53 protein-coding genes and 1 pseudogene (2 of these 54 running past the window's edge) are annotated in these 56,780 nt (G+C 71.5%); 31 read left to right on the plus strand and 23 right to left on the minus strand.

The window, feature by feature from the left end; all coding sequences use genetic code 11:
• The 4 genes and pseudogenes from I4J89_RS11860 to I4J89_RS11875 form a co-directional block, all read left to right on the plus strand.
• Window positions 1–1,174: the 3' portion of an efflux RND transporter periplasmic adaptor subunit gene (locus I4J89_RS11860; protein WP_196414343.1), read on the plus strand. Its footprint begins 104 nt before the window's first position; 1,174 of the gene's 1,278 nt are visible here — the last part of the coding sequence; the start codon falls outside the window, past its left edge; the stop codon is at window positions 1,172–1,174.
• Window positions 1,171–1,839: pseudogene (locus I4J89_RS11865) on the plus strand (ABC transporter ATP-binding protein); the annotation flags it as partial. The gene I4J89_RS11860 and the pseudogene I4J89_RS11865, both read left to right, overlap by 4 nt.
• Window positions 1,839–3,023: an ABC transporter permease gene (locus tag I4J89_RS11870; RefSeq protein ID WP_196413970.1), complete on the plus strand. Its 1,185-nt coding sequence runs from the start codon at window positions 1,839–1,841 to the stop codon at window positions 3,021–3,023. The pseudogene I4J89_RS11865 and the gene I4J89_RS11870, both read left to right, overlap by 1 nt.
• Window positions 3,024–3,100: 77 nt before the next feature.
• Window positions 3,101–4,141 (plus strand): GGDEF domain-containing protein, encoded by a 1,041-nt coding sequence (locus I4J89_RS11875; protein ID WP_196413971.1) that lies wholly within the window; start codon window positions 3,101–3,103, stop codon window positions 4,139–4,141.
• Between the two features lie 101 nt (window positions 4,142–4,242).
• Here I4J89_RS11875 and I4J89_RS11880 read toward each other — a convergent pair whose 3' ends face one another.
• The 6 genes from I4J89_RS11880 to I4J89_RS11905 form a co-directional block, all read right to left on the minus strand.
• Complete coding sequence (locus I4J89_RS11880; protein ID WP_196413972.1) at window positions 4,243–9,933, minus strand: hypothetical protein; 5,691 nt, start codon at window positions 9,931–9,933, stop codon at window positions 4,243–4,245.
• A gap of 733 nt (window positions 9,934–10,666) precedes the next feature.
• Window positions 10,667–11,080 (minus strand): hypothetical protein, encoded by a 414-nt coding sequence (locus I4J89_RS11885; protein WP_230858812.1) that lies wholly within the window; start codon window positions 11,078–11,080, stop codon window positions 10,667–10,669.
• A gap of 34 nt (window positions 11,081–11,114) precedes the next feature.
• Entirely contained in the window at window positions 11,115–11,597 is a 483-nt protein-coding gene (locus I4J89_RS11890) for a DUF6292 family protein (RefSeq protein WP_196413973.1), read from the minus strand.
• A 104-nt stretch (window positions 11,598–11,701) separates the two neighbouring features.
• Window positions 11,702–12,619: a pirin family protein gene (locus I4J89_RS11895; RefSeq protein ID WP_196413974.1), complete on the minus strand. Its 918-nt coding sequence runs from the start codon at window positions 12,617–12,619 to the stop codon at window positions 11,702–11,704.
• Window positions 12,616–13,017 carry a pyridoxamine 5'-phosphate oxidase family protein gene (locus tag I4J89_RS11900; RefSeq protein ID WP_196413975.1) on the minus strand — a complete coding sequence of 134 codons (402 nt, stop codon included), beginning with the start codon at window positions 13,015–13,017 and terminating at the stop codon, window positions 12,616–12,618. Before I4J89_RS11900 ends, I4J89_RS11895 begins: the two co-directional genes overlap by 4 nt.
• A complete protein-coding gene (locus tag I4J89_RS11905; protein ID WP_196413976.1) occupies window positions 13,014–14,435 on the minus strand; it encodes a DUF2252 domain-containing protein in 1,422 nt (473 codons plus the stop codon). The genes I4J89_RS11900 and I4J89_RS11905 overlap by 4 nt, the downstream gene beginning before the upstream one ends.
• Before the next feature lie 168 nt (window positions 14,436–14,603).
• Here I4J89_RS11905 and I4J89_RS11910 point away from each other — a divergent pair, with 168 nt between their 5' ends.
• From I4J89_RS11910 to mmsB, 6 genes are all read left to right on the plus strand, one after another.
• Window positions 14,604–15,587, plus strand: a complete 984-nt coding sequence (locus I4J89_RS11910; protein ID WP_196414345.1) for a LacI family DNA-binding transcriptional regulator — start codon at window positions 14,604–14,606, stop codon at window positions 15,585–15,587.
• Window positions 15,588–15,777: 190 nt separating this feature from the next.
• Window positions 15,778–15,993 carry a hypothetical protein gene (locus I4J89_RS11915; protein ID WP_196413977.1) on the plus strand — a complete coding sequence of 72 codons (216 nt, stop codon included), beginning with the start codon at window positions 15,778–15,780 and terminating at the stop codon, window positions 15,991–15,993.
• Window positions 15,994–16,009: 16 nt separating this feature from the next.
• Window positions 16,010–17,494, plus strand: coding sequence for an L-arabinose isomerase (gene araA / locus I4J89_RS11920; protein ID WP_196413978.1), 1,485 nt, complete (start codon window positions 16,010–16,012; stop codon window positions 17,492–17,494).
• A 27-nt stretch (window positions 17,495–17,521) separates the two neighbouring features.
• The gene (gene chvE, locus I4J89_RS11925; protein WP_196413979.1) at window positions 17,522–18,649 is read left to right on the plus strand and encodes a multiple monosaccharide ABC transporter substrate-binding protein; all 1,128 of its coding nucleotides are present in this window, start codon (window positions 17,522–17,524) and stop codon (window positions 18,647–18,649) included.
• Between the two features lie 85 nt (window positions 18,650–18,734).
• The gene (gene mmsA / locus I4J89_RS11930) at window positions 18,735–20,270 is read left to right on the plus strand and encodes a multiple monosaccharide ABC transporter ATP-binding protein (protein ID WP_196413980.1); all 1,536 of its coding nucleotides are present in this window, start codon (window positions 18,735–18,737) and stop codon (window positions 20,268–20,270) included.
• Window positions 20,267–21,520 carry a multiple monosaccharide ABC transporter permease gene (gene mmsB, locus I4J89_RS11935; protein WP_196413981.1) on the plus strand — a complete coding sequence of 418 codons (1,254 nt, stop codon included), beginning with the start codon at window positions 20,267–20,269 and terminating at the stop codon, window positions 21,518–21,520. Before mmsA ends, mmsB begins: the two co-directional genes overlap by 4 nt.
• A 98-nt stretch (window positions 21,521–21,618) precedes the next feature.
• Here mmsB and I4J89_RS11940 read toward each other — a convergent pair whose 3' ends face one another.
• Entirely contained in the window at window positions 21,619–22,830 is a 1,212-nt protein-coding gene (locus I4J89_RS11940; protein WP_196413982.1) for a DUF1501 domain-containing protein, read from the minus strand.
• A gap of 5 nt (window positions 22,831–22,835) precedes the next feature.
• A complete protein-coding gene (locus I4J89_RS11945; protein WP_196413983.1) occupies window positions 22,836–24,341 on the minus strand; it encodes a DUF1800 domain-containing protein in 1,506 nt (501 codons plus the stop codon).
• A 115-nt stretch (window positions 24,342–24,456) separates the two neighbouring features.
• On the opposite strand from I4J89_RS11945, the gene I4J89_RS11950 reads away from it, so the two are divergent.
• Window positions 24,457–25,506: an ROK family protein gene (locus tag I4J89_RS11950; RefSeq protein ID WP_196413984.1), complete on the plus strand. Its 1,050-nt coding sequence runs from the start codon at window positions 24,457–24,459 to the stop codon at window positions 25,504–25,506.
• 107 nt (window positions 25,507–25,613) lie between these two features.
• Here I4J89_RS11950 and I4J89_RS11955 read toward each other — a convergent pair whose 3' ends face one another.
• Together I4J89_RS11955 and zwf are read right to left on the minus strand one after the other, a co-directional pair.
• Entirely contained in the window at window positions 25,614–25,949 is a 336-nt protein-coding gene (locus I4J89_RS11955; RefSeq protein ID WP_196413985.1) for an STAS domain-containing protein, read from the minus strand.
• Between the two features lie 169 nt (window positions 25,950–26,118).
• A complete protein-coding gene (gene zwf / locus I4J89_RS11960; protein ID WP_196413986.1) occupies window positions 26,119–27,615 on the minus strand; it encodes a glucose-6-phosphate dehydrogenase in 1,497 nt (498 codons plus the stop codon).
• Window positions 27,616–27,806: 191 nt separating this feature from the next.
• On the opposite strand from zwf, the gene I4J89_RS11965 reads away from it, so the two are divergent.
• Complete coding sequence (locus I4J89_RS11965; RefSeq protein WP_196413987.1) at window positions 27,807–28,745, plus strand: DHH family phosphoesterase; 939 nt, start codon at window positions 27,807–27,809, stop codon at window positions 28,743–28,745.
• Between the two features lie 196 nt (window positions 28,746–28,941).
• Here I4J89_RS11965 and I4J89_RS11970 read toward each other — a convergent pair whose 3' ends face one another.
• Complete coding sequence (locus tag I4J89_RS11970; protein ID WP_196413988.1) at window positions 28,942–29,739, minus strand: DUF1775 domain-containing protein; 798 nt, start codon at window positions 29,737–29,739, stop codon at window positions 28,942–28,944.
• Window positions 29,740–29,832: 93 nt separating this feature from the next.
• On the opposite strand from I4J89_RS11970, the gene I4J89_RS11975 reads away from it, so the two are divergent.
• The 3 genes from I4J89_RS11975 (at window position 29,833) to I4J89_RS11985 (ending at window position 31,164) form a co-directional block, all read left to right on the plus strand.
• The gene (locus tag I4J89_RS11975) at window positions 29,833–30,045 is read left to right on the plus strand and encodes an RNA-binding S4 domain-containing protein (protein WP_196413989.1); all 213 of its coding nucleotides are present in this window, start codon (window positions 29,833–29,835) and stop codon (window positions 30,043–30,045) included.
• Window positions 30,046–30,121: 76 nt separating this feature from the next.
• Entirely contained in the window at window positions 30,122–31,003 is an 882-nt protein-coding gene (locus I4J89_RS11980; protein WP_196413990.1) for a hypothetical protein, read from the plus strand.
• Window positions 31,000–31,164, plus strand: coding sequence for a hypothetical protein (locus I4J89_RS11985; RefSeq protein WP_196413991.1), 165 nt, complete (start codon window positions 31,000–31,002; stop codon window positions 31,162–31,164). The genes I4J89_RS11980 and I4J89_RS11985 overlap by 4 nt, the downstream gene beginning before the upstream one ends.
• A gap of 115 nt (window positions 31,165–31,279) precedes the next feature.
• Here the strand turns inward: I4J89_RS11985 and I4J89_RS11990 are convergent, their stop codons facing one another.
• Complete coding sequence (locus I4J89_RS11990; protein WP_373688128.1) at window positions 31,280–31,861, minus strand: GNAT family N-acetyltransferase; 582 nt, start codon at window positions 31,859–31,861, stop codon at window positions 31,280–31,282.
• A gap of 114 nt (window positions 31,862–31,975) precedes the next feature.
• Here I4J89_RS11990 and I4J89_RS11995 point away from each other — a divergent pair, with 114 nt between their 5' ends.
• Both I4J89_RS11995 and I4J89_RS12000 read left to right on the plus strand, forming a co-directional pair.
• Window positions 31,976–32,359, plus strand: a complete 384-nt coding sequence (locus tag I4J89_RS11995; RefSeq protein ID WP_196413993.1) for a hypothetical protein — start codon at window positions 31,976–31,978, stop codon at window positions 32,357–32,359.
• Between the two features lie 90 nt (window positions 32,360–32,449).
• Entirely contained in the window at window positions 32,450–33,106 is a 657-nt protein-coding gene (locus I4J89_RS12000; RefSeq protein ID WP_196413994.1) for a hypothetical protein, read from the plus strand.
• 9 nt (window positions 33,107–33,115) lie between these two features.
• Here the strand turns inward: I4J89_RS12000 and I4J89_RS12005 are convergent, their stop codons facing one another.
• The 3 genes from I4J89_RS12005 to I4J89_RS12015 form a co-directional block, all read right to left on the minus strand.
• Complete coding sequence (locus tag I4J89_RS12005) at window positions 33,116–33,439, minus strand: YlcI/YnfO family protein (protein WP_196413995.1); 324 nt, start codon at window positions 33,437–33,439, stop codon at window positions 33,116–33,118.
• On the minus strand, window positions 33,436–33,705 hold the full coding sequence (locus tag I4J89_RS12010) for a hypothetical protein (RefSeq protein WP_196413996.1): 270 nt from the start codon (window positions 33,703–33,705) through the stop codon (window positions 33,436–33,438). Before I4J89_RS12010 ends, I4J89_RS12005 begins: the two co-directional genes overlap by 4 nt.
• 96 nt (window positions 33,706–33,801) lie before the next feature.
• Window positions 33,802–34,170, minus strand: coding sequence for an FKBP-type peptidyl-prolyl cis-trans isomerase (locus I4J89_RS12015; RefSeq protein ID WP_196413997.1), 369 nt, complete (start codon window positions 34,168–34,170; stop codon window positions 33,802–33,804).
• Between the two features lie 132 nt (window positions 34,171–34,302).
• Here I4J89_RS12015 and I4J89_RS12020 point away from each other — a divergent pair, with 132 nt between their 5' ends.
• From I4J89_RS12020 to I4J89_RS12040, 5 genes are all read left to right on the plus strand, one after another.
• A complete protein-coding gene (locus tag I4J89_RS12020) occupies window positions 34,303–35,178 on the plus strand; it encodes a lytic polysaccharide monooxygenase (protein ID WP_196413998.1) in 876 nt (291 codons plus the stop codon).
• 81 nt (window positions 35,179–35,259) lie between these two features.
• Window positions 35,260–35,535 carry a hypothetical protein gene (locus I4J89_RS12025; RefSeq protein WP_196413999.1) on the plus strand — a complete coding sequence of 92 codons (276 nt, stop codon included), beginning with the start codon at window positions 35,260–35,262 and terminating at the stop codon, window positions 35,533–35,535.
• 16 nt (window positions 35,536–35,551) lie between these two features.
• On the plus strand, window positions 35,552–36,946 hold the full coding sequence (locus I4J89_RS12030) for a DUF4331 domain-containing protein (protein WP_196414000.1): 1,395 nt from the start codon (window positions 35,552–35,554) through the stop codon (window positions 36,944–36,946).
• The gene (locus I4J89_RS12035; RefSeq protein WP_196414001.1) at window positions 36,943–37,302 is read left to right on the plus strand and encodes a phospholipase; all 360 of its coding nucleotides are present in this window, start codon (window positions 36,943–36,945) and stop codon (window positions 37,300–37,302) included. The genes I4J89_RS12030 and I4J89_RS12035 overlap by 4 nt, the downstream gene beginning before the upstream one ends.
• Window positions 37,303–37,414: 112 nt before the next feature.
• Window positions 37,415–38,428, plus strand: a complete 1,014-nt coding sequence (locus I4J89_RS12040) for an AraC family transcriptional regulator (protein ID WP_230858813.1) — start codon at window positions 37,415–37,417, stop codon at window positions 38,426–38,428.
• Here I4J89_RS12040 and I4J89_RS12045 read toward each other — a convergent pair.
• Window positions 38,411–39,646: an AbeC-like domain-containing protein gene (locus I4J89_RS12045; protein ID WP_196414002.1), complete on the minus strand. Its 1,236-nt coding sequence runs from the start codon at window positions 39,644–39,646 to the stop codon at window positions 38,411–38,413. The genes I4J89_RS12040 and I4J89_RS12045 overlap by 18 nt on opposite strands.
• A 95-nt stretch (window positions 39,647–39,741) precedes the next feature.
• A complete protein-coding gene (gene glgC, locus I4J89_RS12050; protein ID WP_196414003.1) occupies window positions 39,742–40,974 on the minus strand; it encodes a glucose-1-phosphate adenylyltransferase in 1,233 nt (410 codons plus the stop codon).
• 114 nt (window positions 40,975–41,088) lie between these two features.
• On the opposite strand from glgC, the gene glgA reads away from it, so the two are divergent.
• Window positions 41,089–42,300, plus strand: coding sequence for a glycogen synthase (gene glgA, locus I4J89_RS12055; RefSeq protein WP_309238276.1), 1,212 nt, complete (start codon window positions 41,089–41,091; stop codon window positions 42,298–42,300).
• A gap of 2 nt (window positions 42,301–42,302) precedes the next feature.
• Window positions 42,303–43,910, plus strand: a complete 1,608-nt coding sequence (locus I4J89_RS12060; RefSeq protein WP_230858814.1) for a glycoside hydrolase family 10-like protein — start codon at window positions 42,303–42,305, stop codon at window positions 43,908–43,910.
• A 48-nt stretch (window positions 43,911–43,958) separates the two neighbouring features.
• On the opposite strand, the gene I4J89_RS12065 is transcribed toward I4J89_RS12060, so the two are convergent.
• The 5 genes from I4J89_RS12065 to I4J89_RS12085 form a co-directional block, all read right to left on the minus strand.
• A complete protein-coding gene (locus I4J89_RS12065) occupies window positions 43,959–44,441 on the minus strand; it encodes a hypothetical protein (RefSeq protein WP_196414005.1) in 483 nt (160 codons plus the stop codon).
• The gene (locus I4J89_RS12070) at window positions 44,438–45,676 is read right to left on the minus strand and encodes a hypothetical protein (RefSeq protein ID WP_196414006.1); all 1,239 of its coding nucleotides are present in this window, start codon (window positions 45,674–45,676) and stop codon (window positions 44,438–44,440) included. The genes I4J89_RS12065 and I4J89_RS12070 overlap by 4 nt, the downstream gene beginning before the upstream one ends.
• Window positions 45,677–45,817: 141 nt before the next feature.
• Window positions 45,818–47,452, minus strand: a complete 1,635-nt coding sequence (locus I4J89_RS12075; RefSeq protein WP_196414007.1) for an ABC-F family ATP-binding cassette domain-containing protein — start codon at window positions 47,450–47,452, stop codon at window positions 45,818–45,820.
• A gap of 26 nt (window positions 47,453–47,478) precedes the next feature.
• The gene (locus tag I4J89_RS12080; RefSeq protein ID WP_196414008.1) at window positions 47,479–47,910 is read right to left on the minus strand and encodes a PPOX class F420-dependent oxidoreductase; all 432 of its coding nucleotides are present in this window, start codon (window positions 47,908–47,910) and stop codon (window positions 47,479–47,481) included.
• A gap of 29 nt (window positions 47,911–47,939) precedes the next feature.
• Complete coding sequence (locus I4J89_RS12085; protein ID WP_196414009.1) at window positions 47,940–48,755, minus strand: PhzF family phenazine biosynthesis protein; 816 nt, start codon at window positions 48,753–48,755, stop codon at window positions 47,940–47,942.
• Between the two features lie 171 nt (window positions 48,756–48,926).
• Between I4J89_RS12085 and I4J89_RS12090 the strand changes: the two genes are divergently transcribed.
• Together I4J89_RS12090 and I4J89_RS12095 are read left to right on the plus strand one after the other, a co-directional pair.
• Window positions 48,927–50,342, plus strand: coding sequence for a sigma 54-interacting transcriptional regulator (locus I4J89_RS12090; RefSeq protein WP_196414010.1), 1,416 nt, complete (start codon window positions 48,927–48,929; stop codon window positions 50,340–50,342).
• A gap of 8 nt (window positions 50,343–50,350) precedes the next feature.
• Window positions 50,351–52,303: a vWA domain-containing protein gene (locus I4J89_RS12095; RefSeq protein WP_196414011.1), complete on the plus strand. Its 1,953-nt coding sequence runs from the start codon at window positions 50,351–50,353 to the stop codon at window positions 52,301–52,303.
• A gap of 243 nt (window positions 52,304–52,546) precedes the next feature.
• Here the strand turns inward: I4J89_RS12095 and I4J89_RS12100 are convergent, their stop codons facing one another.
• Window positions 52,547–53,506 (minus strand): AraC family transcriptional regulator, encoded by a 960-nt coding sequence (locus tag I4J89_RS12100; RefSeq protein WP_309238277.1) that lies wholly within the window; start codon window positions 53,504–53,506, stop codon window positions 52,547–52,549.
• Between the two features lie 450 nt (window positions 53,507–53,956).
• Between I4J89_RS12100 and clsA the strand changes: the two genes are divergently transcribed.
• The 5 genes in view from clsA to gcvH are tightly spaced (at most 15 nt apart) and all read left to right on the plus strand, a layout consistent with a single transcriptional unit that may run on beyond the window.
• The gene (gene clsA / locus I4J89_RS12105; protein ID WP_196414012.1) at window positions 53,957–54,559 is read left to right on the plus strand and encodes a cardiolipin synthase ClsA; all 603 of its coding nucleotides are present in this window, start codon (window positions 53,957–53,959) and stop codon (window positions 54,557–54,559) included.
• Window positions 54,556–55,461, plus strand: coding sequence for a DUF881 domain-containing protein (locus I4J89_RS12110; RefSeq protein ID WP_196414013.1), 906 nt, complete (start codon window positions 54,556–54,558; stop codon window positions 55,459–55,461). The genes clsA and I4J89_RS12110 overlap by 4 nt, the downstream gene beginning before the upstream one ends.
• The gene (locus I4J89_RS12115) at window positions 55,458–55,790 is read left to right on the plus strand and encodes a small basic family protein (protein WP_196414014.1); all 333 of its coding nucleotides are present in this window, start codon (window positions 55,458–55,460) and stop codon (window positions 55,788–55,790) included. Before I4J89_RS12110 ends, I4J89_RS12115 begins: the two co-directional genes overlap by 4 nt.
• Window positions 55,791–55,797: 7 nt before the next feature.
• A complete protein-coding gene (locus I4J89_RS12120; RefSeq protein WP_230858816.1) occupies window positions 55,798–56,724 on the plus strand; it encodes a DUF881 domain-containing protein in 927 nt (308 codons plus the stop codon).
• Between the two features lie 15 nt (window positions 56,725–56,739).
• Window positions 56,740–56,780, plus strand: partial view of a glycine cleavage system protein GcvH gene (gcvH, locus tag I4J89_RS12125; RefSeq protein ID WP_196414015.1) — the 5' portion only. It continues 340 nt past the right edge of the window; 41 of the gene's 381 nt are visible here — the first part of the coding sequence; the start codon lies at window positions 56,740–56,742; the stop codon falls past the right edge of the window.

Genomic DNA, 56,780 nt, shown 5'->3' on the forward strand with positions numbered 1-56,780 from the left:
CCGTACCGCCGCGACCCTCACCGCACCGGCCACCGGCACCGTCACCGACCTGCTCGTCGAGTCCGGCGACCAGGTCGCGAAGGGTGAGGTGCTCGCCGTCATCGAATCTCCCGAGCTGGAACGCCGCCGTGACTCGGCGCAGGCCGCCCTCGACCAGGCGCCGTCCGGCGGTGGCCTGCCCACCGGCGGCACCGCCGGCTTCACCGCGGTGCGCGAGCGCACCGACCGGCAGGCCACCGAGGCGTTCCAGCAGGCCCGGGAGGCGGCCGACAAGATCGCCGACCCGGAGCTGAAGAAGACGCTGCGCCACCAGATCGACGCGGCCAAGGAGCAGTACGCGTCGGCGTCCGCCGCGGCCGCCGCGGCGGTCCGGTCGGTCCAGCAGGGCGTCGCGTCGCTGGGCCGGGCGATGAGCGCGCTCTCCGCCGCACAGCGCTTGCAGGCCGAGCAGGCGTACCAACTGGCCGACGCCGCCGTGGACGCCCTGACCCTGCGCGCACCGGTGGCCGGTGTCGTGCAGCTCGGCGGCACCGCGTCCGGCGGTGGCGGCTCCCTCTCCGACCTGCTGCAGAACGGCACACCCGGGCAGATGCCGCAGACCGGCGTGGCAGGCGTGGACACCGCCGTTCCGGAAGGCGGCTACGTCGCCGCCGGCACCCCGGTGCTGACCGTCGTGGACGTCACCCACCTCGGGCTCGCCGCCGAGGTTGACGAGACCGACGTGCTGCTCGTCAAGCCCGGCGTGGAGGCCGAGGCCGAGCTCGACGCCGCACCCGGCGCCGCCTATCCGGCCACGGTACGGGCGGCCGACCTGCTACCGACCACCTCCGCCCGGGGCGGCATCTCCTACCGGGTGCGGCTGGACCTGGGCGAGGGCACGTACGCCGACGGCGGTGACGTCGCACCCGTCCCGCGTCCCGGCATGAGCGCGGTGATCCGGCTGAAGGTCCGGCAGGCCACCGACGCCGTCACCGTGCCCGCCTCGGCCGTCGTCAGCGCCGACGGCAAGGACACCGTCTGGATCGTCCGGGACGGCCGCTACCAGGCCGCCCAGGTGCGCCTCGGGGTGCAGGGCGAGGAGACCGTGCAGGTGCTGTCCGGGGTGACGGCCGGGCAGGAGATCGTGGTGGCCGGCGCCGACCAGGTCGAAGCCGGCGCCGAGGCCCTTCGATGAGCGGTCCCGCGATCGTCGCGACCGACGTGTCGCGGACCTACCAGCTCGACGGCGTGTCGGTGCCCGCGCTGCGCGGCGTCTCGCTCACCGTCGAGTCCGGCGACTACCTGGCCCTGGTCGGCGCCTCCGGATCCGGCAAGTCGACGCTCATGCACCTGCTCGGCGGGCTGGACCGGCCCACCGGTGGCACCCTGCTGATCGGCGGCCGCGACGTGGCCGGGCTCAGCCCCAACGAGATGGCCGAGCTGCGCAACACCACGATCGGGTTCGTCTTCCAGTCGTTCCACCTGCTCGCGCGTACCACCGCGCAGGACAACGTCGGCCTGCCGCTGGTCTACCGGGGGATCGGGCGGCGGGAGCGGCGGGAGCGGTCCGCCGCGATGCTGGAACGGGTCGGCCTGGCACACCGGATCGGGCACCGGCCCAACCAGATGTCCGGCGGCGAGCAGCAGCGGGTGGCGATCGCCCGGGCCCTGATCACCGGGCCGTCGGTGCTGCTCGCCGACGAGCCGACCGGCAACCTCGACTCGGCCACCGGGCAGCAGGTGCTGACCCTGCTCGAGACGCTGAACGCCGAGGGGGTGGCGGTCGTGCTGGTGACGCACGACCGGGAGGTGGCGGACCGGGCCCGGCGGCAGATCGTGATGAAGGACGGCCTGATCGTATGAGGCTGGCCGAGGCCTGGCGGGTTGCCCTGGAGGCCCTGCGCGCCAACCGTCTGCGCAGCATGCTCACCATGCTCGGCGTGATCATCGGCGTGGCGGCGGTGGTCGCGCTGGTCGCCATCGGCACCGGGACCAAGGAGCAGATCGAGCGGCAGGTGGAGGGGCTCGGCTCGAACCTGCTGATCGTCGTACCGGGACGCCTGGAGGCCGGCGCCGCGCCGACGTCGTCGCCGCTCACCCTGGACGACGTGGAGGCGGTCGGCCGGATCGTCGGCGACCGGTCCCGGGTCGCCGTCACGGTCAGCTCGGGGGAGACCGTACGGGCCGGGAAGCGATCCGGGTTCGCCAGCATGCAGGGGGTCACCGAGAGCACCCCGACGGTCTTCGTGCGGCGGCTGGACCGGGGTGCATACCTGACCCGTACCGACGTGAACACCGGCCGGCGGGTCGCGGTCCTCGGTGCCGGGGTGGCCCGCGAGCTGTTCGGCGAACGGGACCCGATCGGGCGGCAGATGACCATCGGCGGTGTCCGGTTCCGGGTGATCGGCGTGTTCGAGGCGCTCGGGCAGAGCCTCGGTGTGGACCGGGACGGCGAGGTGCACGTACCGGTCACCGCCGCGCAGCGGCTGCTCGGCACCGAACGCATCGACGGCCTGGCCATCCGCGCCCCCGACCGGGAACGGATCGACCAGCTCGGCGCCGACGTGGTCGCCGCGCTCTCCGAACGTCACCCGGACACCGACTTCAGCGCGGTCACCCAGGAACAGATCCTCGGCGTGCTCGGCGACATCCTCGGCGTGCTCACCGGGGTGCTCGCCGCCATCGCCGGGATCAGCCTGCTGGTCGGCGGCGTCGGTGTCTCCAACATCATGCTGGTCTCGGTACGCGAGCGGACCAAGGAGATCGGCCTGCGCAAGGCGGTCGGCGCCCGGCCCCGCGACATCGGCGTGCAGTTCCTGCTCGAGGCGGTGCTGCTGACCACCACCGGGGGAGTGCTCGGCATGCTCCTCGGCGGGTCGTCCGCGCTGCTCGTCGACCGGCTCAGCCCGGTGCCCGCCGCGCTGACCTGGTGGTCGATGGCGCTCGCGTTCGGGGTGTCGGCGGCGGTCGGCATCGTCTTCGGTGTGGTCCCGGCGCAGCGGGCCGGCCGGCTGGACCCGGTGGTGGCGTTGCGTACCGAATGAGCGTGGCTCCTCGGGGCCAACCGCTCAGGTACCCGCCGGCCGGGCCGAAACGGGAAGCGGACCCGGAGGAGACCGCTTTGCCGTTTCAGTTACGCGACGAGCACGGCGCTGCCCGTGCGGTCGCCTATCTGATGCTGGCCGCCGCCGCGTACACCTCGGTCACCGGTGTCCTGATGCAGCTGGGCGCTCCGGTGGCCGAGGTGATCGCGGTCGCCGTGTCGTCCGTCGCCTTCCTGGTGATCGGGCTGGTCTGCCTGCGCCGCCCGAAGTCGCTGCCCCGGCTCTTCTGGCTCGCCGTGCCGTTCCTGTCGGCCGGCGCGGTCACCGGCCTGAACTTCGCGACCCAGGACACCAGCACCGGCTCCCAGCTGTTCTATCTGTGGCCGCTGCTCTACGCCGCGTCCTTCCTGAGCCGTCCGATGGTCGCCGTCACCGTGGCCGCGATCTCCGCCGGGCACGCGCTCGTCGCCTTCTCGTTCATGGACCGGACCCACGCGGTGAACGACTGGATCGCGATCACCGTGGCCGTGACGATGACCGCGATCGTCGTGGTCTCCCTGGTGGAACGCAACACCCGGCTCCGCGACGTCCTCGAGATCCAGGCCGCCTCCGACTCCCTGACCGGCGTGGCCAACCGGCGGGCCTTCGACGAGCGGCTCGCCCGTACCGTCGAGGCGGCCCGCGCCGGCGGCCAGCCGGTCGCCCTCGTCATGATCGATGTCGATCATTTCAAGACCATCAACGACACCTGGGGGCACGCCGTCGGCGACCACGCGCTGCGCACGGTCGCCGACGCGCTGCGCGAAGCCGCCTCCGGCGACGACCACCTGGTGGCCCGGCTGGGCGGCGACGAATTCGCGGTGCTCATGCGCGCCGGCCCGCTGACCGCACTGGGTTACGCCGAACAGGCCCGCGCCCTCATCGCCACCACCGAGGACCTGCCCTCCGGGCCGCCCCGGCTCAGCATCGGCATCGCCGTCCTGCCCGACCACGCCACCACCGCCGATGAACTCCAGCGGGTCGCCGACACCGCCCTCTACCAGGCCAAGGCCGGAGGGCGCGGGCGAAGCACGCTGGCCCAGCATCCGGCTGAGCACGACGCGGCCGCCTATTACTGACCTTTTCGGTACGCGTCCGCGCTGTCGCGCCGGATCCGGACCGTCCCCGCCCTCCCGCGCGAGCCGCCTGCCCATTCCAGGCCCCACCGCGCGCGCCGGGCTCAAGCAGGGGTCTGGCTTCCCGGCTTCTCCGCACGCGGGTGGACGATCGGCTGTTCCGCGGTGGCCTCATCGAGCGCGCCCGGCTCCGCGTCGTCGGTCGCCCGCTCGCTGAGCAGCCCCAGAATCTCCGGAGACCGCCGCGGGTAGGGCCCCCACCCGTCCCGCAGCACGTGGATGTAGACCGACTCCAGGCACACCCCGATCCGCTCCACCAGATCGGTGTCCTCCGGATCACCCAGCCGGATCGCCCGGGCGAAGTGATCCAGAGCCTCCATGTGCCGCCCCTGGTCGTAACAGCTGCGCCCGGCGTTCTCGTGCACCACGCTGCGTACCGCCGCCGACACGTCCGCGTCGACCGCACGCTGGAACAGCCGATCCGCCTCCAGGTAGTCGCCGCGCAACCGCAGCACGTGCGCCAGCTCCGCCTGCGCGATCACCATCGACTGAAGATCCTGCGCGGACTCGGCGTGGGCGAGGGCCAGCCGGCTCGCCGCCGCGGCCATGCCCAGCTCTCCGAGCAGGCGGTAGACCTCCGCGCGTACGCTCAGCAGCCCCGCCTTGACGATGTTGTCCGCCTCGTCCGCGAGCGGCCCGTCAAGCCTTTCACCCAGCGCCCGCAGCGCGTCCCGATCATCAACGACCTCACGCAGCGACGCACCATCCAGCCGCCACCGGATCGCCGACAGCTCGGCCGCGGTGAGCGGCAGGTGCGGCGCCAGCTCAGGCCCCTGCTGCTCGGCCGTCAGCCTCGCTGCTTCGCCTGCCTTCTGCCCGCCCGGCTGCCCAGCAGCCTGGCCTGCGGCCGCTTGTTCCGCCACCTGGCCCGCTGCCTGCCCGGCCGCTTGTTCCGCCGCCTGGCCCGCTACCTGCGCGGCCGTTTGTTCCGCTGCCTGGCCTGCTGCCTGCCCGGCCGTTTGCTCCGCTACTTGGCCTGCTGCCTGCCCGGCCGTTTGCTCCGCTGCTTGGCCTGCTGCCTGCCCGCTCGGCTGCTCCGCCGCCTGGCCAGCTTCTCGCCCGCCCGGCTGTCCCGCTGCTTGGCCCGTCCCCTGCCCAGTCGGCTGTTCCATCGCCGGGCCGGCCGTCTTCCGCTCGGCAGCCGTCTCCGCCGCGTCAGAGGCCCCCGCCTTCGGTGCCGCCGCCTTGGTGACGAACCAGCCACTGCCGAGCGCCGTGTCCGAGTAGCGGCGCGGCTCGGTGTCCGGCCCGGACGTAGCCAGCCGCGCGATCGGCCGCAGGTTGTGCCAGGTCCCCTCCGCATCCATGTACGGAGCGTCGTCACCCTCACCACCCGGCCGCATCGCCGGCACACTGATCTGCCTCCGGCCCGCTTCCGGCCCGGCTTGCTCGTAGCCCGCCGGCCCGCCGCCCTGCTCCTGCGCTACCCCTGCACCAGATGTCTGCGCCGCGCTTTGGCCGCCAGGTGTCTGTGTTACGCCCGAGCCGGCAAATGCCTGTGCTGCCCCTGGGCCCGCAGGTGTCTGCGCTGCGCTTTCGCCGGCAGGTGCCTGTGTCACGCCCGAGCCGGCAGGTGCCTGAGCTGGGCCGGGGCCGGCAGGTGCCTGAGCTGGGCCGGGGCCGGCAGGTGCCTGCGCTGCGCCTAGGCCCGCAGGTGTCTGCGCTGCGTCTGAGCCAGCAAATGCTTGTGCTGCGTTCCCGCCTTGGCCTGCCGGAGTACCGCCCTGCTCTGGGTGCGGCGTCCCAGCGACTTGGCCGGACGTGCCGCCGCCTTGCCACGCCGGGCTTACCGGTGCCGATCCACCTTGCACGGGCGTGCCGAAGGGCGGCGTCGCTGCAGCCCAGGGACTATCGGTCGGGGTAGCCGACGATCCGGCTGCCGACGGCGGCTGTTGCGCCGCACCCGGTTGCGCGGTGAACGGCTTTCCGGAAGACCCGGTCCCCACCGGCCCGGCATCCAGCTCCGCCGGTGCCGCCGCGCCACCCGCCATCGCCGGACGGCCAGGCTGAGCGGTTGACCGGCTGGCGTCCGCCGCATGGCCCGCGTCCGCCGGCGTGCCGCCGGACGCCCTTTCCGCCGAGCCGGCCATTCCTTGCCCGTCCGCAGCGCTCTGCGATCCGGCCCAACCGGTGTCGCCGGTCTGAGGCATGCCGTGCGACGCGGCAACGTTCGCCGCAGGGGCTTGCGGCGTCCCGGAAGGCTGCCGCCCCATCGATGCCGGCCCAGCAGTCCCCGAAGCACCCTGCCACGGCCCGGCCAGGGCCTGCGGTCCACTGACCTGTCCATCGGCGTCAGGCACGGTCTCAGCGGCGTGCGACCCGCCTTGCCAGGGTCCGGCCGGGGCCTGCGGTCCGCCGGTGTTCGCGGCGGCGTGTGATCCGCCCTGCCACGGCATAGCCGGGACCTGCGGCGCGCCGCCCGGACCCGGAGGCGGAGTCTGCGGTCCGGCCGCCATCGGCGACGTGCCGGGCACCGCGGTGCCGGCGACCAGTCGGGAGTCTCCGGTCAGCGGAGCCGGTGGCCAGGCATTTGCCGCCCCGGCAGCCGCAGATGCCGGCGGCTGCGGCGTGGCAGGCGCAACCGAAGCCGCCGACCGGCCCGGCGCCGGCGGTTGTACCGCCGCAGCCGGCTGGATCGGTGCGGGCGGTTGTACCGCAGCCGGCTGGATCGGTGCGGGCGGTTGTACCGCAGCCGGTTGGATTGGTGCGGGCGGCTGTACCACGGCAGTCGGCTGGACTGGTGCGGGCGGTTGCGCCACGACCGGAGGATGGATCGGCGTGGGCGGCTGTGCAGGGACCGGCGGCTGGACCGGCGCGGGCGGCCAAGCGGTCGCCGCTGCCGGTTGTCCGGGGCCGGCGGGCACGCCGGGCTCGACCGGCCGGGCCGGCGGCGGCCAGGCGGCCGCCGGTGCCGGCGGCGCGCCATTCGGGTCCTGCGGTGCGGGCGTCCAGCCGGCGGGCATCGGCGGGCGTGCGGGCGACACCGGCCGTGCACCGGCCGGCGGGTTCGCGTCCGGAACCATCGCCCACGGGCCGTCCCCGTCCGAGAGGAACACGTGCGCGGTACGTGGAGTACGCCGCGACCGCTGCTGCGGCACCTCGGACCCGGAACGGCCCTGCTCACCCGGGTACCCGGCGCTACCCGGCCGGATCTCACCGGAAACCGGCGGCGCCGGCACAGTCGGGCGCCCGGCGTAGGACGACGGGCCCCCGTCCCGGTGCACCGGCCCAGCCGCGTAACCGGCGGCCGGCGACTGCTCGCTGACGCCCGGCTGCCACGCGTCGGGGTGCGTGACGTCCCGGACACCGGGTTGGCCGGCGGCGGGGTGCGTGACTTCCCGGGCGCCGGGCTGGCCGGCTGCGGGCGGCTGCGGCGTGGTTCCCCAGGCACTGGGCTGGCCGGTGGGCTGCGTGAATCCGGGGGCACCGGGCTGGCCAGTAGCGGGCTGCGTGACTTCCCGGGCGCCGGGCTGGCCGGCTGCGGGTGGCTGCGGAGTAGTTCCCCAGGCACCGGGCTGACCGCCGGGCTGGGTGACTCTGTGGGCACCAGGCTGGCCGCTGGGCTGCGTGAATCCGGACTGGCCGGTAGCGGGCTGCGTGCTTCCTTGAGCGCCGGGCCGGCCGTCGGCGGCCTGTGTGACTCCTTGGACACCGGGCTGGCCGGCGGCGGGCGGCGTAACTCCCTGGACACCGGGCTGGCCGGCGGCGGGCGGCGCGATCCCGCGACCGCCGGGCTGGGCGGCGGTAGGCGGCGTGATCTCCGGAGCGCCCGGCCCGCCCGAGCCACCCGGCTGCGGACCGCTTCCGGGAACGCTGGACCGCCCGGCCGGAGAAACCGGCCGGATCTCGCGAGACCCGGCGCCCGGATGCCCATCACCCTGGGCCGAACCCCCAGCCGGCGCGGTCCCGGAACCGGAGTTCCCGGGCTGATTCATCGGCCGGCCGTCGAAAGCGGCCTCCGCGTGCGTGACCGGCGACCGCTGCGGCCCACCGATCACCCGCGCCGGCGGAACCGGCGCCGGCGCGGCGACGACGCGCGGCGTGACCGGCGGGTCGGCCTTGATGACGCGAGGTTGCGGCGGCGGCGTGGTCCGGCCGACGACCTTCGGGGGTACGGGTAGTTCAGCACGCCGCAGCACCCGTGGAGACTCGCCGTCCCCGGCCTTCTCCATCTCGTCGGGCCGCGACTGACCGTCCGGCGCCGCGCCCTGCTCAGGCGCGCGATCCCCGCCCTCAGCCGGAACCACGTGCCGGGAACGCTCATCCGCACCGGCCTCAGCCCGCCCGGCCCGCTCCTCCGTGCCGCTTTCCGCCTGCCGTGCCGCCCACTCGTCGGCCCGCTGCTCTGTGCCGGCTCCCGCCTGCCGCGCCGCCCAGTCGTCCGGTTGCAGGCCGGCGTCGGCCTGGCGTGCCGCCCACTCGTCCGGCTGCACGCCGGCCTCCGCCTGCCGTGCCGCCCACTCGTCCGGCTGCGCGCCGGCTTCCGGCCGGGCCGAGCGCTCGGCCGCGTCCGCCTGCCGTCCGGTCCACTCCTGCGGCCCGGCCGGCAGCGCCTCCGGCCTGCCGGAGGCAGTGCCCGCCGGCATCTCCGCAGCGGAACCCAGGGCGGGTTCCCCGGCCGGCCGGTCAGCAGCACGCCGGCCCGGGTCGCTGTCCTCGTGCGGGCGGTCCGCGGTCGCCGGCGCGCCGAGGGCACGCTCGTCGTCCCAGCCCGCGCCGCGCTCGTACCCGGCTGCCGGCTGGCGGGCGGCGGCGCCCTGGTCGCGCTCGAGTTCCGGGTAGCCGGCGTCCGGCCGGTACATCTCGTAGGGGTCCGTCGGCGACGGCACCTGGGCGCGTCCCGAAACCGGGCGATCCGGTCCGGGCCGCCGGGGGTCGGTCTCGTCGCGGCGGGTCCGGCGGCCGCCGGGTGGCCGGATCGGCCCGAAGTCGTCCCAGGGCGCGTCGTCCCGGGCCGGTACCCGGGTGTCGCGTTCGTCGTCGATGCGGCCGGCGCGGTCCGCGTAGCCTGCGGGCAGTTCGTCCTGGTAGGCCGGGCCACGCCGGGCCGGGCCGCGCCTGCGGCGGTCGTCGCCGCGGGGCGACTCCTCCCAGTATTCGTCGGAGCGCAGCTCGATGGTGCGGCCGCTGGGCGGCAACCGGCGGTCGTCGTCGTCCCACTGCTCGTCCGACCGGATCTCGACCGGGCGGCGCCGGCCGTTGCGGGCCGGGGCGGTGTCGCGCTCGTCCTCCCAGAGTTCGCCGGGACGGACCTCGACCGGGCGCCGGCCGCGGCGCTCGTCCGGGCGGCGTTCCGGTACGTCGTCGCGGTAGCGCTCCGTCTCGTACCGGTCGGCGGAGGGCCGGGGGCGCGCGGACCGGGACGCGCGGCGCAGCTCTGGCCGGGCCGCCGGGTCGACGATCGGGAAGTCCGGTTTGTCGAAGTCGACGCCGAGTTCGGGGCGGTTGAAGTCGACGTCGTCGAATTCGTCGCCGGCCAGGTTCGGTACCGAGGTGTCGATCGGCACGAAGTCGGGGTCGTCGAGCCAGCTCGGTCGTTGCGAGTCGAAGGCGGACCGCTTCGGCCGGCGCGCGGGCGGCTCGTCGGCGTCCTGGCCGGGGCGGCGGCGGGTCGGGATGACGGGGTCCGGCGCGGTACGACGCTCGTAGTGCCTCTCCTGGACCACCGCGGACTGCGGCATGAACGAGTACTCGCTGTACTCGTCCTCCCAGTACTCGTCGTCCTCGTAGCTCATGCGGCGGCCCCGAACCGGCTGGGGGTTGACCCGCTGCCCCGTCGCCGCATCCGTGCCACCGTCCTCACCCCTGTTCCACCTCCGCGCACCGGTGCCCGCCCCTCGCGCTCCGGTCGATCCCTGCCACGTGGTGGATGTGGAAGGTTAATCACGGATTTGCGTAGGGCGCCAGCGTGCCACGGAGCCCTGCCACCGTCCTCGCGGTGGGCCCGCGAGGACCGACCGTCCCGGCGCCGCAGCCCGCCGGACTAGGTCGATCACCCGGGTATACGTCCGGACGATGCCCCCGGTTCAATGCCGTACGCAGTGACTATGGCGGGGATCCGACAGTTCCCGCGGACGCGCCGCACGGGTCCGCCCGATCAACGAGGGTCGTTCTTACCTGGTGACGGGCTGGATGTCGACTTAAGAACCTTTTAAGCTTCTCTTCAGGACGGCTAAGAACTTGCGGGCGACCCCGAAAAGGTGACGCCGGGAGTGTCGAACGCCACCACGCCGATCCGCGGATCAAGGTGTGAATGTCTGTCACGTTTGTTGTGCGCCCAGGTTCCGGAACACCGGAAACATGGTCTCCCCGGCAGGCGGCCGCCGCCCCCCAGCTCCAGCGGCCGCCACACGCCCGAGACGATCCGCGGGGGACGACGCCCCCGATGCTCCTTCGCGGATGATGTTCGGCGGCGTGACGCCGGGACGAGAGACGGCGGCGGGACCACGGTCCCGCCGCCGTTTCGCATCAGAGCCGCCCGTCGAGGGTGAAGTGCCCGACCCACCGGGGCAGCACCAGCCCCTCGGCCGCGAGGGCGCTCAGCAGAGCCGACAACTCGGTCCGGGTGAGTGACGGCGCGGCCGACGGGTCCGGGTGCGGCACGCCGAGGGCGGCCGCGGTTTCGATGGCCCGGGCACCGATGGCGGCCTCCACCGCCCACACCCGGTGCGCGCAGAGCGCCGAGTGCGCGGAGACCGTCAGCGCGCCGTGCAGCCGCAGCAGGCGCCGCAGGTCGGCGGCGAGTTGTTCGATCGGCGGCCCGAGCGGCTTCAGCTCGGGTTGGCGGCGGTCGCGGACGGCGGCCCAGCAGCGCGGCAGCACGCCTGCCGCGACGGCGGACGTGACCGGCACCGCGAAGATCAATAGATTGCGGAGAGTCAAGGCGGGCTCCTCACCACGCCAGTGCGTCCAGGTTCTAACTCCGACCTTCCGCCGCGTTCCCCGACGCGTCAACCGGACTTTGTGCGACTTGCGCATAGCGCAGCAGAGCGGCCTCGAAACCGGCGTCCGGCCGGCCGGCGCGATGGTCCGGGAAGTCCAGGTCGGGATGCGCCTGCGGGCCCGCCGGCCCGGCGATGCCGCCGTGCCGCGCCACGGCGCGGACCACCGAGGTGGGCGCGGCCAGTCTCGCCACCGCCAGCTTCGTGGTGGTACGAACCCCGCGGCCGTACGGGTCGTCCACAGTCAGCAGATACCACCCGTTGTCCTCGTCCCACCCGAGGCCCGCCTGGTCGTGATCCCACACCGGCCGCCCGTGCAGCCGCACCTGCCGGATCAGGTCGAACGGGATCCACCCGTCGCGCGGCACCCGTGAGTCGGCGCGCCAGTCGGCGACCGGGACGCCGGCCGCCTCCAGGGCCTCGGCGACGGCCCGGATGTACGCGGCGTGCCCGGCCATCGGATCTCCCTGAAGGTCAAGCGCATGCCCCGGCGCCCGCGCTGGGGCCGGGACGGCCCGGGTGCTCGCGGTGGTGGCGGCGGGACGGTGCGGAACGCGTACCTCTAATAGGTGTTGCCGTGCCGGTCGCGCGCCTTCAGGCGCACAGTGGGCAGTTCTGGGGCCGGGAGTGGGCCGGCCTCGCAGCCGCTCACCGCGCCGAATCGCTCGCCGGCCATCCATTGCTCGCGGGCCCGGACGATCTCCTCGTGGGTACGGCCCACGAAGTTCCACCACATGACCAGGGGTGCGTCGAACGGCTCGCCGCCGAGCAGGAAGAGCCGTGCGGCGCCGCCGGTCTCGACGGTGACCGACGTGCGGGCGCCGAGGTAGAGCAGGGAGCCGGTTTCGAGGGCCGTCCCGGCGATCGTGGCGCTGCCGGACATGACCAGGATGCCGTGCTCGAAGCCGGGTTCCAGGGTCAGCGTGTGCCGGGCGGCGGTCTCGGTGACCAGTTCCGCGCCGACCAGCGGGGTGTGCGCGGTGGCGGGGGAGCGCAGGTCGCCGAGCCGTCCGATCACGACCGTGACGGTGACCGGGCCGTCCTGGACGGACGGCAGCGCGGCGTGGTGCTCGAAGCCGGCCGGTCCGTCGCGGGCGCCGTCCGGCAGGGCCAGCCACAGCTGGAGGCCGTGCATGGCGTCGGGGTGGTCCGGCGGGGTGAACTCGGAGTGCGCGATGCCGTGCCCGGAGGTCATCAGGTTGAGCTGGCCGGGCGCGATCAGCTGGTGGCTGCCGAGACTGTCGCGGTGCTCGATGATGCCGTCCACCAGCCAGGTGACCGTCTGCAGGCCGGTGTGCGGGTGCGGCGGAATCTGCATGCCAGGCCGGCCGGTGACGTCGTCGGGACCGAAGTGGTCGACGAAGCACCAGGCTCCGATCATGCGGCGCTCCCGGTGCGGGAGCAGGCGGCGCACGGTCGTCCAGCGCCCGAGCGGTACGTCGTGGCCGGGCAGCAGCACGCTGTCCACGGTCTGCGTCATGCCGGTGACTTTAGCGAGGCGGAACCGAGAACCCGGATGATCGTCACCTCGATCACCACTCGCAACGGATTCGGGCGCGGGATGCGGTAGCGCGACGCGTAGCGGCGCTCGGCCTCGGCGACCGGTCCGGGGTCGTCGCGGACCACCGCGAGGCCTTCGACGGTGCTCCAGCGGCGCCCGTCGACCTGGCAGATCGCGACTCGCTGCTGGCCGCGCCGGATGTGCCGGACGTGCGCCGAGGTGCCGGAGCTGATCACCCGGGCCAGGCCGGCGGCGACGTCCAGGGTGGCGCCGACGGCCACCACGTGCGGTGAGCCGTCGGCACGCAGCGTGGTCAGGGTGCACAGGTGCCGTTCCGTCCAGAACTCGCCGAGCGCGAGCGAATCCAGCGGGATCACGCCGGCTCCGCCGGGAGTACGCCGCGGCGGACCGCGTCCACCAGCGCGGCGTGGTCGCTCTCCACCTGGTCGGCGTACGCGCGGGCGAAGCGGCACAGCGACTCGTCGAGCTTGTCGCCGCTGCCCGCGTACCCGGCGATCATGGAGGCGCCGCTGGTCCGGGCGTGCGACTTGGCGAGCAGGTAGCCGCAGACCCCGGCGTAGTCGGCGAGCGCGCCGGCGTCGATGTCCTCGACCAGGATGGCGCCCTTCATGTCGCGGAACTGGCGTACGTAGTACTGCCGGTCGCCCACGGTGGTCCACCCGAGCAGCGGGTCACTGACCGTCTGGAGCGCCTGCTGGTACTCCACCACCCGCTGCCCCTGATGCCGGTGCCAGGCCAGCGCGCCGTGCTGGTGTTTCGCGATCACCGACCGGCGGGCCTGTTTGAGCTGGAGGAACACCACGTCGTCCGGGCTGCTGCCCTCGCACAGGGCGACGTACGCGCGCAGCCCCACCGACCCGACGCCGACCACCTTGTGCGCGATGTCGACGATCCGGTAGCCGCCGAGGATCCGGGCCCAGTGCGGTTTCAGCGTGTTGAGGTAACCGTCGAGGGACTCGGCCAGTTGCTCGCGCTCGTCGTGCGGCAGCCGGGTGATCAGCGGCGGCTCCTCGATCAGGCGGGCGGTGCCGTCGTGCCGCTCGGTGAAGCGGGGCAGGGCGCGGTCACTGGTGCGCCGGCGGGCCCGCCGGGCGGCGCGCTCGATCTCGTCGCGGAAGCTGCCCCGGCTGGCCGCCGAGCGCATCGCCTCCACGTCCAGCTGGGAGAAGGAGCGGCCCAGCAGCGGCTGCTCGGCGAGGTGCGCGATCTGGTCCCGGTACTCCTCGACGCAGTGCCGTACGGCGTCGCCGCACGCGCTCTCCCGGAACCCGTTGACCCGGCCGGCCACGTACACGCTGACCACCAGCCGGCGCAGGTCCCACTCCCACGGGCCGGGGTGCGCCTCGTCGAAGTCGTTGAGGTCGAAGACCAGCTCGCGTTCCGGTGAGGCGTAGAAGCCGAAGTTGCCGAGGTGGGCGTCGCCGCAGATCACCGGGGTGATTCCGGTGCACGGCAGGGCGGCGAAGTCGTCCGCCATCAGGCCGGCGGTGCCGCGCAGGAACGCGTACGGCGAGGCGATCATGCGGCCCACCCGGACCGGGATCAGGTGTTCGACGCGGCCCTCGTGGGAGGCGGCGACCTGGCGTACCGGATCGATCCGGTGGTCCGGCGCCCGCCAGTGCGCCATGTCCGAGCGGGGTGAGCGGTCGCGCAGCGAGCGGCCGATCCCATAACGTTGCGCACGCGGCGCGGCGGTACGGCGCAGCGACGTGAAACCCTCGTCGTCTAGGCTGCCGAACACGACGGGTCCGCTGATCGTGGGTGACGCTTCCATCGCTGCCGAGCGTACGTGTTCCCCGATACCGTGCGTGCGGGGCTTCTGGAACGCCCGGTGTTATCGATAACATTATCGACACGGGGTCCGAACGGGCTTTCCGTCACGCTCCATCAGAACCGGACCGGACGAGGTGCGCAAGTGGACAAGGTAACCCGTAGCCCGGCGATGACCGATGTCGCCCGGCTGGCCGGTGTTTCGCACCAGACCGTGTCCCGGGTTCTCAACGATCATCCCAACGTCAAGGAGCAGACCCGCATCCGGGTCCGTGCCGCCATCGCCGAGCTCAACTACCGGCCCAACCGGGCGGCCCGGGCGCTCGTCACCGGCCGTTCCCAGCTGATCGGCGTGGTCGCCCGCAACAGCACGCTGTACGGGCCGGCGTCGATGCTCACCGAGTTCGAGCAGGCCGCCGCGGACGCCGGGTTCGCGGTGAGCGTCGGCAGCGTGCGGGAACTGGACCGGTCCTCGATCGCCTCGGTGGTCGAGCGGCACCTCGACCAGCGGGTGGCCGGCCTCGTGGTGATCGCGAACACCGCCTCCGCGATGGAGGCGCTCGCCGAGATCCCCGGCGACATGCCGGTGGTCTTCATCGACGGCGACCCGGCCAGCGGCCGGCCGGTGGTGACCGTGGACCAGGTGGCCGGCGCGCGGGCGGCCACCCGGCACCTGCTGGACTTCGGGCACAAGACGGTCTGGCACGTCTCCGGGCCGACCGACTGGTTCGACTCGGCGGGGCGTATTCAGGGCTGGCGGCAGACCCTGGAGGAGGCCGGCGCCGAGGTGCCGCCGCTGCTGTCCGCCGACTGGTCGGCCGCCGAGGGCTACCGGGCGGGGCAGATGCTGGCCCGGATGCCCGAGGTCACGGCGATCTTCTGTGCGAACGATCACCTGGCGCTGGGGATCCTGCGGGCGCTGCACGAGCGCGGCCGGCGCGTTCCGCAGGACGTGAGCGTGGTCGGGTTCGACGACGTGCCCGAGGCGGCGTACTTCATTCCGCCGCTGACCACCGTCCGGCAGGCGTTCGGCGATGTGGCCCGGGCGGCGTTGACGCTGCTCCTGGGCCAGATGCGGGACGAACCGGACAGCCCGGACCACATCGTGGTGCCGCCGCAGCTGATCGTGCGGCAAAGTGTGGGCCACCCCGCCTAGGGGTGCTGTCGTGTGAACTTCCGTGGTGTTTAATGTTCACCCGTGAGTGAACCGGTGTGCCGACGAGACCGAGTTCGTAACCGTGCCGGGTTAAACGGCTGTTACCGCGTTGTTGCCGACAGCCGTTGACACGGCAATTGTTAGCGATAACACTAACTCGCGATCCCACCGGAGGTGCCCTTTGACATACGTGATCGGCCGCGGCTTCGCACCGGCCTGGGCGTTGATCGAGAGTGCCGCCGCCGTCGCGCGTAAGATCATTGAGACGTTCATCCTGGCCGGCGGCCTGATGAAGAATCGCCTGCTCAAGCGGACTGACGCGGACGTGCACGACATGCCGCTCCCGGTGATCGCGTCCGAGCAGTGCCCGGAGCCGCACGCGATCGCGCGACGCGCATCCGTTTGAAGAACAGAGGAAGCCAATGAACCCGCAGATCTGGTTCCTGACCGGAAGCCAGCATCTCTACGGCCCGGAGACCCTCCAGCAGGTCGCCGATCAGTCCGCCGAGATCCAGCGGACCCTGGCCGCAGGCGGACTGACCGCCGAGATCGTCGGCAAGCCCGTGCTGACCGACTCGGGTGCCATCAAGCGCCTGATGCAGGACGCCAACGCCGACGACGACTGCATCGGCGTGATCGCCTGGATGCACACGTTCTCGCCGGCCAAGATGTGGATCGGTGGGCTGGACGCGCTGCGCAAGCCGCTGCTGCACCTGCACACGCAGCACAACGTGTCGCTGCCGTGGGAGTCCATCGACATGGACTTCATGAACCTCAACCAGGCAGCGCACGGCGACCGGGAGTTCGGATACATCCAGGCCCGCCTCGGTGTGCCCCGCAAGGTGGTCGCCGGGCACGTCTCCGACCCGTCGGTGGTCTCCCGGATCGACGCCTGGGCGCGCGCCGCGACCGGCTTGCAGCACATGCGCGGCCTGCGGCTGGCCCGCTTCGGCGACAACATGCGGGACGTGGCGGTCACCGAGGGTGACAAGGTCGAGGCCGAGCTGCGCTTCGGTGTCTCGGTCAACACGTACGGGGTGAACGACCTGGTCGCCGTCGTGGACGCGGTGCCCGACCCGGAGATCGACAAGCTGGTCGCGGAGTACCGGGACACCTACGAGATTGCGCCGTCGCTGCTCGGCGAGCGGCTCGACTCGCTGCGCTACGCCGCCCGGATCGAGGCCGGGCTGCGCCAGTTCCTCACCGAGGGCGGGTTCGGCGCGTTCACCACCAACTTCGAGGACCTGGGCGGGCTGCGCCAGCTGCCCGGCCTGGCCGTGCAGCGGCTGATGGCCGACGGGTACGGGTTCGGCGGCGAGGGCGACTGGAAGACCTCGGTGCTGGTCACGACCGTGAAAGCCATGGGCGCCGGCACCGGCCGCGGCACCTCGTTCATGGAGGACTACACCTACCACTTCGGGCCGGGTGAGCCGAAGATCCTCGGCGCGCACATGCTCGAGGTCTGCCCCTCGATCGCGTCCGGCCGGCCCCGGGCCGAGATCCACCCGCTCGGCATCGGCGGCCGCGAGGACCCGGTCCGCCTGGTCTTCGACGCGGCACCCGGCCCGGCCGTGGTCCTGGGCATGGCCGACATGGGCGACCGGTTCCGGCTGGTCGGCAACGAGATCGAGGTGATACCGCCGGACCAGCCGCTGCCCAATTTGCCGGTGGCCCGCGCGGTATGGAAGCCTGCGCCGTCGTTGTCGACGTCGGCCGAGTGCTGGATCACAGCCGGCGGACCGCACCACACCGTGCTCACGCAAGCGGTCGGCGCGGAGACATTGCGCGATTTCGCGGAAATGGCGCAGACCGAGCTGCTAATGATCGATAGCCGCACCACCCCGGACGGCTTCGCCGACCGGGTGCGCTGGAACCAGGCGTACTACCGCCTCGCCCGGCCCCTGTAGTACCGGTCTCAAAGAGGAGAAGACAACGTGAAATACCCCCGCCTCGCGGCAGTAGTGACCGCCGCGTCCCTGGTCGCCACGATGGCCGCCTGCGGTTCGTCGGAGAAGACCACCGACAAGGAGGCCGGCAGCGGTGACACTGCGGGCGCCCTGGTCGGCATCACCATGCCGACCCGTTCCTCGGAGCGGTGGATCGCCGACGGTGACAACCTGAAGAAGCAGCTGGAGGGCCTCGGCTACAAGGTCGACCTCCAGTACGCCGAGGACAACATCCCGACGCAGACCCAGCAGCTGGACAACCAGATCACCAAGGGCGCCAAGCTGCTGATCATCGCGTCGATCGACGGCACCGCGATCACCACCCAGCTGGAGAACGCGAAGGCCAACAACATCCCGGTCATCGCCTACGACCGGCTCATCCGGGACAGCCCGAACGTGGACTACTACGCCACGTTCGACAACTTCAAGGTCGGTGTGCAGCAGGCCACCTCGCTGCTGACCGGTCTGAAGGTGCTCAACGCGGACGGCAGCGCCGGCACCGCCAAGGGCCCGCTGAACGTCGAGCTGTTCGCCGGCTCGCCGGACGACAACAACGCCACCTTCTTCTTCAACGGCGCCATGAGCGTTCTGCAGCCGCAGATCGACAAGGGCACGATCGTGGTGAAGAGCGGTCAGACCAAGTTCGACACCGTGGCGACGCTGCGCTGGGACCCGGCGACCGCGCAGAAGCGCATGGAGAACCTGCTGACCTCCACCTACAAGGGTGGCACCAAGGTCGACGGTGTGCTCTCGCCGTACGACGGCATCTCGATCGGTATCCTCTCGGCGCTGAAGTCGAGCGGCTACGGCACCGGTGCGCAGCCGTACCCGATCGTCACCGGCCAGGACGCCGAGGTCGCGTCGGTCAAGTCGATCATCGCGGGTGAGCAGTACTCCACCATCTACAAGGACACCCGCCAGCTGGCCAAGGTGACCGGCGAGATGGCCGACGCGGTGCTCAAGGGCCAGACCCCGACCACCAACAACAACAAGGACTACGACAACGGCAAGAAGGTCGTCCCGTCCCAGCTGTTGGAGTCGATCATTGTCGACAAGAGCAACTACCAGAAGGAGCTCGTCGACAGCGGTTACTACACGGCCGACCAGTTGAAGTGATCCGGGCTCCGCGCCCCGCCCGACCCCAGCGGGCGGGGCGCGGCCTACCCGGCTGAGGAGCCACCCCCGGCCCATAGGAGGGTCAATGACCGACACGATCCTGCGGATGAGCGGCATAACCAAGACGTTCCCTGGCGTCAAGGCGCTGCAGGACGTCAACCTGGAAGTTCGCCGTGGTGAGATCCACTCGATCTGCGGCGAGAACGGGGCCGGCAAATCGACCCTGATGAAGGTGCTGTCCGGCGTCTACCCGCACGGCACCTACGACGGCGAGATCGAGTTCGAGGGCGAGGCGTGCCGGTTCTCCGGCATCCGCGACAGCGAGCATCGCGGCATCGTCATCATCCACCAGGAGCTGGCGCTCGCGCACAACCTTTCCATCGCCGAGAACATCTTTCTCGGCAATGAGCAGGCCAAGCGTGGCTTCATCGACTGGAACAAGACCAACCACGCGGCCGACCAGCTGCTGCGCCGGGTCGGCCTGGCGGAGAGCTCGGTAACCCCGGTCGTCGAGCTCGGTGTCGGCAAGCAGCAGCTCGTGGAGATCGCCAAGGCGCTGTCCAAGGAAGTCAAGCTGCTGATCCTCGACGAGCCCACCGCGGCGCTCAACGACGAGGACTCCGAGCACCTGCTCGGGCTGCTGCGCGGCCTGCGTGACGAGGGCATCACCTGTGTGATCATCTCGCACAAGCTGAACGAGGTCATGAGCATCTCGGACCGGGTCACCATCCTGCGCGACGGCAAGACCATCTGGACCGAGAACACGTCCGACCTGACCGAGGACAAGATCATCTCGGGCATGGTGGGCCGGGACCTGGAGCATCGCTACCCCGAGCACACGCCGAGCATCGGTGCGGAGGCGCTGCGGATCGAGGACTGGACGGTACACAGCCCGACCCAGCCGGACCGCGCGCTGGTCCGCAAGGTCAACATGACCCTGCGGCGCGGCGAGATCGTCGGGCTCGCCGGACTGATGGGCGCCGGCCGGACCGAACTGGCGATGAGCGTCTTCGGCCGCTCGTACGGGGTGAACTTCTCCGGCCGCCTGATCAAGGACGGCAAGGAGATCAAGGCCCGCAACGTACGTGAGGCGATCGACCACGGCATCGCGTACGCGACCGAGGACCGCAAGCGCTACGGCCTGAACCTGATCGAGGACATCAAGCGCAACGTATCGGCGGCCGCGCTCGGCAAGCTCGCCAAGGGCGGCTGGGTGAACGGCAACGAGGAGTTCAAGGTCGCCGACGAGTTCCGCGCCAGCATGAACATCAAGGCGCCGAGCGTCGAGGCGGTCACCGGCAAGCTCTCCGGCGGCAACCAGCAGAAGGTCGTCCTGTCGAAGTGGATCTTCACTAACCCGGACGTGCTGATCCTGGACGAGCCGACCCGCGGTATCGACGTCGGTGCGAAGTACGAGATCTACACGATCATCAACCGCCTTGCCGACGAGGGTAAGGCGATTCTGGTCATCAGCTCCGAGCTGCCCGAACTGCTCGGCATCTGTGACCGCATCTACACCCTGTCGGCCGGCCGCATCACCGGCGAGGTTCCGCGCGCCGAAGCGACGCAGGAGGGCCTCATGACTCTCATGACGAAGGAAGAACAGGAGGTCGCGCCGTGACGGTCGCACCTACCAACGCCGACCTCAGCGTCGGCGGCACGGGCCCGTCCGCGCCCAAGCCCGGCAAGGCCGGCTTCAAGCTGGGCTTCGACATGAAGTCGAGCGGCATCTACATCGCGTTCGCGCTGATCGTCGTGCTGTTCACGGTGCTCACCGGCGGCGACATGCTGGCGCCGCAGAACATCAGCAACATCATCGTCCAGAACTCGTACATCCTGGTTCTGGCGATCGGCATGATCCTGATCATCATCGCCGGGCACATCGACCTGTCGGTCGGCTCGGTGGTGGCCGCGTGCGGCGCGTTCTCCGCGGTCATGATGGTCAACTGGGATCTGCCCTGGCCGATCGCGGTCATCGCGACCCTCGCCTTCGGTGCGGTCATCGGCGCCTGGCAGGGCTACTGGGTGGCGTACTTCGGCATCCCCGCCTTCATCGTGACCCTGGCCGGCATGCTGCTGTTCCGCGCGATCACCCTGATGATCCTGGGTAACCAGGGCATCGGCCCGTTCCCGGAAGAGGTCCGCACCCTCGCCAACGGGTTCACCAACGGCTTCCTCGGCAACGTCGGCCTCGGCGCGCTCGGCGGCGCCGACCTGTTCAGCATCATCGTCGGCCTGGCCGTCGTCGTCGGCATCGCGGTCGTGCAGTGGCGCACCCGGGCCGGCCGGCTCCGCTACAACCAGGCCGTCGACCCGATGTGGCTGTTCGCCGTCAAGGTCGCCGTCCCGGCCGTACTGGTCATGTTCGTGATCGTGCAGCTGGCCCGCTTCCGCAACCTGCCGTGGGTGCTCGTGCTGCTCGCGGTCCTGGTGGTCGGCTACACCCTGGTTACCAACCGGGCCGTCTTCGGCCGCCAGATCTACGCCGTCGGCGGCAACCTGCAGGCCGCGACGCTCTCCGGCGTCAAGGTCAAGTCGGTGGTGTTCTGGCTGTTCGTCAACATGGGCGTGCTCTCCGCGCTCGCCGGCATCATCTTCGCCGGCCGCCTCAACCAGGCCAACCCGACCGCGGGCAACAGCTTCGAGCTGGACGCCATCGCGGCCGCGTTCATCGGCGGCGCCGCGGTTCAGGGTGGTGTCGGCAAGGTGGTCGGCGCCATCACCGGCGGTCTGATCATGGGTGTCATCAACAACGGCATGAGCCTGATCGGCGCGGAATCCGAGGAGGTCATGCTCGTCAAGGGCGCCGTCCTGCTCGCCGCGGTCGCCTTCGACGTCTGGTCGAAGCGCCGCACGTCCGCCGCCCGCTGAAAGACGTGCCGCCCTGGTCCAGGGCCTTGGCAGGGCGGCACGAACGGGGCCGGTGCGTCATGCACCGGCCCCCTTCGCGTTCCGGTGGTGTCCCGCGGTCAGCGAGCGGCGGCCAGGCCGAACGAGGAGGGCTTCACGCCGGGGAAGACCGTGTCGAGGGCACCCAGGCCGCAGCGTTTCTGCAGGACCTCGCCGATCACCGAGCGGTAGTCGGTGGTGGCCGCGAGATCGCCGGCGATCAGCGCGCCCGGCGCCAGGCTCGGCCAGTCCGTGTAGACCTTGCCGCCGCGTACGCCGCCGCCGAGCAGCAGCATGGCGTTGCCGTGGCCGTGGTCGGTGCCGTGCGAGGCGTTCTCCTGCACGCGGCGGCCGAACTCGCTGATGGTCAGCACGGTCACGTTCTTCATCTCGGCGCCGAGGTCGGTGACGAAGGCGGCCAGCGCCTGGGACAGCTCGGTCAGGTTGTCGTGCATGCGCTGGCCCTTCACCGCGGTGCCCAGGCCCTGGTGCATGTCCCAGTCGCCGCAGTCGACGGCGGCGGTGACCAGACCGGTTTTCGCCTTGATCAGGCGGGCGACGTCGCGGAGGGCGGCGGCCAGGTCGGTGCCGGGATAGACGGCGCCGTTCGCGGGGGAGTAGGCCGCGGCCTTCACCTTGCCGGTCGCGGACAGCGCCCGGTCGGCGGCCACCGCGGAAGCGGCGAGGTGGGGCGGCGCGTCCGCGTACATCGCCCGCAGCGCGGCCGCGAGCGGGCGCTTGCCGTCGCCGGCCAGGGTGATGTCGTCGACCGCGCTCATCGAGATGTCGGCGCTGGGGCCGGCCAGGATCCGGGCCGGCATGGCCCGGCCGAGCGAGACCCCGGCGAGCGGGCCGGTGGCGCCGGTGAGGCCGAGCATGCGGTCCAGCCAGCCGGTACGGATCGACGTGCCGGGCGCGGCGTTCTCCATCGCGTCCATGGCGGCGAAGTGCGAGCGGGTCGGGTCCGGCTGGCCCACCGCGTGCACGGCGGCCATCTTGCCGGCCTGCCACTGCGGGAGCAGCGGGGCCAGCGCCGGGTGCAGGCCGAACGTCCCGTCCCCGGCGATCACCTGGCTCTTGGGTATACCGATGTCCGGCCGCGCCTTGTAGTAGTGCGGATCGCCGATCGGGGCGATCGCCGACAGCCCGTCGAAGCCACCGCGCAGCGAGACCACCACCAGGGTGTCCCCGGTGTAGGTGCCGGAGGCGTACGCGAGCCGGGTGCTGAGGGTCGCGCTGGCGAGACCGGCGCACGCACCGGCGGCGAGGACGCTGCGGCGGCTGAAACCCATGATGATCACCTCAAAGCGAACGACGGCGAGTCCAGGACGAGTGCGATCAGGTACGGCGCGGAGCCGGCGAGCGACTTGTCCTTGGCGGTCAGAGGACTGGTCGGCAGCTTGTCCGCGACACTGAGCACGGCCGCGGTGTGCGCCGCCGGCAACTTGGAACCGGTGAGGCGTACCGCCAGCGCGTCGACGAGCGCCCCATAGGTGCCGGGCAGCACCGGGACCAGCGACTTCAGCAGGTCGGCCGGGCGGGTGAGCTGCTTCGGGTACCAGCCGGTGGCCAGGTTGAGGTGCAGGTTGCAGCGCAGCAGGAACGCCGCCGGGGACGCCCAGACGGCGGCCACGTCCGGGTAGCCGTTCGGCGGGCCCCAGCGGAACGGGGCGTTGCCGGCGTCGGTCAGGGCGTTGTAGAGCGCGTCGAGCGACTTGACCCCGGACGCGTCCGGCGACAGGCCCAGTACGCGTACCGTCGCGACCAGGTCCTCGAAGGGGGTGCGGGTCTTCTGCCCCACCGAGGCGGCGAACTCCGGCGACGTGAACAGCGCGCGGAGCACCGGCACGATCGCGGTGTCGTTCGCGAGGTAGACGTCCGCGAGACGGGCGACCAGCGCCGCCGGCGGCTCGTCGGCGACGAAACGCACGCACAGCTTGTGGGCGATCCGCGTCGCGGTGGCGCGGTGCCGGGCCAGGTGGTCCAGGAACGCCAGCGCGGCGCCCTCGCCGTCGGTCGCGGCGTTGACGTGCTTGAAGCCGAGAAGCTCGACCGCGCCGGTGGCGTGGCGGGACGCGTCGTAGGTGTACCCGCCGGACTTGCCGACGGTCATGCCGGTGAGCAGCCGGGCCGCGGCCAGGACGTCCTTCTCGCTGTGGGCGAGGCCGACGGTGTGCAGCTCCATCAGCTCGCGGGCGTAGTTCTCGTTCGGGTGCGCCTTGGTCGACGAGCGCTGGTCCAGGTACGTCAGCATGGCCGGGTGCCGGGCGCTGGCCTTGAGCATGTCGGCGAACTTGCCGAACGCGTGCTTGCGGATGACCTGGGCGTCGTAGTCGCCACGGGTGTCCCAGACGCCGCTGGACGGTGCGGCGACGTGCAGGTGGTTGGCCCAGAACGCGACGGCCGACTCGAACAGCTGCCGGTTGCTCCACGCGGCCCGGGCGATCGCCGCCCGCCCCAGCTGCCCGAACGCCTCGTAGGAGTGCACCGGCAGCTTCGCCCGCACCACCGAAGCGGAGGCGTTCGCCAGCGGCAGCCGGGCCAGGACCTTGTCGCAGACCGCGTCGTCGATCTTCGCCGGCGCGAACTGCCGGTCCAGCCAGCCGTCGACGCCGAGCTTGCGGGCCTCGGCCAGCGACGCCGGCGTGGCGCCGAAGGTGGCACGCCGCAGCAGGTGAGCGACGAGGTCGTCACCGAGCAGCTTCTGGTCGGAAGCGGCCGAGGCGGGCGTGGAGACGCTCAGACCGGTGGCGGTCAGAGCGACGGCGGCAACGGATCCGGCGAGCAAGGTACGTCGGGTCATGCCCGAAGGTTCGGCCTGCCCAGAGAGATCCCGCGCCGCTGCACCCGTTAACAACGCTCTCGCAATCCGGACGCACCCGTGTCCCCGGCAGGCCCTCGGACGTAGGCTCAAGCCCGTGGATCAGGCAGATACCGTACGCACTCCGGCCTCCTGGGTCGTCGTCGGCCTAGACAACGGCGGCACCTGCAACAACGCCACCGTGCTCGACGCGACCGGGCAGTTCCTCGTCAGTCACCTCGTGGAGAACCCGAGCCGGGTGCTCGACGGCCCGGAGTCGGCCGTCGAGCAGCTCGCCGCCGCGTTCACCGGCATCCTCGAGCTGACCAGCACGCCACACTCGCTGGTCCGCGCGGTCGGCCTGGACACGCCCGGTCCGGCCAGCGCGCACGGGGTGATCTCGTCGAAGGGCGCGACCAACTTCAACCAGGTGTCCTGGCACGGCTTCGACATCCGGGGCGCCCTCGAGGCCCGTCTCGGCCTGCCGGTGATCTACAACAACGACGCGAACGCGGCCGCGCTCTACGCCCACCACCGGCACTTCGGCACGGCCGCCCTGGAGAAATCGAGCGTCTCCGCGATCGTCGGCACCGGCCTCGGCGGCGGCGTCGTCGAAAATGGCAAGGTGATCCGCGGTGCCGCCGGCATGGCCGGCGAGCTCGGGCACGTGCAGATCCCGTTGCACGGCGTCCTCGAGGACGGCCAGCCCGTCCCGGTCTGCAACTGCGGCTTCGAGGGCGACGTGGAGAGCATCGCCTCACTCACCGGCATCAAGAAGAACCTGTTGCCGTACTGGCTGACCCGCTTCCCGGACCACCCGCTGGCCGCCGAGCCGGTCGACAAGGCGGCGAAAATGCTGCGCGGCTTCGGCGAGAAGGACGATCCGCTCGCGGTCGCGGTCTTCTCCCAGCAGGCCCGGGCGATCGGCAAGCTGTTCACCATCGCCGCCAACTTCACCGACCCGGACGCGTACTTCCTGGGCGGAGGAGTGGTCGAGGCGGCACCGCACTTCCGGCAGTGGTTCCTCAACACCGTGCGGGAGAGCACCCAGCTGCGCGACGAGCAGGCCCACGCCGCGACCTTCGCCCTGGTCCCGGATCTGGACATGGCCGGCGCGCGCGGTGCGGCGGTCGCCGCTCTGGACGCGGTGGCCGGCGGCAGCCGCTGAGAAAACCCCTTCCCGGTACGGGACACGAACAGTCCCCGGATCAACACGCGACCATCTGCCCGGCCCAGGCCCCAGCGCGACCGCCGGGCCCGGGCAGGTGGACCGGGTCAGTCTTCTTTCAGAGCGGTCGCGACGTCCGGGAACATCGGCAGGTAGTCGCTGAGCCCGAGCGTGTCGAACAGCCGTCTCAGGAAACCGGAGGGCGCGGCCAGGCGGACCCAGCCGCCGCGCTCGGTGGCCCGGCCGTGTGCGGTGACGAGGACCCCGACACCCATCGAGTCACAGAAGTCGAGGCCGGAGACGTCCACCACGACACGTGGTGACGGACGCTCGACGAGGCGGCCGAGATTGGCTTTGAGGGCGGGCGCGGTGTCGATGTCCAGCGAGCCGCGCAGGACGAGAACGGCCGTGTTGGGTGGATGGTGCGCGACCGAGACCTGCATAGGCGTGTCTTTCCGGTGGGGAGCGGGGCGGGCTTGAAGTCAACCCTAAGCGAGCGCGGCCATCGTCGCAGGCGACGATGGCCGCGCTCGTGTCGTTGCCGTGGTCGGGGCTGGGCTCGTGTCGTTGCCATGGTGGGGTGTGTACGGCCAGTTGCGGTGGGCAGCGGCCTCAGGCGGCCGAGTTGCGCCAGCGGCGGCCGTGGCGGCCGATCAGCCGGTCGGCGTCGGTCGGGCCCCAGGACGCCGCCTCGTAGGTCGGGATCGGCGAGTTGTCCCGGTCCCAGTGCTCGATGATCGGGTCGACGATCCGCCAGCACTGCTGCACCTCGTCGCTGCGGATGAAGAGCGACGCGTCACCGATCAGCGCGTCCAGCAGCAGCCGCTCGTAGGCTTCCGGCGACTCCTCGGCGAACGTCGACTCGTACGAGAAGTCCATGCTCGCCGTGCGCACCCGGAACGAGTGACCGGGCACCTTGGCGCCGAAGCGCAGCGAGATGCCCTCGTTGGGCTGGATCCGCAGGATCAGCGCGTCGGCTTCCAGGCCGGTGAGCTGGTCGTTCGGGATCGGCAGGTGCGGCGGCCGCTGGAACTGCAGCGCCACCTCGGTGAGCCGGGCCGGCAGGCGCTTGCCGGTGCGCACGTAGAACGGCACACCCGCCCAGCGCCAGTTGTCCACGTTCAGCCGCATCGCCGCGTACGTCTCGGTCCGCGACAGCGGGTCGACGCCGACCTCCTCGCGGTACCCGGCCATCAGCTCCTCGCGGGTGCCGCCCCGGGTGTACTGCCCGCGGACCGCCGCCTCGGCGATGTCCCGGTCGGTGGGGAGCCGGATCGCCTGGAGCAGCTTCACCTTCTCGTTGCGCAGCCCCTCGGCGCCGAACGAGGCGGGCGGCTCCATCAGCGCGAGCGCGAGCACCTGGAGCACGTGGTTCTGCACGATGTCGCGCATCGCGCCGGCGTTCTCGTAGAAGCCGCCGCGGGTGCCGACGCCGAGCGTCTCGGCCACGGTGATCTGCACGTGGTCGACCCAGGACCGGTCCCAGATCGGCTGGAAGATCGAGTTGGCGAAGCGCAGCGCCAGGACGTTCTGAACGGTGTCCTTGCCCAGGTAGTGGTCGATCCGGAAGACCTGCGGCTCGTCGAACGCGCTGTGCACGACGGCGTCCAGCTCGCGGGCGGTGGCCAGGTTCCGCCCGTACGGCTTCTCGATGACCAGGCGGGAGAAGGAACCCTCCCGCTCCTGGTTGAGCCCGGCGCCGGCCAGCCCGTTGATCACCGGCTCGAAGGCGCCGGCCGGAGTGGACAGGTAGAACAGCCGGTTGCCGGAGGTGCCCCGCTGGGCGTCCAGCTCGTCGAGGGTCTCGCTCAGCCGCTTGTAGGTCTCCGGGTCGTCGTAGCCGCCGGCCACGTACCGGACGCCGCCCTGCAGCTGGCGCTTGCCGGCCAGACCGCGGCCACCGAGCGCGCTCTCCGCGAACTGCTCGTCGCTCATCGGCGTCCGGGCGACGCCGACCAGGGCGAACTCGTCCGGCAGCCGGTTGTGCCGGGCCAGGCTCTCGACCGCCGGGAGCAGCTTGCGCCGGGTCAGGTCGCCCGAGGCGCCGAAGATCACCAGCGTGGCTGGCGGGGCGCTGCGCTCCTGGATGAGCTGAGGTACCTGGTCCATTTCCGCGTGTCCTCCGACCGGTTCGATGCCGTCCGTCTGAACCTTACGCAGACCGGCCCTTGAGCGGTTCACCCGCTTCCTGGAAAGCGGGACGAAGTGGCGGTGAACACGTCCATACGTCGATGCAACCCGGGCCATAGCGAAAAAAGTGGCAAAATGGTGCAGAAGGTCTGGCTATCGAGGGGGACCCCGTGAAGTACCGGCTTGTGACCCGCAGCGACTTCGACGGCCTGGTCTGTGCCGTGCTGCTGCGTCACCTGGACATGATCGACGACATCATGTTCGTCCACCCGAAGGACGTGCAGGACGGCGTCGTCGAGGTGACCGACCGGGACATCCTCACCAACCTCCCCTACGACGCCCGCGCCTACCAGGTCTACGACCACCACCACTCGGAGACGCTGCGCAACGAGGGCGACCGGGACAATCACGTCATCGACGCCGATGCGCCGTCGGCGGCCCGGGTCATCTACGAGCACTTCGGGGGCAAGGCCCGGTTTCCGCAGGTCTCCGACGACCTGATGCGCGCCGTCGATCAGGCCGACTCGGCGGACTACACGCTCACCGACATCCTCAGCCCGACCGGATGGACGCTGCTCAACTTCCTGATGGACAGCCGGACCGGACTGGGCCGGTTCCGCAACTTCCGGATCTCCAACTACCAGCTGATGATGAAGCTCATCGACGCGTGCATCCAGATACAGGACGTGCACGACATCCTCGCCCTGCCCGACGTGGCGGAACGCGCCCAGCTCTTCCACGACTGCTCGGCCCGCTTCGTGGAGCAGCTGCACCGGGTCTGCCGGCTGGACGGCGACGTGGTCATTGTGGACCTGCGCGACGAGGACGTCATCGAGGCGGGCAACCGGTTCATGGTCTACGCGCTCTTCCCGGAGGCCCGCGTCTCGGTGCACATCATCTGGGGCCGGCAGAAGCTGAACACCGTCTTCGCCTGCGGCAAGTCGATCCTGGACCGCAGCTCTCCGGTGGACATCGGTGAGGTGATGCTGCGCTACGGCGGCGGCGGTCACCTCGCGGCCGGCACCTGCCAGGTCCCGCACGACGAGTCGGACCGTGTGCAACAGGAGATCATCGACGCGCTGCGTACCGAACGGGTCGTGCCGGTCTGAGAGGCGGGCGGAGATCTCTCCCCGCCCGCCCCACACGCGGATCATGGGCCTTGCCCGGGGCCCCACCCGCCGGTCGTGGTCAGCGCCCCACGCGCCTCCCACGACGTCCTCACGCCCACCCGCGTGAGGTGAGGGTCGTTCGTCGTGAACGATCCCCATTTCCCGTTGCAGGACCCGGCCTGCGTGGGAGTCTCTGTCAGCCCTTGTAGCTCCACTTGCTGTCGCCGCTGCCGGCGGCGACGGGCTCCTTGTCGTCGTCCTGCGACTCGTCCTCGCCCGGCTCCTCGTCCGGCTCCTCCTCGGTGGCCCGGTGCCGGTTGCGCAGCACCACCCAGCCGGCGCCGAGCAGGGCCAGCACGGCCACCACCCAGCCGGAGACGGAGAGCACCGAGGGGCCGGAGTCCGCGTCGTTCACGATCTTGTCGAACGCGGCCTGTTCACCCGGGGTGAGCCCGCCGGAGGACGTATCGCCGCCGCCACCGTGGTGGGTGGGCGCCGCGCCGTTCGACGGGGTCAGCGACAGCGTGGCCGCCATGGCCGGGCCGGCCTTGCCGTCGGCGTACCTGGTCTCCACCGGGAACCGCAGGCTGCTCAGCATCGGCAGCGGGCCGACCGCGACACCGAGATCGGTGGCCTGGCCGGGCGCGAGCGTCTTGCCGACCGCGATCCAGGTGACGGCACTCGGCGCCTTGGTGACGGGCGTGCCGTTGTGGATGGAGGTCAGCGGCTTGCTGAGATCCTGCCACTCGATCTTCGGCGCCCAGCTGTCCACCGAGAGCGGGTAGACCTCGGCGATCGGGCTGTCCGCCGGAATCCGCAGGGTCACCTCGCTCACCGGCGCGGTGCCGGAATTGGTCACGTGGAAGTACAGGTTCGCCCCGCTGCCCTGTGCCGCGCTCGCCGGACTCACCGTCACATCGGCCGCGGCCGGGCCGGCGGCGACGAACACTCCGGCAGCGGTCACAGCGGCCAGCACGCCCGCGCGGCGGGCCATCCCCAGAAGCCTCACGGGATGTAGTTCGGATCACGGGCCCCGATGGTTCAACCCGATCGCAGAACTTTTTCGCGGTCATTGGATGATGAGCGGATGCGAGACGTGCCGATCGACGGCGACATGATCCGGCTGGGCCAGTTCCTCAAGCTGGCCGACCTCATCGAGACGGGCGGCGAGGCCAAGATCCTCATCGCCTCCGGCGACGTGACCGTGAACGGCGAGGTCGACCTGCGGCGCGGCCGCCAGCTGCACCCCGGCGACGTGGTCGAGGTGCTCGGGCGTACGGCGCGGGTGGTGGCCGAGTAGCACCTGGCGGCACACTTTCGACGGGAAAGTCGGGCACGGTCGGAACCGGGGTGCGGGCCGCGTCGTCGTACCGGTTATGACCCGAACCCGAGGGCTGCTTACCGCCGCAGCCATCCCCATTCTGCTGCTGGGCGCCTGCGCCCGGCCCGGTACGGCCGCCGGGGCCGGAGACGCCGGCGCCGGCGAACCGGTCACCGAGAGCGCCGCCGTCCCCACCCCGGACGCGGACGATCTCGCGCTGCGTGTCGAATACCGCGGCGGTTTCGTGCCACCGGACTACCTCCTCGGCCGCCTCCCGCTGGTCTCCGTCTACACCGACGGCCGGGTGATCACCGACGGCCCGGTGCCGCTGATCGCGCCCGGACCGGCCCTGCCGAATCTCCAGGTGCAGCAGATCTCCCCCGCCGAGGTCAGGAAGCTGACCGCCGACGCGGTCGCCGCGGGGGTGAGGTCCGGCGCCGACTTCGGTGTGCCCGGCGTCGCCGACGTGCCGGACACCCGGATCACCGTGAACACCGGCTACGGCACCCAGACCGTGTCGGTCAACGCGTTGCGGGAGGCACAGTCCGACGATCCGTCGCTGAGCGCGGCGCAGAAGGCGGCGCGCAAGAAGCTGGCGGCGTTCGTCGACCGGCTGACCGCCCTGAAAGCCGCCTCGCAGCCGTACCGGCCGGACGAGGTGGCGGCCCTCGCCGGCCCGTACACCGATCCCGGGGACGGCCTCGGCGGCAAGCCGGTGGACTGGCCCGGCCCGGCGCTGCCCGGCGAGGCGCTGAACCCGGCGCTGGACATCCACTGCGTCAGCGCGACCGGCGCGCTCAAGGACGCCGTCTGGGCGGCCGCGGAGAAGGCGAACCAGCAGACCCCGTGGGTCTCCGGCGGCAAGCAGTGGCGGGTCATGTTCCGGCCGCTGCTGCCCGACGAGTCCGGCTGCGCCGCGCTGCGGAGCGCCGGATGAGTCCGTTCGACGACCCGTTCGACTTCGGCGGGGCGGGCGACTCCGGCGACGCCGGCGGCGGGCCGGGGCCTGCGGAACCCGTACTGATCCGCCCGCTCTGCCGGTCGCGCAGCACCGTCGCACGCACCCGTCCACGCCGGCGCGGCGAACCGCCGCGCTGAACCGGCCGCCGGGGCCCCGGGGGAGGCCCGGGGGCGGGGCCCGGAAACAGGCGGGCCCCCCCGCCGCCCCCACCCGGCCGCCGGCGCCGCGGGGACGTCCGCGGCGCCGGCCCGGTCACCAGACGTCGCCCTCGCGCCAGTCGCAGATCAGGGTCCCGGTGACATTGAGCGCCGCGCCGCCCGGCACCTCCCGCACGAACGTGCTGTCGTCGTCCTCCTCGGTACGGGTCACCCCGGACGGCGCGAGCACGGCCGTCGCTCCCCGCCACGGCGTCCACCCGCGGGCCAGGTAGAGCCCGCGCCCCTCGTCGGAGGTGGAGAGCGCACCCAGCTGGTAGCCGCCGTCGATCAGCCGCTCCGCCGCGGCCATCACCGCCGAGCCCAGCCCGCGCCGCTGCCGGTCCGGGCGCACCGCCACCGCCTCGACATAGCCGCAGCGCCACGACCGTCCCCCGTGCAGGAACCGCCGCTGCACCACCGAGCCGTGCGCGACCGGCACACCGTCCTCGCTGACCAGCAGGTGCGCACCGCCGAGCGCGTGATCCCAGTCCTCGTCGCCGAACTCATCGTCGAACGCCACGTCCAGCAGCCGCCGGATCACCGCCAGCTCGGCATCGGTCAGGTCGGCCGTCAGCACCGTACGCACCGCAGTCACCGGAACAGCTTGCCGCATCGGTGAGTCGTACGTGGACGACAGGCGTATTGACCCATGATCCAGTCCCCGGCTAGCGTCGGCCACCTGGGGAGACATGGCACGCGCCGGGGGAGGGCCGATGTCCGCGGAGCCGAGCGTCCACCGTGCGCCTCGCGGATGCCGGTGCCGGTGATCAGCCAGGACGACTTCATCTGGTTCACCAGCCAGGCCGCGCGGGTCTACCAGGTCTCCGAGCACGCCATCGCGGAGGCGGCGGCCCGGCTGGAGCCCTCCGGCCACCGGCGGCACGCCCAGGAGATCTGCGAGCTGCACATCGCGCTGATCAACGTGGCGGCCGCGCACCAGTGGTGCCGGGCCGGTTGCGAGACCTGCGTGGCGATCCGCGAGTCGATCACGGTGGCGATGGCGGTGCTGCGCACCGAGGTGGACAGCCAGCTCGAGCAGATGATCGACGGACCGGCGCGCGGCGTCGCGCTACCCACGGCGGCTTCCTGGCAGCGGCCCGCGGCGGGCGCGGTCTACCGCAGCGAGAACCCGTAGCGGCCGGCCCTGGCCGGCGGCGAGCGGGGGGTGCGCATTCCGGTATCGCGGTCGGTGTACGCAAACGGTGCAGGGGTATGGCCCTGTGTCATGAGATTGATCGCTTCTGCGGTGCTCCTGGCGCTCGGCGTCCGCCTCGTGCGGTCCCGCCATCGCCGCGCCTTACACCCGGCGGGACGGTCGTTCACCGGCGAGCTCGAGGTGTGGGGCCTGTCGCCGGGAACCGGATCGGCGTTGCTCGACCGTCCCGGCCGGCGGGCCGTGACCGTGCGGATCTCCAAGGGCGCCGGCACCCGGCGCGACCGGCCGGACGTGCTCGGCCTGGCGATCCGCGCCGACGGGACGGACCTGCTGCTGTCCACGGCCGGCACCGGCCGCCTGACCAGGCATTTTCCGATGCCGCGGCGCGCCTTCGGCACCCACTACGGCACGATCACCTCGTACCGTACGGGTGACGGCCGCAAGATCTATCTGTCGGCGGGTCCCGACCGGGACGCCGCGCCGCTGGGCCGGACCCTCGACTCGGTCGCGGCCGCCGCCTCCACCGGGCGGGCCGGGCTCCTGCTCTACGCCGGCCCGCGGGAGTTCGGCCGGGTACGGTTCGGCGCCGCCCTGTCACCCGCCGCGGACGCGGCCCTCGCCTTCGACCCGGTACGCAACCGGGGCGCTGACCTGTACCCGATCGGCGTCATCCAGGGCGTGCGGGCCGTCGCCTACCGGCTCAGCCGGCAGTGGCGCGGAGCCTGAGACGGCGGATCAGGCCGCGTGGCCGGTCTGCGCCGCGTGCGCGATGGCTCTGCGCAGCACGGCCACCGACACCGTCAGATCGCCGGCCATGTCGGTCAGCCCCAGCTCGATCCACTCCCGGACCAGCTGCGAGTACGGCACGCCGGCCTGATCGGCGGCGGCCCGGACCCGCTGGGCGAGCGCCGGCGGCACCCGTACCCCCAGCGGCACCATCGGCTCGGTCTCCGGGACCGGCGGCAGCGCCACGCTCCTGGACTCGTCGTAGGTGACCTGCCCGGCGGCGAATGCCGCGGCCGCCGCGCCGAGTTGCTCGTCGGAATACCGCTGGGTCATGACGCCTCCCACTTCTCGAACCGTGCGAGCTCGTCCGGTGTCATCTCGCGCGCTCCGATGATCTGCTGCTGGTGCCCGCCGAGCAGGCGGACCGCGACGATCAGTGCCCGTCCCCGCCCGGTGCGCCCGCTGATCGTCAGAAAGTGCACGCCCGCGCTCTCCGCGGCGATCGGCAGGCGCCGTGGCGCGGAAAGCACCTCGGTCGCCTCGTAGGGCTCGACGTCACGGAGCGCGGCCAGCGCCGCCGTAAGCCACTCGTACCCCACGGGCCCAGCGTAAAACGATTGTCAGACGGCGTCGAGCGGCCCGTCCGGTACTCCGGACGGGCCGCTCGGCTGAAGTGCGTACGGACGCCGCGTGCGTCAGTGGACCTGGATCAGGTCCACCACGAAGATCAGGGTCTCGTTCGGCTTGATGGCGCCGGCCGCGCCGCGCGCGCCGTAGCCCAGGTGCGGCGGGATGACGAGGCGGCGGCGGCCGCCCACCTTCATGCCGGCCACGCCCTGGTCCCACCCGGCGATGACCATCTCGGCGCCGACCCGGAAACCGAAGGCCTCACCCCGGTTGTAGGAGGCGTCGAACTCCTTGCCCGTGGACTGGGCGACACCCACGTAGTGGACGCTGACGAAATCGCCGGGCTTCGCCTCCTGGCCCTCGCCCACGACGATGTCCTCGATCACCAGTTCGGTGGCGGGTGCGTCAGGAATGGGGCCGACGTCGGGCTTGCTCATGAATCCTCCAAGTTGTTACCGGACTCGGCCATGCAATCACAGCGACGCCCGCGCTGAACGAGCGGTGCCGGAAGTACGTACCACCGTGTAGCCGGGAAACTCCCGGCTGCCGCCGCGTACCCGGGAGATCCAGTGCTCGTCCGCCGTCTCGCCATCGCCGGCCTGCTCGCCGCCGCGACAGTGCCCGCCCTGCCCTCGCCGGCCCTCGCGCACGGCGCGCCGATGACGCCGATCAGCCGCAACGCGGCCTGTGCCGGCAACGGCACCGAGCGCGGCGCGGCCGCCTGCGAGGCAGCGCTCAAGGCCACGAACAACTTCCTCGGTGCGTACGACAACATCCGGCTGGCCGGGGTGAACGGCGACGACAAGAGCCGGGTGCCGGACGGGAAGCTGTGCAGTGCGGGGATCGACGCGTACCGGGGGCTGGACCTGGCCCGGGACGACTTCCCGGCGACTGAGGTGAGGTCCGGGCAGCGGCTGGCCGTGTCGTACCGGGGGACCATCCCGCACCAGGGGTCGTTCCGTGTCTATCTCACCCGTCCGGGTTATTCGCCGGAGAAGAAGCTGAGCTGGGACGACCTGGGGTCGGAGCCGCTCGCCGACATCAAGGACCCGCCGCTGACGGACGGGGCGTACCGGATGCGGGTGAAACTGCCGGAGCGGACCGGGCGGCACATTCTCTACGTGGTTTGGGAGACGTCCAGCACTCCGGACACGTACTACTCCTGTTCGGATCTGGTCTTCCCCGCCGCTGTGAAGAAGACCGCCGCTCCGACGAAGACGCCGGGAAAGACCGCTCCGTCGTCGCCGGCTCCCACGACTGCGGCGCCCGCCGAAGCCGAACCGGAGCCCAGCACCGCCGACGCGGTCCTGACGTCGGCCCAGGAGCCGGATGGGGACGGCATGGTCACTTTCGGGCACTGGCTCGTGATGGGAGCGCTCGCAACAGCGGCCCTGGTGGCGGCCGGTGCGGGTGTTTCGCGGCTGCGCCGGCGCAAAACGCGTTGAACCCCGGGCCTGTGGATCTCGTACTGAGGGTCGTCGACATGCATCGCCCGTCCGGCCCCCAACGACGACGAAAGGCCAAGCATGAGTCGTGTTCGTTACCGCGCCCAGGGACGCCAGTGGCTGTCCCGCCGCCGGGTCCTCGCCCTCGCCGCAACCGGCGTGGGCGTGTCCGCGGCCTCCGTGGCCGGCCTGAGCCTCGCCGGTGAGAGCGAGTCCGCCGCCGGCGACGGCTCCCCACTGGTGGTCTCGGTGCTGGACGCCAAGAAGGGCACGATCGACGTCTTCTCCGGTGAGAAGCGTAAGACGATCACTGACAAGAAGCTCGCCGCGAGCCTGCTCAAGGCCGCCGGCCGCTGACCTCTGGAGAGGAAACATGTCTTCCCATCGCGAAGCGCCGGAGATCAGCAAGGACCCGGTAGCCGACAGTTCCGACCTGTACGCCTTCGTCAGCCCCGACGACCCGGACACCGTCACGCTGATCGCCAACTACGTGCCGTTGCAGCTCCCGGCGAGCGGCCCGAACTTCTTCGAGTTCGGCGACGACGTGCTGTACGAGGTCCACATCGACGCGAACGGTGACGCCCGCCCCGACGTCACCTACCAGTTCCGGTTCCGCACCGAACTGCGCAACGACCGGACGTTCCTCTACAACACCGGCCCGATCGAGTCGCTGGACAGCGAGAACTGGAACCGCCGCCAGTTCTACTCGGTCACCAAGGTGGACTCCTCCGGCAAGAGCACGGTCCTCGCGAAGAACCTGCCGTGCCCGCCGTGCAACGTCGGCCCGCTCTCCATCCCCGATTACGAGAAGCTCGCCGCCGACGCCGTGCACAAGCTGAAGACCGGCGAGAAGGTCTTCGCCGGCCAGCGCGCCGACGCGTTCTTCGTCGACCTGGGCGCCATCTTCGACCTGGGCACGCTGCGCCCGTTCCAGGACAAGCACCTGGTCGGGCAGAACCTGTTCAACTACGCCGGCAAGGCGGTCAACGCCACCGACAAGACCAACGTGCACAGCATCGCGGTCCAGATCCCGCTGCACATGGTGCGCCGGGACGGCAAGAAGCGGGTACGCGGACGCGACGCCGGAGCGGTCATCGGGGTCTGGACCTCGGCCAGCCGCCGTCAGGTGGAGGTTCGTGGCGGCGACGGCCGGTCCGGCGACGTGGTGGTCGGCCCGCCGGTCCAGGTCTCCCGGCTGGGCAACCCGCTGTTCAACGAGGTCATCGTGCCGATGGCGCAGAAGGACAAGTGGAACAGCCTGCCGCCGAGCGAGGACAAGCGGTTCGCCGAGTTCGTCGCCACCCCCGAGCTGGGCGCGCTGCTGCCGGTGCTCTACCCGGGCCTGTTCGACAACCTGGCCGCCCTCAACGAGACCAAACAGCCGCGCGCCGACCTGCTCGCGATCCTGCTCACCGGCATCCCGGACGGGCTGATCGACGGCTTCCAGAACAACACCGGCGAGCTGCAGGCCGACATGCTGCGGCTGAACACCGCCATCCCGCCGGCCGCGAAGGAGAACAAGTTCGGCCTGGTCGGCGGTGACCTGGCCGGCTTCCCCAACGGCCGGCGGATCGCCGACGACGTGGTCTCGATCTCGCTGCGCGCCATCGCCGGCGCCACCGTGCCGCTGGTCAACGCCGAGTTCGAGCCGGACGCCGCGGCCGCGGCGGTCGAGCAGGGACTGAGCGTCAAGGACTCCAGCGCGAAGCTGCTCAAGAAGTTCCCCTACCTGGGGACGCCCTTCGACGGATTCGGGAACCCCTCGTGAGCCATCACCACCACCACCACACGTTGGCACCGTCCGGGCAGGGCACGGTCATGCTGAACATCGGCGGCCGGATCGGCGCCCTGATCATCGACACGCCGGCCCAGTGGCACGGCCACGAGATCGAGGTCAGCCCGGCGGGGGCGCCGGACGAGCGTACGCACGCCGCGGTCCGGGCCCGGTACGTGCGCGGCGGGGTCACCTACTGCGTGGTTCTCGACGCCCTGCCCGAGGGCCGGTACCAGATCTGGCAGGACGACGCGGAGCCGCTCGCCGAGGTGGAGGTCCGCGGCGGCGCGGTCACGATGTTCACCTGGCCGGCTCACGCGACGCCGGGGCGGGTGCCGGTTCCGGCCTGACGAAACGGTCCGCCGGGGTCGTCCCGGCGGACCGTCGATGTCATTCCTGGCGAGGTGCGCGGTACCCGTTCGGGTCCTGACCGGACCCCGTCCCGCGACTAGTGTGGACGCCATGGCAGGCAGCCGGCTCCCCAGCCCGGCGGCTCCGGGCGCGGACGTCCCGGTCCACGTCAGGTTGCGAACCACCGACATGGAGGAGGCGCGGGCGTTCTGCCGCAAGATCTACTACAGCCCGCTGCGGATCGACCCGGTCGGCGACCCGCGGACCTTCGCCTTCTCCGCCGACGTGGTGCTGCTCGGCCCGATCACCCTGGGTGAGGTCGGCTACGGCACCGACATCCGGGTCTCGATCGGTGCCCTGGAGACGTCGTACCACGTACTGGTCCCGCTCACCGGCATGCTGCGCTCCCGGCACCGCGGCGCGGTGGTCGACGCCGACCCGACCCGCGCCCTGGTGTACCGGCCGTCCGGCGACATCGAACTGGACTGGCCGGGCACCTGCCGGCTGCTCAGCGTCAAGATCGAGCGCGGCGTACTGGAACGCGAGCTGGATGCCGCCCTCGACCAGCGGGTGGTCTCCCCGCTGCCGCTCGGCGCCACCTTCGACCTGGTCGACGGGCCGGGGCGGACCTGGGCGGCGCTGGTCCGGCTGCTGCTCACCGAGCTCAGCGGCCCGTACGGCCTGGCCAGCCAGCCGCGGATGGCGGCCCGGTGGCGCGACATGGTGGTGAGCGGGCTGGCCCTGACCGTTGAGCACCCGTACGGCGAGGAGCCCGCCGGCCTCCAGGGCCCGCACCGGCCGCGCACCGTGAAACGCGCCCTCGACGTGATGCACGCCGAACCGTGGCGGCCCTACACCGTCGGCGACCTCGCTGACGTGGCCGGCGTCGGCGTCCGGGTCCTGCAGGAGTCGTTCCGCCAGCACGTCGGCATGCCACCGCTCACCTACCTGCGCCGGCTGCGGCTCGACGGCGTGCACGCCGAGCTGTCCCGCTCGGATCCGGGGCAGCTGAGCGTCAGCGAGGTCGCGTACCGGTGGGGCTTCAGCCACCTGGGCCGCTTCGCGGGTGCGTACCGCGAACGCTTCGGCGTCTCGCCGTCGCACACGCTACGCGGACGAGACTGATGCGCTGAGGAAGTGGCGGATCGCGTCGAGGACGTGCTGTTCGATCAGGCGCTGGTGTTTGGCGATGTCGGGGTAGCGGCGGTGGTCGTCGGGCGGGCAGGCCAGCTCACGGACCGCCACCCGCGCCCCGTGATCCAGACCGAGCCGCAACGTCCGTACCCGGTCACCGCCGGCCGGACCGGCGGTGCGGCGGGTGAAGGCGCGGTTGTCCGGCAGCGCGTCGCCGAGGGCCCGCAGCAGGCGGAACGGTGCCCGGACCGCCACCCGCGGTGTGCCGAGGAGGCCGCAGCGTACGGCGCGGAACCAGGCCTGCCGGCCGGTGGCGTCGGGCAGGTCGACGATCCGGTACGCCTCGGGGCACGGGGTGAGGGCCGTGGTGGTGGACTCCAGGTAGAGGGCGCCGGCCTGCACGGCGACGTGGATGTGCACCGTGGTGACCACCTCGCCACCGCTTGACGCGACCTGGCAGGCCAGATGGTGGCGGGCCGGCCCGGTGGGGCGGCGGATGATCTCGGCGACCAGCTCGGGCGGGGTGATCGAGGCGAGGCTGCCCACCTCGGTGCCGGCCAGGTGGACGCGGTCGGTGACGGTCAGGCCGGGGATGGTCTCCTCCGGTACCGTGCCCGGGCCGCCGACCAGGGCGCCCAGGCGCCACCGCAGGTGGGCGACCACCTCGGCGGCGTCGAACGGCACCGGCCCTGGCCCGAGCGGCTGGGTGAGACCCCAGGTGCCGATGACCGGACCGGCGCCGAGGAACCGGTGGTGGCCGGCTTGGACGACGGTGTTCCCGTACTGCTGGAGGTCGATCTCGCGCAGCCGCGGGTCGGTCCCGGGGGCGGTGGGGGTACGGCCGGGGCGGAAGCGTTCCAGCTGGGCGTGCCGCCACAGTGACCAGGCCACCGAGCAGACCGGCAGCAGGACCGCGGCGATGGTGATCGCGTGCAGCGGGGTGATCGGGGCGGCGCCGAGCGCGGCCAGCAGCACGACCGTCACGGCGGCGTCGCGGATCAGCGCGACGCGGCGAGCCCGCCGGCAGTGCGCCAGCACCGGGGTGACCGAGAAGCCGTAGGACAACGCGACCGCCCGGGCCGGCCGGTGATAGACCTCCCGCATCGCGGTGTCACGGAAGGTCTCGTCCAGGTAGGCGCCGGCGCACAGGTGCCGGGTGGCGGTGGTGGGGTCGTCCGGGAAGGGTGGCGCGTGCGGCGGAGACACCATGCCGGTCTCCCGTTGTCGCAGGTGGCGGGCCGTTGAAGGAAGCCTAGGAAGGCGGAACGGAACCCGTCAATGCGTCCTCCGGGTGACCCCGGCGGTCACAGCTCGACCCGCTGGCCCTTGCCGACCACCACCACGCCGTTGTCGCTGACCGTGTAGAGCTTGCGGTCCCGCTCCAGGTCGACACCGATCTGCGCGCCCTCCGGGATGACCACGTTCTTGTCGATGATCGCGTTGCGGATCACCGCGCGGCGGCCGACCGAGACGCCCTCCATGATGACCGCACCGTCGACGTGCGCCCACGAGTTCACCCGCACGTTCGGGGAGATGACCGAGCGCTCCACCAGGGCGCCGGAGACCACCACACCGGGGGAGATCATCGAGTCGATGGCGCGGCCCTGCCGGTCGTCGTACCCGTGCACGAACTTGGCCGGCGGCCAGGAGCCGTAGTTGGTGAAGATGGGCCAGTCGTGGTTGTAGAGGTTGAAGATCGGCAGGGTGGCGATCAGGTCCAGGTGAGCCTCGTAGAACGAGTCCAGCGTCCCCACGTCACGCCAGTAGCCGCGGTCGCGCTCGGTGCTGCCGGGCACGTCGTTGTCGCGGAAGTCGTAGACGTTCGCCTCGCCGCGCTCGACGAGCATCGGGATGATGTTGCCGCCCATGTCGTGCTTGCTGTCCGGGTTCTGCGCGTCGGCGGAGACCGCCTCGCACAGGGCCCGGGTGGTGAACACGTAGTTGCCCATCGACGCGTACACCTCGTCGGGGGCGTCGGCCAGCCCGACGGCGTCACGCGGCTTCTCCCGGAAGGCCTGGATCTTCTTGCCGTCCGGGCCGACCTCGATCACGCCGAACTGGTCGGCGAGCGACAGCGGCTGACGGATGCCGGCGACCGTGACGGCGGCGCCCGAGGCGATGTGGTCGTTGACCATCTGCTTCGGGTCCATCCGGTAGATGTGGTCGGCACCGAAGACGATCACGTAGTCCGGCGACTCGTCGTTGATCAGGTTGAGGCTCTGGTAGATGGCGTCCGCCGAGCCGGCGAACCAGCGCGGTCCGAGCCGCTGCTGGGCCGGCACCGGAGTGACGTAGTTGCCCAGCAGCGTCGACATCCGCCACGTCTTGGAGATGTGCCGGTCGAGTGAGTGCGACTTGTACTGGGTCAGTACGACGATCTTGAGGTACCCCGCGTTCGCGAGGTTGGACAGCACGAAATCGATCATGCGATATATGCCGCCGAACGGGACGCCGGGTTTGGCCCGGTCCGCCGTGAGGGGCATCAGGCGCTTGCCTTCTCCACCAGCCAGAACGATCGCAAGCACCTTGACAGCCATGGAAAGGACGCTAATGTTCCGGCCGCTGGTACGCCACCCGAAAGGGCGGTTCGAAATATCTTGCTCGCGCTGCCAGGGTCTTGCCGCTCAGGCCACCCGGCTATCCTGCGACTCGTGACCGTTTCGGGGACCTCGACGCTGCGTGCCGACCTGCTCACCCGGGAGTACCCGCCGGAGGTGTACGGCGGCGCCGGGGTCCACCTGGAGTACCTGACCCGGGACCTGCGGCGCCTGGCCGAGGTGCGGGTGCACTGCTTCGGCGCCCCGCGCGACGAGCCGGGCGTCACGGCGTACCCCGAACCGGCCGAGCTGGCCGGCGCGAACGCGGCCTTGCGGACCATGGGGGTGAACCTCGCGATGGCGTCCGGCTGTGCCGGCGCCGACGTGGTGCACAGCCACACCTGGTACGCGAACTTCGCCGGGCACACCGCCAAGCTGCTGCACGGGATCCCGCACGTGATGACCACGCACAGCCTGGAGCCGCTGCGCCCGTGGAAGGCCGAGCAGCTCGGCGGTGGGTACGCGCTGTCCTCGTACTGCGAGCGGACCGCGATCGAGCACGCCGACGCGATCGTCGCGGTCTCCGGCGGGATGCGGCGGGACGTGCTCAAGGCGTACCCGTCGGTGAACCCGGACCGGATCCACGTCGTCTACAACGGCATCGACACCGAGCTCTACTCGCCGGACCGCGGCACCGACGTGGTGGACCGGCTCGGCATCGACCGCGGCCGGCCGAGCGTGGTGTTCGTCGGCCGGATCACCCGGCAGAAGGGCCTGCCGTACCTGATGCGGGCCTGCCAGGACCTGCCCGCCGACGCCCAGATCATCCTGCTCGCCGGCGCGCCGGACACCCCGGAGATCGCCGCCGAGGTCGAGGCCCTGGCCCGCGATCTGCGCGCGGCCCGCGACCCGCAGGGCGTGATCTGGGTGCAGGAGATGCTGCCGAAGCAGGAGGTCATCCAGGTCCTCACGCACGCCACGGTCTTCGTCTGCCCGTCGGTCTACGAGCCGATGGGCATCGTCAACCTGGAGGCGATGGCCTGCGAGACCGCGGTGGTCGCCACCGCGACCGGCGGCATCCCCGAGGTGGTCGCGGACGGCGAGACCGGCTTGCTGGTGCCGATCGAGCAGGTCGAGGACGGTACCGGCACGCCGGTGCACCCGGAGAAGTTCGTCGCCGACCTGGCCGCCACCCTGACCCGGGTGCTGCGTGACCCGCGGCTCGCCGACGAGATGGGCAAGGCCGGCCGCCGTCGCGCGGTCGAGCACTTCAGCTGGTCCCGCATCGCCGAGGACACCCTCGAGGTCTACCGGTCGGTGCTGTGACGTTGCTCCGCAAGCCCCCCGCACAGATCGCACTGCTCTCCGCCGTGGTGCTGTTCGTGGTGGCGGTGCTCGGTCTCGGCCTGCTCCGGGCCGCGTTCTACGAGCCGGCCACGGCCGGCAACGAGGTCGTCCCCGCCGTGGAGGCCCCGGCGCGGACCGCCGCCGGGCAGTGCGGCCTCCAGCCGGTGCGCGCGGCTCGCGAGCTGCGCGGCATGTGGCTGACCACGGTCTACAACATCGACTTCCCGAGCCGGCCGGGACTGCCGCAGGCGCAGGTGAAGGCCGAGTACCTGAAGTGGCTCGACCTCGCCGTGGCGCAGCGGCACAACGCGATCTTCGTGCACGTCCGGCCCAGCGGAGACGCGTTCTGGCCGTCGAAGTACGCGCCCTGGTCGAACTTCCTGACCGGCAAGCTGGACGGGTCGGATCCGGGCTGGGACCCGATGGCGTTCATGGTCGACGAGGCGCACCGGCGGAACCTGGAGTTCCACGCGTGGTTCAACCCGTACCGGGGGACCCAGCCGGCCCCGTCCGGTGCCGGCGCCGACCTGACCAAGCTGGCGCCGAACCACCCGCTGCGCACCCGTCCGGAGTGGCGCATCGCCTACCCGACCGGCAAGACCGGCCGGCTCTACTTCGATCCGGGAAACCCGGACGCCCGCAGGTTCGTCGAGGACGCGATGCTGGAGGCGGTTCAGAAGTACGATGTCGACGGCGTCCACTTCGACGACTTCTTCTACCCTTACCCCGAAAAAGGGGAAAACTTCCCCGATGACGTGTCTTATGCGAAATATGGTGCTGGGAAGTCCCGTGCCGACTGGCGCCGGGAGAACGTCGACACCCTGGTCCGTGAGATGCAGCAGCGGATCCGCGAGATCAAGCCCTGGGTGAAGTTCGGGATCAGCCCGTTCGGCATCTGGCGCAACGGCGGCGAGGGCTCCGACACCAAGGGCCTGGAGAGCTACAGCGCGATCTACGCCGACACCCGCCGATGGGTGCGCGAGGGCTGGCTGGACTACATCGTCCCGCAGCTGTACTGGACGATCGGCTTCGACAAGGCCGACTACACCAAGGTGCTGCCCTGGTGGGTGAATACCGTCAAGGGCACCGGCGTGCAGCTCTACATCGGCATGGCCGACTACCGGGTGGGCGAGAAGGGCGACTGGAGCGACCCGGCCCAGCTCGACCGGCAGATGCGGCTCAACGACCAGTACGGCGTTCAGGGCCAGGTCCACTTCAGCGCCAAGCAGATCCTGGCGAACCGGCTCGGCTCCGTCGACCTGTACCGCGACCGCCACTACGCCTCACCCGCGCTGCTGCCCCGGATGGAACACCTGCCGGCTTCGCCGCCCGCGGCGCCGACCATCACCGGCGCGGCACGTGCGGACAACGGCTCGCTAGTCCTGGAGACGGCGCCGGGAGGCGGGGCCACGAGCTGGGCCCTTTACCGTACGGGTGACGGCGCCGCCGGTCTGGTGGCGACCGGCCGCGCGGGCACCGCGGTGGCCGACCCGAAGCCACCGGCCGGCCCGGTCACCTATTGCCTGAGCGGCCTGGACCGCTCCGCCAACGAGGGCCCGCTCAGCGCGCCCTTCACCGCCACGTCTTGACGCCCTGGCGCCGGTTTCCCGGCCGGCCCGAGGTGGCCTCGGCGATCGTTACCGGTCTCTCTTGAACACGACGACGAAACTCGCCACCAGGCCGGAGCACCCCAGCACGAGCAAGATCGTTAATATGGCGATATGGATCGCGGTGCGGTCTTCCGCTGATTCCATGGCATCGACGAATTCCTGGAGCCCCAAACCACACAGGATGCCGCTGATGACGCCGGTGATGTGCCAGGCGGGCGGCGATCGCCGCGGTCTCAGGTCGTCCTGGGCCTGCCGGACGTGCTGGGCGGATACGCTGTCCAGGTGATCTTGGCGCGCCATTTTGATGGCCTCGAGCGAGACGGTGCGCAGGTGCTCGGCGTTGACGTTCACCAGTTCGCGCGCACCTGCTGCCGAGAAGTCGCTCGGCCCACCCGGCCGACGCAGCTCCTCACCGACCTCGAAGGCGATGCCGCGAATCGCTTCCGTCGCAGTGGGTAGATCGATGGGGGTCGGGTTCACATGTCCGGCGGAACCGGCGTCCGGTGTCATCCTGGCGATTCCTCGCGGCGAATGGGAAGCCCGTGTAAGAAGTGGCTGACCTGAATGGCGACAGCGCCGAAGGCGACGACGGCCATCGGTGGACTCACGGTGTCACGCACTCGGCTCAACGCCAATGCGCCGTTCCACCGACGCACGATGGAGGACTCGATCTCCCGTTGCTCGTTCCGCAGCGGTGTGCGGATCAAAGCCGTGAGGAGAACGGCCATCGTCACCGCGCCGAGGGCGACGAAGAGGACGCCGATGACCCGGGCGCGGAGCGTTGCCGGGCCGGCATCGCCACCTGGGATGAGGAGCAGGTTTCTCAGCAGCCAGGCCAGGGCTGTCGAATAGGTGGCAGGGCGGCCGGAACACTCTTGCGCGCAGGCCGCGCGCTCCGTCTCGCTGACGAACAGCGCGGTCGCGGCGAGGGCGGCTCCCACGCCGCACACGAACGTGGCCACGAACGAGATGCCTGCCCTGGGCTGCGGATCCGGGACCGACAGGGTCGGGTAGTCCTGCTTTGCCATGAGATAGATGCCCGCGTCTTCACCCAGCCGCTCCGCCAGCACACGAGGGGCGGTGCGGGCCGCTTCCGTGGTCAGCCCCTGTCGGAGGATGATCAGTGTGTCGGCTCGCCGCTGCTGCTGCGCCGCCTCCAGCAAGGCGACTACCTCTCCGTCGGTTTCCGCATGGCACAGCGAAACCGACCAGAACTCGTCGGCCACCTGCTCCGAGGCATTGCTCTCGGCAACCGGCAAGCGACGCTTGCCGATCAGGATGGCCACGTCCACGATTATCTTTGTCACCGTCGAGACCTGAAGCAGGGTCACCCATCCCACCGAGATCAACACCGTGATGACTGCGGCCATGGGCGACACGAGGGCGATCAGGAGGGCCAGGCAGAGCCCGACGACCGGGGGAGCCAAGAAGGTGACGAATGCCCAATGGCGGTCGAGTGCGGAGAGGATTTTCGCCGTGCTGCCGAGTTCGGGTAGTCGCGGGGCGGCCCCGCCGGGCGGCCGCAGCAGTGCGAAGGAATCAGGTGAGCGCCAGATCAGCGTGCCCTGGCGGGCGGCGGCGTAGATCTGGACCGGCAGTGGGGCTCGGTCTCGCGTCAGCCCCGTGACGCTCCTCGGCCGATTGGCTGCGACGGCTGCCCTGCCGAAGGGGGAGCGGCGGACCGACCGGTACGCCCTCCTGCACTCGGAGAACGTCGGGTTCGGCGGACGTGGCGAGGTCCCCATGACGTCATGGTACGAGATCAATGTCTACTGGAGATCCCTGCATTCCGCCGGCGCGCCCGACGCTGAGCTGGGCGAATGCGGAAGTCGGCGACGGCGAATCCGGCGTCACTGCTCAGCGGACACCGGCGGCGGACGAGCCGGTCAGCCGGTGACCTTGCCGTCGGCGACCTCCAGGTGGCGGTTGGTGGCGACCGCCTCCAGCATCCGGCGGTCGTGCGTGACCAGCAGCAGCGTGCCCGTGTAGCTGGTCAGCGCGGACTCCAGCTGCTCGATGGCGGCCAGGTCGAGGTGGTTCGTCGGCTCGTCCAGGACCAGCAGGTTCACGCCGCGCGCCTGGAGCAGGGCCAGGGCCGCGCGGGTGCGTTCGCCCGGCGACAGCGACTCGGCGGGGCGCAGCACGTGCCCGGATCTCAGCCCGAACTTGGCGAGCAGCGTCCGTACGTCCGGGTCGTTCCATTCCGGCACCGCGGCGCCGAACGCCCTGACCAGGGGCTGGTCGCCGAGGAACAGCCCGCGGGCCTGGTCGACCTCGCCGACCACCACGCCGGGGCCGAGATGCCGGTCGCCCTCGTCGAGGGGGATCCGGCCGAGCAGGGCGGCCAGCAGGGTGGACTTGCCGGAGCCGTTGGCCCCGGTGATCGCCACCCGGTCCGCCCAGTCGATCTGGAGGGTGACCGGGCCGAGGGTGAAGCCGCCGCGGCGTACCACCGCGTCGCGCAGCGTGGCGACCACCGCGCCGGCACGTGGTGCGGCGGCGATCTCCATGCGCAGTTCCCACTCCTTGCGCGGCTCCTCGACCACCTCCAGGCGTTCGATGAGGCGCTCGGTCTGCCGGGCCTTGGCGGCCTGCTTCTCGCTGGTCTCGCCGCGATGCGCCTTCACATGCTTGTCACCGTCGGTGGCCTTGCGCCGGGCGTTGCGTACGCCCTTCTCCATCCAGGCACGCTGCGTCCGCGCCCGTTCCAGCAGGTCGTCCTTCTTCTCCGCGTACTCGTCGAACTGCTCGCGCGCTTGCGCCCGCGCCCGGGCCCGCTCCTCCAGATAGCTGCCGTAGCCGCCGCCGTACAGATTGACCTGCTGCTGGGCCAGGTCCAGCTCGAGGACCTTGGTGACGGTGCGAGTGAGGAACTCACGGTCGTGGCTGACCACCACGGCACCGGCGCGCAGCCCCGCGACGAAGGCCTCCAGGCGGGCCAGCCCGTCCAGGTCCAGGTCGTTGGTCGGCTCGTCGAGCAGGTAGAGGTCGTAGCGGCTGAGCAGCAGTGACGCCATCCCGGTCCGGGCCGCCTGGCCGCCGGAGAGCGCGGTCATCGGCAGGTCCAGCAGGCCGGTGAGACCGAGCTCGCCGGCGATCTGCTCGGCGCGTTCCTCCAGGTCGGCGCCGCCCAGATCGAGCCAGCGTTCGAGCGCGGTGGCGTACCGGTCGTCGGCTCCGGCCGCGCCCGCCGCCAGCTCCTCGGCGGCGGTGTCCATCGCCGCCTGCGCGGCGCCCACCCCGGTCCGCCGGGCCAGGAAGTCACGCACCGATTCGCCCGCCCGCCGCTCGCGCTCCTGCGGCAGATAGCCGACGTTGGCGGTGGGCGGGCTGAGCGAGAGGCTTCCGCTCTCCGTCGGGATCAACCCCGCGAGGGTACGCAGCAGCGTCGTCTTGCCCGCCCCGTTGACCCCGACCAGGCCGATCACGTCTCCTGGCGCGATCACCAGGTCGAGACCGGAGAAGAGAGTGCGGTCGCCGTGCCCCGCGGCGAGTTCCCGGGCGATCATCGTGGCGCTCATCAGGGGCAATCCTAGGCGCCGCCGGATCAGCCGAGTTTGGCGCCGTAGACGTGGTCGACGGTCATGGTGAGCAGGACGCGGCGGTCCGAGACCATCACCGAGCGGTACTCGTCCCAGTCGGGATGTTCGCCCGCGGCCAGACGGTAGTAGTGGACCAGCGCGTCCACCTCCGGGCCGTGCGGGTCGGTGGCCGGGCCGGTCAGTGTGGCGATGCCCTCGGCGGTGGCCCACGACCAGCCGTCCTTGCTGGTCACCTCGAGGGTCGCGCGGGGGTCGCGCCGCAGGTTCGCGGTCTTGGCGCGACCCTCGACGATGGAGACGTAGATGACGTCCTTCTCCCGGTCGTAGTGGTGCGTGACCGGGGAGAGCTGGGGCCGGCCGTCCGCCTTGATCGTGGCGAGGACACCGAGCTTGCTGTCCGCGAGCAGCGTGCGCGGATCGAACACCGTTGTCGTCATGTTCCTTGCCAAGTCCGGCCCGCCGTGACCTATTCCGGTATCGGGACGGCGGCGCCGCTGACGCGTACGCCCGGCTCGCCGGCCACCAGCCGGACGGTGATCCGGCTCGGGCGGCCGAGGTCGTCGCCCTGCCGCAGCAGCAGCGTGGCGTCCGGCCCGGCCAGGCCCAGCTCCCGCAGGTAGCCGCCGAACGCCGCCGCGGCCGCGCCGGTGGCCGGGTCCTCGTAGACGCCGCCGATCGGGAACGGGTTGCGCACGTCGAAGTCGGTGCCGCCGGCCCGGTGCACCAGCTGCACGGTGGTCCAGCCGCGATCGGTCATCAGCGCCTTAAGCGCGGGCACGTCGTAGGCCAGCTCGGCGAGGCGCCGGCGGCTGGTCACGGCCAAAATCGGGTGGTACGCGCCGGCGTACGCGACCCGGGGCGGCAGGGCCGGGTCCAGGTCGTCCGCGGACCAGCGCAGCGCTGCGAGGAGGGCCGTCAGGTCGTCCTCCGCCAGCGCCGCGACGGCCGGCGGAACGCTGGTCAGGGTCGCCACGCCATCGGCGACGACGACCGGCACCTCGCCCGCGTTCGTCACGAACAGGTGATCGCCGGGGCCGAGCGCGACCGCCGTGGCCACCGTGGCGTGCCCGCAGAACGGCACCTCGGCGAGCGGGCTGAAGTACCGCACCCGGTACGCGCCGCCGGGGCGCCCGGTCACGAACGCCGTCTCCGAGTAGCCGACCTCCGCCGCGATCGCCAGCATCTTGGCGTCGTCGAGCCCGGCCGCGTCCAGGACGACCCCGGCCGGGTTGCCGCCCGAAGGATCGTCGCTGAAGGCGACGTACCGCTGAATCTCCGTCATGGAAGTGAGCGTGCCGCGCGGCACGCACCGCGACCAGAGCCAATCCCGCGGGCCTGGATGTGTCGGCCCGCACAGCGAACCTCCCGTAGGCCCGCGCCGGCCGCCGCTGCCCCGGCCACGTCGAAAAAGTTCGGTCGTGGATTGTCATATCCCCGGAGTAGCGTTCTTGCGGTGACAGAGGCGATCACACCCATCCCACCCGCCCACCTGCCGCGCACCCTCGGCGAGCTCCGTGCCACCGGGCACGAGTTCCGCACGGTGAAAGAGGAACTGCGCGACAACCTGCTCCACCGGCTGCGCTCCGGCGAGCCGCGCTTCCCCGGCATCGTCGGGTTCGACGACACCGTGCTTCCCGAGGTGGAGCGCGCCCTGCTGGCCGGGCACGACATGGTGCTGCTCGGCGAGCGCGGCCAGGGCAAGACCCGCCTGATCCGGGCGCTGGCCGGCCTGCTCGACGAGTGGACGCCGTTCATCACCTCGTCGGAGCTGCGCGAGCATCCGTACCATCCGTTGACTCCGGCCGCCCGGCGGCTGGCCGCCGAGAGCGGCGACCTGCTGCCGATCTCCTGGCTGCACCGCTCCGAGCGGTATGGGGAGAAGCTGGCCACTCCGGACACCAGCGTGGGCGACCTGATCGGCGACGTCGACCCGATCAAGGTGGCCGAGGGCCGTGCCCTCGGTGATCCGGAGACGATCCATTTCGGTCTGGTGCCCCGGACGAACCGGGGCATCTTCGCGGTGAACGAGTTGCCCGACCTGGCCGAGCGGATCCAGGTGTCGCTGCTCAACGTGCTGGAGGAGCGCGACATCCAGGTCCGCGGCTACCAGCTGCGTCTCCCGCTGGACCTGCTTCTGGTGGCCTCCGCCAACCCGGAGGACTACACGAACCGGGGCCGGATCATCACCCCGCTCAAGGACCGGTTCGGCGCCGAGATCCGCACCCACTACCCGGTGGACCTGGAGCTGGAGACCGCGCTGATCCGGCAGGAGGCCGGGCTTGTCGCGTCGCTGCCGGAGCACCTGATCGAGGTGCTCGGCCGCTACACGCGGGCGGTGCGCGAGTCGCCGTCGGTGGACGCCCGGTCCGGGGTCTCGGCCCGGTTCGCGATCGCGGCGGCCGAGACGGTCGCCGCTTCCGCGCTGCGCCGGGCCGGTCTGCGCGGCGAGCGGGAGGCTGTGGCCCGCGTCTGCGACACCGCCTCGGTCACCTCGACGTTGCGCGGCAAGGTGGAGTTCGAGAGCGGCGAGGAGGGCCGGGAGGTCGAGATCCTGGCCCACCTGCTGCGGGTGGCGACGGCCGAGACGTTCCGGGCCCGGCTGTCCGGGCTGGACCTGTCCGGGTTCACCGACCTGGTCGCCGAGGGCGCGATCATCGAGACCGGTGACCTGGTCAGCGCCGAGGAGCTGCTCGCGCAGATCGGGACCGTGCCGGGCCTGGCGAAGGTGCTGGACCGGCTCGGCCTCGGTGACGCGCCGAGCCCGGGTCAGGCGGCCTCCGGGATCGAGTTCGCCCTGGAGGGGCTGCACCTGACCCGCCGGCTGGCCAAGGAGCTGACCGACGACGGCCGCACCATCTACGGGAGCTGAGCACCGTCATGAGTGGCAGTCGCTTTCGCTACGGGGCCTGGCGGGACGGGCCGGATCCGCTCGCCCCGCCCTACGACGTGCGTGGCGCCGTCGACGAGATGGGTGAGCGGGTTCTCGCCGGCGACAGTCTGCGGGACGCGCTGCGCGACCTGATCCGGCGTGGCCCGCGCGACGGCCAGGGCCTGGACGCGTTGCGCGAACGGGCCCGCCGGTTGCGCCGCGACGCGCTGCGCCGGGGCAACCTGGACGGTGCGGTCACCCGGGCCCGCCAGATGCTCGACCAGGCCTTGGCGACCGAGCGGGACGCCCTGGCCGGCCGCGACGACGACGCGGCCCGGTTCAACGAGGCGGTGCTGGACAGCCTGCCCCGATCGGTCTCCCAGGCCATTGCGGAGTTGTCCGAATATGACTGGGCCTCCGACGAAGCCCGGGCCATCTATCAGCAGATCCTCGACGGCCTGCGGCAGGAGGTGGTCGCACAACGCTTCTCGGGCATGCGGCAGGCGTTGCAACAGGGCGACATGACCGAAGTATCGGACATGCTGCGTGACCTCAACGACCTGCTCGGCAAACACGCTCGCGGCGAGGACACCAACGACGCCTTCCGCGACTTCATGGCCAAGCACGGCCGCTTCTTCCCGGACAACCCGGGCAACGTCGACGAGCTGATCGACTCGCTGGCACGCCAGGCCGCCGCCGCCGAGCGGCTGATGCGCTCGCTCAGCCCGCAGCAGCGCGAGGAGCTGCGGAGCCTGATGGAGCAGGCGCTCGGTGACGGCCCGCTGCGCGGGCAGCTCGCCCAGCTCAGTGACAACCTGCAAGCGCTGCGTCCCGGCCTGAACTGGGGGCGCGGCGAGCGGATGCGCGGCCCCGCCGACCTCGGGTACGGGGACGCGGCCTCCGCCCTCGGCGAGATCGCCGACCTGGACGAGCTGATCGAGCAGCTGGACCAGGACCATCCCGGCGCCACGCTCGACGATGTCGACGTCGAGGCGGTGGAACGCCAGCTCGGCCGGGGCGCCGCCGACGACCTGCGCCGGCTGCGCGAGCTCGAGCGCGAGCTACGCCGGCAGGGCTGGGTGCAGCGCGACGCGGACGGGCTCACCCTCTCACCGAAGGCGCTACGCCGGCTCGGCCAGACCGCCCTGACGAAGATCTTCCACGACATCGCCGGCAAGCGCGGCGAGCACGACATGCGCGACGCCGGCGCCGCCGGCGACCTGATCGGCTCGTCGCGGCGCTGGGAGTTCGGCGACGACCAGCCGCTCGACGTGGTGCGCACGATCGGCAACGCGGTCCGCCGCCGGGCCGCGTCGGGCGGCGTCGGCACCCTTCCGGTACGCCTGGAGCCGGACGACTTCGAAGTCGCCGAAACCGAGCGGCGCGCCTCGGCCGCGGTCGCCCTCTGCGTCGACCTGTCCTATTCGATGTACGCCGACGGCCGCTGGGGCCCGATGAAACAGACCGCCCTGGCCCTGTCGCACCTGGTGGCGACGAAATACCCGCAGGACGCGCTGCAGATCGTCGGCTTCGGCAAGTACGCGCAGACCCTGTCGCAGGGCGAGCTGGCCGGCATCGAACCGACGATCGAGAAGGGCACGAACCTTCAGCACGCGCTCAAACTGGCCGGCCGCCACCTGCGGCGCCACCCCGGCGCCGAGCCGGTGGTGCTGGTCGTCACCGACGGCGAACCCACCGCCCACCTGGAGGACGACGGCGAGGCGGTGTTCTGGTGGCCACCGCTGTCCGAGACGATCCAGGCCACCGTGCGCGAGGTCGACCAGCTCACCCGGTACGGCGTCACGCTGAACGTCTTCATGCTCGGCGAGGACCCGGGCTTGCGACGCTTCGTGGGCGCGGTCGCCCAGCGCAACGGTGGCCGGGTGTTCAGCCCCGATGCCGAGGAGTTGGGCCGCTACGTGATCGACGACTACGTCCGCGCCCGCCGGGGCCGTCGCTGACGGTCCCCGTTTGGCCGCTGCGCGCGCCCGGCGGCGGGCTCGGCTGCATGACGCGCCGAGTGGGCCTCCATCCGGTGGCTGGACACCAGCCGGGCGGCCCGGCGGCATGCGAAGAGAGCAGGCGGAGTTCGGCGGAAGCTCGGGCCGTCGGTCATGCACGTTATGGGGGTGGGGTGCGTGAGCTACGGCTGGCGGGCGGGCTGAAGCGCTCAGCGTGGGGTGGCTGGGTGCGGAGTGGGGTGGTCAGCGGTGCAGGGTTTCGGTTGGTGACTCGCCGTATTGCTGGCGGTAGGTGGCGGCGAAGCGGCCGGGGTGGGTGAAGCCGTACCGGTAGGCGACCTGGGCGACGGTTGTTCCCGGCGCGGCCAGACGTAGCTCGTCGTGCACCAGGCCCAGGCGGAGTTGCCTCAGGTAGGCCATCGGGGGCATTCCGGCGTACCTGCGGAAGCTCTGCTGCAGAGAGCGGACGCCGACGCCGGCGATTCCGGCAAGGTCGGCCACGGTGAACGGCCGGCCCGGCTGCGCGCGCATCGCCTCGACCACCCGCCGGATCGCGCCCGGCGCGGCAAGGGCCGGGCTGCGGCGGGCCAGCTGCTCGCGATAGCGGTGGCCGGTGGCCAGGATCAGGCCGGTGACCAGACTTTCCCGCAGCCGGGGACCGATCAGCGGGTGACCGACCAGCCCGCCGGCCGTGCCGGCGTCGGCGGCGATCATGCGGGCGAGCCGGGCCCAGCCGGCACCGGTGCCGCTTGTCACGTCAAGAACCGGCTCCAGGTGGACCGGGCCGCGCACCGGTGCGTCCAGGATCTCGGCGAGCTGGTTCTCCAGCTCCGGGCGAGCGATCTTCACCGCGATCATCCGGCAGTCGCCGTCCCAGCGGTCGACGATCGTCTCTCCGACCGGCTGGTACACCGCCGCGATCCCGCGTGTCGCGCGGCGGGGGTCGTCGCCGCCCTGATGCCAGGTGAAGCCGCTGGTTAGGGGCAGGTTGACGTGATAGGCGCCCAGCTCGCCGGCATGCACTCGCACGTCCACCCCGAACCGCAGGTCGCCCACGATGACCGGTCTGCCCCCGGCGACCGCGAAGGTGGCCGTCCAAGGGGATGAGTGGGCGAGCACGTCGACACCGACCGCGTAGAAATGCCGCGACAGAAAATCCCGGGCCTCGTCCACATCGCCGAACGAGTGAGTTGTCGCTCGCACGTCCTACAGCCTGTCCTTTCGGTGAGCACGACGCCAACGGGGTCCTACGCCAGCTGTCCCTTCGGTGCCCAAGCGGCGTGCGGGCTATCCCACCTTCACGTGCCACCCGGGAGGGGAACCACGCTCCCGGCCCGGCTGTCGCGGTGGGGCCTGGAGTGGCTGGGGGATCGCGCGGCTGGTGGGGACGGGATGAATTGTCGGGGGCGATCTGGGGCGTACCGATGAATGGTTATTGGGCGATGCGAAGCCGCCGGCAAGATGGTGGGCTAGCCTCCTAGGATGGCTTAGAGGGTGTGACTGCGCGTCGGTCGGGGGAACGCGGCTGGTTATAGTTGCTCGGCGAGCGACCGGAGAAGCGTGCGAACCCCTTCTGACGGGGAGCCGGCGCCAGGCGCCGTTGTTCGCGCGGGAGCCGGGCGGGGGCCGGGCCGAGGGGGAGAGGAAGTCGCGATGTCGCAGCAGCCTGCGCCGTCCATCGAGACCTCCAACCGGATCTGGACGCTTCCCAATGTGATCAGCCTGCTGCGGCTGCTCGGCGTGCCGCTCTTCCTCTATCTGCTGCTGGTCACCGAGAACGACGTGGCCGCGGTGATCGTGCTCGCGGTGGGCGGGTCCACCGACTGGGTGGATGGCTACGTCGCCCGGCGGATGAATTCGGTGAGCCGGCTCGGGGAGTTGCTGGATCCGTTCGCTGATCGGCTCTACATCCTGGCCACGCTCGTCGGGTTCACCGTGCGTGAAGTGGTGCCGTGGTGGCTCACCGGCGCGCTGTTGCTGCGCGAGGCGGTCCTCGGGGTGACGTTGCTGGTGCTGCGCCGCCACGGGTACGGTCCGCCGCCGGTCCACTATGTCGGCAAGACCGGCACGTTCGTGCTGCTCGCGGCGTTCCCGGTGATCCTGCTGGCCAAGGCGGTGCCGTCGATCGCCTGGTGGGCGAGCCCGGTCGGCTGGGGTCTGGCCTGGTGGGCGCTGGGGCTGTACTGGGCGGCGGCGGTGCTCTATCTGATGCAGGCGGTGCGGATGCTGCGCGCCGACCGGGTGGGCGAGTCGTGACGGTTCCGGATCCGGACGGCGGGTCGGGGAAACGGACGTTCGGCCCGGACTTCCTCACCGAGCTGTTCCGTAACCCGCTGGACCCGGGGTATGCCGACGCCGCCGCGCGGCGAGCCGAGTCGGGTGGGCGTACCGGGGCGCGCCGGCAGGCGGCCCGCGGGTCGGCGGCGGTGGTGCTGCTGCTGATCGGGTTCCTGCTGGTGGTGGCGTACCGGCAGACGGTGGCCGAGGAGCCGGCCCGGACCCAGGCGCGGCAGGAGCTGGTCGAGCAGGTGCAGCGGCGCCGGACCGGGACCGAGGAACTGCAGGCGCGGGCCGACAAGCTGGCGGGCGAGGTGGCCGAGCTGCGGGAGCGTTCGCTGAGCGACGCCGCGGTGGCCCGGCTGCGGGATCTGGAGGCGGCGGCCGGCCTGGCGACGGTACGCGGATCCGGCGCGAAGGTCACCCTGGCGGACGGGCCGACGTCGGTGGACCCGGTGACCGGGGAACGGCGTACCGAGAGTCAGGTGAAGGACACCGACCTCCAGCTGGCGGCGAACGCGTTGTGGGCGTCGGGGGCGGAGGCGATCGCGATCAACGGGGAGCGGCTGACCGCGACCTCGACGATCCGGCAGGCGGGCGAGGCCATTCTGGTCGACGTCCGTCCGGTCACCACGCCGTACGAGGTGGTGGCCATCGGTCCCGGCGATCTGGCCGACGACTTCCGGGACGGCTATGCCGGCCAGTTCTTCGAGACGCTGTCCGCCCGGTACGGCATGTCGTTCGAGGTGACCGAGGTGAAAGACGTGACTCTGGACGGGGCGGCCGAGCTGAAGTTGCGGGCCGCCGTGCCGAGTACTGCCCCGCCCGCGTCGCCGGGCCCCTCCACTTCTGAAAGCCCTGCGTCGGAAGGCGGCCGATGATCGCCGTACTCGCTCTGCTGGCCGGTGTGCTGCTGGGCATCGTGTTCAACCCGACGGTGCCGCCGGAGCTGGTGCCGTACCTGCCGATCGCGGTGGTGGCGGCGCTGGACGCGGTGTTCGGCGGGGTACGCGCGAAGCTGGACGGCATCTTCGACGACAAGCAGTTCGTCGTGTCGTTCATCTCGAACGTGCTGGTGTCCGCGCTGATCGTGTACGTGGGTGACCAGCTGGGAGTCGGCGGGCAGCTGTCCACCGGTGTCGTGGTGGTGCTCGGCGTGCGGATCTTCGGTAATGTCGCGGCGATCCGCCGGCACCTCTTCCGGGCTTAGGACGGCGATGAGCGATCGTGAGGATTCCGGCCGGGAGCTGCCCGTGGTGGCGGATCCGGCCGGGGACGAGGAACCGACGGTGAATCTGGACCGGGAGGGGTCACCCGATCCGTCGATTTCGGGTGCGCCGGAGGAAAAATCGCCGGAGTCCGTACCCGAAGAAAGTGATCTTGATCGCGCGGAGAGCGCGCACAGCGCGCCGAGCGAGGAGAGCGCGCAAAGCGCACCGAGCGAGGAGAGCAAGCGGATCCGGCGCCCGGCGCCGGCCGGAACCCTCATCTGGGTGCTGCTCGCGCTGCTGGGCTTCACCCTGGTGGTGCAGTTGCGCAGCAACGACGGCGACCACGGGCTGGCCAGCGCCCGGCAGGAGGACCTGGTCCGGATCCTGAGTGATCTGGAGGCGCAGGACGCCCGGCTGCTGGCCGACATCCAGAACCTGGAGGCGACCCGCCAGCAGCTCTCCTCGGGCGTGCAGGGCCGGGAGGCGGCGCTGGCCGAGGCGACCCGGCGCAGCGAGGAGCTGGGCCTGCTCGCCGGCACCGTGCCGGGCCGCGGTCCGGGCCTGGAGATCCTGCTGGACCGGGTGAAGGCGTCGGCGGTGCTGAACGCGGTGCAGGAACTGCGTGGCGCCCGCGGTGAGGTGATGCAGCTCAACGGCTCCAACGGGGCGGCGGTCCGGGTGGTGGCGTCGAGCTATTTCGTGGACGCCTCCGGCGGCGGGATCATCGCCGATGGTGTACATCTGACCGGACCGTTCCGCCTTCTGGTGATCGGCCAGCCGGAGACGATGCGCACCGCTTTGCAGATCCCGGGCGGGGTGGTCGCGTCGGTGCAGAAGGACGGCGGTAGCGTGACCATGGACTCGCGTTCCCTGGTCGAAGTGACCGCGGTGCGTAAGGCGGCAGCCTTGCAGTATGCGCGTCCGGTTTCGTGATTTACGGAGGAAGCGTTGATTCCTGAGGATCTGCGGTACACCGCGGAACACGAGTG

This window comes from Actinoplanes aureus, assembly GCF_015704865.1.
Taxonomy (GTDB): Bacteria; Actinomycetota; Actinomycetes; order Mycobacteriales; family Micromonosporaceae; genus Actinoplanes; species Actinoplanes aureus.

Coding starts and splice junctions, on each gene's coding strand:
- I4J89_RS11870 (WP_196413970.1), top strand. CDS start 1,839: ATGAGGCTGGCCGAGGCCTGGCGGGTTGCCCTGGAGGCCCTGCGCGCC.
- I4J89_RS11880 (WP_196413972.1), bottom strand. CDS start 9,933: ATGAGCTACGAGGACGACGAGTACTGGGAGGACGAGTACAGCGAGTAC.
- I4J89_RS11890 (WP_196413973.1), bottom strand. CDS start 11,597: ATGGCCGGGCACGCCGCGTACATCCGGGCCGTCGCCGAGGCCCTGGAG.
- I4J89_RS11895 (WP_196413974.1), bottom strand. CDS start 12,619: ATGACGCAGACCGTGGACAGCGTGCTGCTGCCCGGCCACGACGTACCG.
- I4J89_RS11905 (WP_196413976.1), bottom strand. CDS start 14,435: ATGGAAGCGTCACCCACGATCAGCGGACCCGTCGTGTTCGGCAGCCTA.
- I4J89_RS11910 (WP_196414345.1), top strand. CDS start 14,604: ATGACCGATGTCGCCCGGCTGGCCGGTGTTTCGCACCAGACCGTGTCC.
- araA (WP_196413978.1), top strand. CDS start 16,010: ATGAACCCGCAGATCTGGTTCCTGACCGGAAGCCAGCATCTCTACGGC.
- mmsA (WP_196413980.1), top strand. CDS start 18,735: ATGACCGACACGATCCTGCGGATGAGCGGCATAACCAAGACGTTCCCT.
- I4J89_RS11940 (WP_196413982.1), bottom strand. CDS start 22,830: ATGGGTTTCAGCCGCCGCAGCGTCCTCGCCGCCGGTGCGTGCGCCGGT.
- I4J89_RS11945 (WP_196413983.1), bottom strand. CDS start 24,341: ATGACCCGACGTACCTTGCTCGCCGGATCCGTTGCCGCCGTCGCTCTG.
- I4J89_RS11955 (WP_196413985.1), bottom strand. CDS start 25,949: ATGCAGGTCTCGGTCGCGCACCATCCACCCAACACGGCCGTTCTCGTC.
- zwf (WP_196413986.1), bottom strand. CDS start 27,615: ATGGACCAGGTACCTCAGCTCATCCAGGAGCGCAGCGCCCCGCCAGCC.
- I4J89_RS11970 (WP_196413988.1), bottom strand. CDS start 29,739: ATGGCCCGCCGCGCGGGCGTGCTGGCCGCTGTGACCGCTGCCGGAGTG.
- I4J89_RS11975 (WP_196413989.1), top strand. CDS start 29,833: ATGCGAGACGTGCCGATCGACGGCGACATGATCCGGCTGGGCCAGTTC.
- I4J89_RS11980 (WP_196413990.1), top strand. CDS start 30,122: ATGACCCGAACCCGAGGGCTGCTTACCGCCGCAGCCATCCCCATTCTG.
- I4J89_RS11985 (WP_196413991.1), top strand. CDS start 31,000: ATGAGTCCGTTCGACGACCCGTTCGACTTCGGCGGGGCGGGCGACTCC.
- I4J89_RS11995 (WP_196413993.1), top strand. CDS start 31,976: ATGCCGGTGCCGGTGATCAGCCAGGACGACTTCATCTGGTTCACCAGC.
- I4J89_RS12000 (WP_196413994.1), top strand. CDS start 32,450: ATGAGATTGATCGCTTCTGCGGTGCTCCTGGCGCTCGGCGTCCGCCTC.
- I4J89_RS12005 (WP_196413995.1), bottom strand. CDS start 33,439: ATGACCCAGCGGTATTCCGACGAGCAACTCGGCGCGGCGGCCGCGGCA.
- I4J89_RS12015 (WP_196413997.1), bottom strand. CDS start 34,170: ATGAGCAAGCCCGACGTCGGCCCCATTCCTGACGCACCCGCCACCGAA.
- I4J89_RS12025 (WP_196413999.1), top strand. CDS start 35,260: ATGAGTCGTGTTCGTTACCGCGCCCAGGGACGCCAGTGGCTGTCCCGC.
- I4J89_RS12030 (WP_196414000.1), top strand. CDS start 35,552: ATGTCTTCCCATCGCGAAGCGCCGGAGATCAGCAAGGACCCGGTAGCC.
- I4J89_RS12040 (WP_230858813.1), top strand. CDS start 37,415: ATGGCAGGCAGCCGGCTCCCCAGCCCGGCGGCTCCGGGCGCGGACGTC.
- I4J89_RS12045 (WP_196414002.1), bottom strand. CDS start 39,646: ATGGTGTCTCCGCCGCACGCGCCACCCTTCCCGGACGACCCCACCACC.
- glgC (WP_196414003.1), bottom strand. CDS start 40,974: ATGGCTGTCAAGGTGCTTGCGATCGTTCTGGCTGGTGGAGAAGGCAAG.
- I4J89_RS12065 (WP_196414005.1), bottom strand. CDS start 44,441: ATGACACCGGACGCCGGTTCCGCCGGACATGTGAACCCGACCCCCATC.
- I4J89_RS12070 (WP_196414006.1), bottom strand. CDS start 45,676: ATGGGGACCTCGCCACGTCCGCCGAACCCGACGTTCTCCGAGTGCAGG.
- I4J89_RS12075 (WP_196414007.1), bottom strand. CDS start 47,452: ATGAGCGCCACGATGATCGCCCGGGAACTCGCCGCGGGGCACGGCGAC.
- I4J89_RS12080 (WP_196414008.1), bottom strand. CDS start 47,910: ATGACGACAACGGTGTTCGATCCGCGCACGCTGCTCGCGGACAGCAAG.
- I4J89_RS12085 (WP_196414009.1), bottom strand. CDS start 48,755: ATGACGGAGATTCAGCGGTACGTCGCCTTCAGCGACGATCCTTCGGGC.
- I4J89_RS12095 (WP_196414011.1), top strand. CDS start 50,351: ATGAGTGGCAGTCGCTTTCGCTACGGGGCCTGGCGGGACGGGCCGGAT.
- clsA (WP_196414012.1), top strand. CDS start 53,957: ATGTCGCAGCAGCCTGCGCCGTCCATCGAGACCTCCAACCGGATCTGG.
- I4J89_RS12115 (WP_196414014.1), top strand. CDS start 55,458: ATGATCGCCGTACTCGCTCTGCTGGCCGGTGTGCTGCTGGGCATCGTG.
- I4J89_RS12120 (WP_230858816.1), top strand. CDS start 55,798: ATGAGCGATCGTGAGGATTCCGGCCGGGAGCTGCCCGTGGTGGCGGAT.